The organism is Brevundimonas sp. Root608 (assembly GCF_001427825.1).
Classification (GTDB): Bacteria; Pseudomonadota; Alphaproteobacteria; order Caulobacterales; family Caulobacteraceae; genus Brevundimonas.
Genome location: NZ_LMGT01000004.1, coordinates 216,406 through 271,742 on the forward strand (window position 1 = coordinate 216,406; position 55,337 = coordinate 271,742).

Sequence of the window (55,337 nt, forward strand, 5' to 3'; positions counted from 1 at the left end):
TGCCGTCGGTCGTCGACGACATCGACATGGCTATCACCCACGTGATCCGCGGCGAGGACCACGTCACCAACACCGGCGCCCAGATCGAGATCTTCGAGGCGCTGGGCGGACCGGTCCCGGCCTTCGCCCACATGCCCCTGCTGGTCGGCGAGGACGGGCAGGCGCTGTCGAAGCGGCTGGGCTCGCTCTCGATCGCCGAGATGCGCGACCAGGGCTATGAGCCGATCGCCATCACCAGCCATCTGGGCCGCATTGGCACCAGCGATCCGCTGGAGGTGGGGGAGTCCATCGACGCCCTCGGCGCCAGCTTCGCCTTCGCCAAGATGGGCCGGTCGCCGGCGCGTTATGACACGGCCGATCTGGACCGGCTGAACGCCCAGGCCCTGCACGCGATGCCGTATGCGGTCGCGCGGCCCCGGCTGACGGCGCTGGACGCCGATCTCGGCGAAGTCTTCTGGAACGGCGTGCGCGGCAACCTTCAGAAGTTCGCCGATGTCATTGAAATGGCGAAGATGGTTAGAGGTCCGATCACGCCGATGATCGAGGACTCAGCCTTCGCCAAGGCCGCCCTGGCGGCCCTGCCGGAAACCATCGACGAGACGCTGTGGCCGGTCTGGACGGCGGCGGTGAAGGAGGCCACGGGGGCCAAGGGCAAGGCGCTGTTCATGCCCCTGCGCCTGATGATCACGGGCCAGGCGCATGGCCCGGACATGGCGACGCTCGCGCCCATGATCGGCCGCGAGCGGATCGTCAAACGGCTGAACGGCGAGACGGCCTGAGCCGCCTCGCCGGTTTCAACTCAATTCAGGCGTTGCAGGCGGCCAGTTGCTCGGCCGACAGGGCGACGCCCTTGTAGCTGAACGACGACACCGCGCCGAAACGGGCCACGACGCGGCGGCAGGCGCGCGGGGCGGGCTGGTTGGCGCCGCCGCTGGCCGTGCAGGAGCCGCCGGTGCAGCGCCAGGAGGCGCCGTCGATAATGGTGGCCGAGGCGGGGGCCTTCGACGCATCGGTCAGGACGGCGCTCGAGGCCGGAGCCTGGGCGACGGCGGGGGCGGCGACGAACAGGGCCGCGGCGATAAGCAGAGCACGCATGGGGAGGTCTCCGGACAGGCGGAAACGACCATCGTCTCCGCAGCGCCAATGTCCGTTTTTATACGAAACTGTCAAGGCGCGTTGCCAAAAGAGACGCACGGACACTGGCTATCTGACCAGTGATTACTTAACGCTGATCATGTTTCAAGTGCGGCATGGCGTCCGCGGCCTTCATGGCCTCGATCGCGGCCTCGACCGTGTCGCAGACGACCCACGCCTGGCGGAAGCTGGCGGGGGTCATGCCGGACTCGATGCTATGTTCCATCATGGCCAGAAGAGGTTCCCAGAAGCCCTTGAGATTCAGGAAAATGACCGGCTTCGAATGAAGGTCGAGCCGCTTCCACGACAGCACTTCGATGGCCTCTTCCAAGGTGCCGACCCCGCCCGGCGCGACCACGAAGGCGTCCGACTGGTCGTACATGATGGTCTTGCGCTCATGCATCGACGGCACGACGATGGTCTCCACCTCGTCGAACAGCCGCTCGCGGCTGCGCAGGAAGCCGGGCATGACGCCCAGCACGCGCCCTCCGGCCGCGTGCGCTCCGCGCGCCGAGGCGCCCATCAGGCCGACGCCGCCCCCGCCATAGACCAGCCGCCACCCGGCCCGGGCCGTCTGTTCGCCGAACGCCCGCGCCGCCTCGGTATAGGCTGGATCGGACGCGTCCGAGGAACCGCAGAACAGGCAGACGGAATTTCCGTCGAAAGGCTGGATGGAGACAGGGGAAGACATGGGGCCTCGGGAACGGATGGAAGACAGCGGCCCCCGGGGCGCGCTATCTGGGGAGATACTCCTAGCGGTCGGATGGACGCGATGAAACGGGCCATGTTCGGCAAGGCGGGAACGGCGGCGCTTCTGGGCGCCCTGGCGGCGGCGTGCGCCCCGCCCGCGGCGGCGCCCCGAACCGAGGCCGGGAACGCCGCGGTCGCGGGATGGACCCGCCCGCCGGCGATCCTGTCCGTGCAGAGGACCGCGGCCAGCCTGATCTTCACGGGCGAGGCCGAGCCGGGCGCGCGTGTCGTGCTGCGCAGCGCTCCGGGGGCCGCCTATGCGGCGGCGGCGGACGCGCGCGGCCGGTTCGAGATTCGCATGACGGCGCCGGCGGGCGATCTGTGGTTGCGGCCGGAGACCCAGATCGGCCAGGACGCGGCCCCCTCGCCGGACCGACTGCTGATCGTGGCCGGCGGGCGCGGGCCGATCGCGATCCTGCGGATCGGCGGACCGACCCGGCGCCTGGACCAGGCTCCGGCCCTGGGCGCGGTCGACAGCGACGGCCGCATGCGGCTGGCGTCCGGCCGGACTTCGGGAACCGCGCCCGTCGTGGTGCAGGCCGCCGGCGAATCCGTGCGCGTCACGCCTGACGGAGAGGGCCGCTGGAGCCTGATGCTGCGGCCCTCGGACGGCCCTGACGAAATCCAGGCCGGGGGCGGCCGTTTCGCCTGGCCGGGGGAGGCCGCGGCGGGGCCGTCGCCGCGGGTCGAGCGGTCCGGGCGGGGCTGGCGGATCGCCTGGACCGGGGCGGCCGGCGCGCGGCAGTCGACCTGGCTGCCCGACGCCGTCTGAAGCGGGTTTACGCCTGATTAACCAATTCGCTTCAACGGAAGGGTGTCTTCCTTCTTCGAGGACACCCACCATCACCGAACTTCTTCAGCCCGGCGCTCGCGTCGGGCTTTTTTTCGGTCTGACGCTGTGGTGGGAAAGAGTGGCTCCGCGGGTAGGATTCGAACCTACGACCAGCCGATTAACAGTCGGCTGCTCTACCACTGAGCTACCGCGGAACACTTCCTCTCGGGAAGGCGGGCGCTATAGCAGCGCGAGTCAGACTGACGCAACGGGAAATATCCGATCTTGGCCGTGATCCGCATCGACCACCCCGACGATCCGCGCATCGCGGGCTTCCGCGATATCCGGGAACGCGACCTGACAGGCAGGCAGGGCCTGTTCGTGGCCGAGGGCGAAGTGGTGCTGAACGTGCTGACCTCGCCGCAATCCCGGTGCCGCCCGGTCGCGCTGTTGCTGGATCAAAAACGGGCCGAAGGGCTGGCCGGCGTGATCGCCCGCGTGGACGCGGCCGCGCCCGTCTATGTCGCCGACCAGCCGATTCTCGACGCCATCGCCGGTTTTCACCTGCATCGCGGCATCCTGGCGCTGGGACGCAAGCCCGGGCCGGCGACGCTGGAAGACTGCCTCGCGCCGCTGGGCCCGGACGCCGTGGTGGTCGCGGCGTGCGGGATCGGCAATCACGACAACATGGGCGGCCTGTTCCGCAACGCCGCGGCCTTCGGGGCCGGCGCGGTCCTGCTGGACCGGACCTGCTGCGATCCCTTCTACCGCAAGGCCATTCGCGTGTCGGTCGGGGCCGTGCTGCGGACGCCGATGGTCATGGGGCTGGATCCGTCCGCCATGCTCGACGGCCTGGGGCGGGCCGGCTTCACCGCCGTGGCCCTGACGCCCGGCGCCGAGACGCCGCTGCATCGCATGCCGCGCGAGGGGCGGGTGGCGCTGATTCTCGGCCCCGAAGGTCCCGGCCTGCCGCAGGAGATCATCGCGCGCTGCCGAGCTGTCGGAATTCCGATGTCAGGCGGCTTCGATTCCCTGAACGTTTCGGTCGCCAGTGGAATTGCCCTTCACCATTTCACCCGACAGGCGTGAAACGATCACGGAATTGCGATTAACGCATTGTACACCTTGATGAACAGCCACGCTTGTGTCGCTGTGGCGGCGTCCGGGGAGGGTTTCATCATGTTTGGCGGCGTTTTCGTCTTCATCCACCGCAATGCGCGCCTCGCGCTGGCGGTGGCCATCGTCACGGCCGGCGTCAGCGCGGCCAGCGTCATCGGCTGGATCACCGCACCGGTCTAGGCTCTGGGGGAGCCGTCCAGGTTCTGTCGAAAATCGCGATGGAGGCCTGACCGAGAATCGAACTCGGGTGCAAGGATTTGCAGTCCTCTGCGTAACCACTCCGCCATCAGGCCCTGGGCCGTCCCGCAAACGATCGGGGGACGACCTCGCCATCGCGAGGGGCGTTCGCTATCAGATCGGATTGTCGCCCGCAACGCACAGACCTATAAGCGCGCCAGATTTCCCGGCCTGTCGCCGGGCGCCTCCAGCCGCAGGATTGTCGTCCCATGGATTTCGCCGCCGCCCGCAAGGTCATGGTCGACAGCCAGGTCCGCGTGAACGACGTCACCGACCGGGCGCTGCAGGCCGCGCTGCTCGCCGTGCCGCGGGAACGTTTCCTGCCGCAGGAGCGGGCCTGGTCTGCCTATGCCGAGATCGAGCCCGAGATCGCGGGCGGGCGCCGGCTGATGATGGCCCGCGACCTGTCCAAGCTGCTGATGGCGCTGGATGCGAAGGCCGGCGAGGTCGCCCTGGCCATCGCGGCGCCCTATGCCGCGGCGGTGCTGGCGCGTCTGGGTCTGACCGTGACCGCCCAGGAAGCCGACGCCGCAGTGTTCGGGGTCACGGGTCCCGTCCTGGCGGAAGAGGGCGTCGCGACCGTGGTCGCGCCGCTGTCGGCCCCTTCGGGCGAGGGCTATGAACTGATCATTTCCGAGGCGGCGGTTCCCGGACGGCCCGAAGCCTGGCTGGCGGCGCTGAAAGTCGGCGGCCGGATGGCGGTCGTGGAGCGCAACGGGCCGGTCGGCAAGGCGGTGCTGTATGTCCGCGGCGAGCAGGGCGTTTCGCGCCGTGAGTTGTTCAACTCGGCCCCGCCGGTGCTGTCGGATCTGGCTCCGGAGGTCGCCTTCGCCCTGTAGCCGGCGGAGCGACGGGAAAAGGCGAACCTTCGCGTGAAAAAAACTTAACTGGCGCGGGCGTAAACCGTCCCGCATCAGACCTATGCAGACAAAGGGCGTGCTTCCCCCGCGCCCAGGGGCCAGGACCACAATGCTGAAACGTTCGCGCGCGCTTGCCTCGGTGGCCGCCATCGCCATCCTCTCCGGCGTCTCCGCCCCGGCGTGGGCAGAGACGTTGAAGGAAGCCCTGGCCCTGGCCTATCAGACCAATCCCTCGCTTCTGGCCCAGCGCGCCAGCCAGCGGGCGCTGGACGAATCGATCGTCCAGGCCCGCGCCGGCCTGCGGCCCCAGCTCGATGTCAGCGCCAACGCCGGCTATTCCTTCACCGACAGCGCCGGCGGCGCCCGCGAGATCGACACCAACGGCGACGGCATCCCCGACACCACCGTCAACATTCCCGCCTCCAACAGCGACAGCACCAGCGCCGGGGCCAGCCTCGGCCTGTCGCAGACGATCTGGTCCGGCGGCCGCATCGGCCACGGCATCAGCGCGGCCGAGGCCAACATCCTGGCCGGGCGCGAAAACCTTCGCGACATTGAACAGACCGTCCTGACCTCGGTCATCCAGGCCTATGCGGACGTGATCCGCGACAGCGAGATCCTGCGCATCCGCCAATCGAACCTCGGCGTGCTGCAGCGCCAGCTGGACGAGGCCTCGGCCCGGTTCGAGGTCGGCGAGATCACGCGCACCGACGTGGCCCAGTCCGAGGCGCGTCTGGCCCAGTCCGAGGCCGACCTGGCCAACGCCCAGGCCCAGCTGTCCGTCTCGCGCGCCGCCTATGCCGCCGTGGTCGGCCAGTCGCCCGGCGATCTGGCCCCGATGCCGGTTCTGCCCAACCTGCCGGCCGATTTCGACGCCGCCCTGGACGTCGCCCTGCAGGACAATCCGGGCATCCGGGCCGCCGGCTACAATCTGCGGGCGGCCGAGGCCAATGTCGCCGCCGCCAGGGCGGAATACATGCCTTCGGCCCGGCTGACGGCGTCCTATGGCGGATCGACCAATGATGTCGGACGGCCCGGAGATATCGTCGACAACACCAGCTTCCAGGCCGGGGCGACCATCTCGGTGCCCCTGTTCACGGGCGGGCTGAACAGCTCGCGCGTGGCCCAGGCGCTGGAACGCGCCAACGTCGCCCAGATCAACGTCGAGGGCGAGCGCCGCAACACCCTGCAGTCGGTCAGCTCGGCCTATGCCCAGTCGTTGTCGGCGCGCTCGACCCTGACGGCGGGGCAGGAGGCGGTCCGCGCCGCCACCGTGGCCGCCGAGGGCGTGCGCCAGGAGGCCCAGGTCGGCCTGCGCACCACCCTGGACGTGCTGAACCAGGAGCTGGAGCTGCGCAACGCCGAGGTCACCCTGGCCAGCGCGCGCCGCAACGAATATGTGGCCCAGGCCAATCTGCTGGCCGCCATGGGCCGGCTGGAAGGTCAGGATCTGGACGCGTCGATCGCGGTCTATGACCCGGCGGCCAACTACAATCGCGTGCGCAACCGCGGCGCCCTGCCATGGGACGGCGTGATCGAGGCCATCGACCGAATCGCCGCGCCGCCGGTCACGCCGGCGAACGACGCCGTGGACGCGCCGATCGACGCCCAGCTGAAGTCCGAGATCGTCCAGACCGCCCCGCGCGACTGATCGCCTGTGGCGCGACTTGCGGTCGGGCGGGTTAACCGGTCAGGCGAAAAACGCCCGTTGATTCCGCCGGGCTGAGATGCGACGACAGCCGTGTGGGGCGGCTCGCCGACCTCGCGCCGCCATTCGCCCCCGGGGTTTCGACATGACCGACCAGACCGCCGCCCAGGAACCGACGATGGAGGAAATCCTGGCCTCGATCCGCCGGATCATCTCCGAGGACGATGCGCCCGCCGAGACGGCGACGGCCGCCGCCGCGCCCGGCGCCGAGGTCGAACCCGCCGCGGACGCCGAACCCGAGTCGTCCCCCGCCCTGATGGACGAGACGCCGTCGAGGCAGGAGGCTGACTCCCCGGAAGAGGACGTGCTGGAGCTGACCGAGGCCTATGAGGCGCCCGCCGTCGAAAGCATCGGCGATCTGGACGTGTCCACGGCCGACGAGCCCGAGCCCTTCCCCAGCGCCCCGGTCAGCGAATCCGTGTTCGAGACTCCGGCCGAGGTTCATACCCCGGAGCATCCGTCCGTGCCCACGACATCCTATGACAGCCTGGTCGGCGACAGCGCAGCGGCCAGCGCCGCTTCCGCCTTCGCCGGTTTCGCCTCGACCCTGAAGAAGCCCGAGCCGGCCGACGTGTCGTTCCCCTCGGGACCGACCATCGACGAGATGGTGCGCGGCCTGCTGCGGCCGATGCTGAAGGAATGGCTGGACGCCAATCTGCCGGCCATCGTCGAGGCCCAGGTACGCAAGGAAGTCGAACGCATCGCCCGCACGGCCGGCTGACTTCACCTGCGACCTGATCAAGGCTAGATCATTCCGGGGCGGCTCCAGTCGGGGCCGCCCTTTCGCTTTTTGCCTGTAAGACCCTCCCATGCTCGACAAGACCTTCGATCCGACCGCCGCCGAACCGCGCCTCTATGCGATGTGGGAGGACAGCGGCCTGTTCGCCCCGAAGACCGACGGCGCGGCCGAGGCCTATTCGATCGTCATCCCGCCGCCGAACGTGACCGGTTCGCTGCACATCGGCCACGCCCTGAACAACACCCTGCAGGACATCCTGGCCCGCTATCACCGGATGAAGGGCAAGGCGGTGCTGTGGCTGCCCGGCACCGACCACGCCGGCATCGCCACCCAGATGGTGGTCGAGCGCCAGCTGGCCGCGGCGGGCAATGTCGGCCGCCGCGACATGGGCCGGGACGCCTTCGTGGCCAAGGTGTGGGAGTGGAAGGCCGATAGCGGCGGAACCATCGTCCAGCAGCTGCGCCGGCTGGGCGCCAGCTGCGACTGGAGCCGGGAGCGGTTCACGCTCGATCCGGCCATGAACGCGGCGGTGCGCAAGGTCTTCGTCCAGCTGCACCGGGACGGTCTGATCTATCGCGACAAGCGGCTGGTCAACTGGGACCCGCATTTCCAGACGGCGATCTCGGACCTCGAGGTCGAGCAGCGCGAGATGGACGGCTCCTACTGGCATTTCGCCTATCCGCTGGCCGACGGCGTGACCTATGAGCACCCGGTCGCCTGGGACGGCGACGGCCAGCCTGCGGAATGGGAGACCCGCGACTATATCGTGGTCGCCACCACCCGGCCCGAGACGATGCTGGGCGACACCGGCGTGGCCGTGCATCCGGACGACGCGCGCTATGCGGGGCTGGTCGGCAAGTTCGTGACCCTGCCGATCGTCGGCCGCCGCATTCCCATCGTCGCCGACGACTACGCCGATCCGACCAAGGGCTCGGGCGCGGTTAAGATCACCCCGGCGCACGACTTCAATGACTTCCAGGTCGGCAAGCGGGCCGGGCTGGCGGCGCTGAACGTCATGGACGCCTTCGGCCGCATCACCGCCGCCGACACGCCGGATGTGCCCGCCGACTACGAGGGGATGGACCGCTTCGCCGCGCGCAAGGCCATCGTCGCCCGCGCCGAGGAAGACGGCTGGCTGAAGGAGATCGAGAAGACCCGCCACGTGATCCCGCACGGCGACCGCTCGGGCGTCGTCATCGAGCCGTGGCTGACGGACCAGTGGTACGTCGACGCCCATACCCTGGCCCAGCCGGCCATCAAGGCGGTGGAGCAGGGCGACACTGTCTTCGAGCCGAAGAGCTACGAGAAGATCTATTTCGAGTGGCTGCGCAACATCGAGCCGTGGTGCATCTCGCGCCAGCTGTGGTGGGGCCATCGCATCCCGGCCTGGTACGGGCCGGACGGGACCATCTTCGTCGAGGAGAACGAGGACGACGCCCGCGCCGCCGCGCGCAACCACTACGGGGCCGAAACCGCCCTGTCCCAGGACGAGGACGTGCTCGACACCTGGTTCAGCTCGGCCCTGTGGCCGTTCTCGACCATGGGCTGGCCGGAGAAGACCGAGGACCTGCGGCGCTTCTACCCGACCAGCGATCTGGTGACGGCGGCGGACATCATCTTCTTCTGGGTCGCCCGGATGATGATGATGGGTCTTCACTTCATGGATGAGGTTCCGTTCCGGCGGGTCATCATCAACGGCCTGGTCCGCGACGAGAAGGGCCAGAAGATGAGCAAGTCGAAGGGGAACGTGATCGACCCCCTCGGCATCATCGACGAGCTGGGCGCCGATCCGCTGCGCTTCACCATGGCCATTCTGTCGGGCACGCGAGACATCAAGTTGTCGCGGCAACGCATTGAAGGCTACCGTAACTTCGGCACCAAGCTGTGGAACGCTGCGCGCTTCTCGCAGATGAATGAGGCGAGACGCGTCGAGGGCTTCGACCCGGCGGCGGTCGACCAGACCATCAACCGCTGGATTCGCGGCGAGCTGACGAAGGCCGAGCGCGCCGTCAGCGCCGCCATCGAGGGCGGCCGTTTCGACGACGCCGCCTCGGCCCTGTACCGCTTCGTCTGGAACGTCTTCTGCGACTGGTATCTGGAGCTGGCCAAGCCGGTGTTCATGGGCGCCGATGAAGCGGCCAGGGCCGAGACCCGGGCCATGACGGCCTGGACCCTGGACCAGACCCTGAAGCTGATGCACCCGATCATGCCCTTCATCACCGAGGAGCTGTGGGACAAGCTGGCCGGGGAGGGCGCGGCGCGCGGCGAGGCGACCCTGATCGGGGCCGCCTGGCCGGACCTGCCCGACGCCTTCATCGATGCGGCCGCCGAGGTCGAGATCGGCTTCCTGGTCGAGACCGTCACCACGATCCGGCAACTGCGGGCGGAGGTGAACCTCGCGCCGGGCGCGCGTCCACCGCTGATGCTCCACGCCGGAGACGCCGGCGAGTTCGCTGTGATCAGCGGAAACCGCGACCTGATCGCCTCGCTGGCGAGGGTCGATCTGTCGATCGCGCTGGACGCCGGACAGTTGCCGGGCAAGGCCGTCCGCTTCGTGGTCGGCGCGACGACCGGGGCGCTGGACCTCGCCGGATTGATCGACGTGGCCGCGGAGCGGGCGCGCCTGCTCAAGGAAATCGCCGCCTTCGACAGCGACATCGGCCATGTGAACAAGAAGCTGGGCAATCCCAATTTCGTGTCGCGCGCCTCCCCGGAGGTGGTCGACGAACAGCGCGAGAAACTGGCCGAGGCCGAAGCCGGCAAGGCCAAGCTGCAGGCGGCGCTGGCGCGGCTGGACGCGGTGGGGTGACCAGGGTCCGGCTCGACCAGTTTCTGGTCGCGCGCGGCCTGGCCGAGAGCCGGGCGAAGGCGAAGGCGGCCATTGAGGCCGGCGGGGTCACCGTGGACGGCGCGGCGGCCAGGGCCGCGTCCCAGGCCGTGGCGGACGACGCCGTCGTCACCTACGCCGACGCCCACCGCTGGGTCGGGCGCGGGGCGCTGAAGCTGGATCACGCCCTGACCCTGTGGCCGGTCCCGGTCGAGGGCCGGACGGTGCTGGACGTCGGGGCCTCGACCGGCGGCTTCACCGAGGTCTGCCTCGAGCGCGGGGCAGGGCGGGTCTATGCGGTGGATGTCGGTTCGGGCCAGCTGCACCCGCGCGTCGCGGCCGACCCCCGGGTGATCAACCTCGAACATACCGACGCCCGCCACCTGACGCCCGGTCTGATTCCCGATGCGCCGCAGCTGATCGTCTGCGACGCCAGCTTCATCGGCCTGGCCAAGGTGCTGCCGGCGGCGCTCGCGCTCGCCGGGCCCGGGGCCGATCTGATCACCCTGGTCAAGCCGCAGTTCGAGGCGGCCGTCCCGGGCGGGGCGAAGAAGGGCGTGGTCAAGGACCCGGCCACGCGTCAGGCGGCGCTGACCGCGGTCTCCGCATGGATGGAGGAACAGGGCTGGTCCGTGCAGGCCGCGACGGAAAGCCCGATCACCGGCGCCGACGGCAACGTCGAATTCCTGCTCTGGGCTTCGCGGCGATAGCTGTCGCGCGGCGAGCGCCAGAGCGCCCACAAGGAAAAACCCCCGGTGGATTGCTCCACCGGGGGTCTCCGTCACGTCGCCGATCGACAGGGGGGCTGAAAAATAACCGGCGACGCAATTCCGTGATCAGTAGCGGTCGGGGCAGGACTGCTCGTATCGGGTGACATAGCGACCGTCGTAGGTCCGGCTGCGGACCTCGACCGTGCGGCAACCGGTCTGCGAATAACCCGACTGGCCGTAACCGGACTGGCCATAGCCGGACTGGTACGAGCGGTCGTAGTCGCGGTCATAGCCGCGGTCGTACGACTGATAGCCATAGCTTTCGCTGTACGGCGCCTGGCTGCCGTAGCGTGACCGGTCATCGTAACGCGGCTGGCCATAGCCCGACTGGTCGTACCGGTAGTCGTAGCGGGCCTGATCGCCGCAGTCGCGGGCCGAGCTGCCGCCGACGGCTGCGCCGACCACGGCGCCGAGGACGCCGCCCAGAATGCTGCCTTCGGTGCGGCGACCGCGGGCGGCCAGCTGCGAACCGGCCACAGCGCCGAGCGTCGCGCCGACGGCGACGCCGCCGCCCTGGCGGCCGCTGCGGTCGGAGCGGCAGCTGTCATAACCGTAGCGCTGGTCGCCGTACCGGTCGTCCTGATAGCCGTAACGCGACTGATCGTAGTCATAGCGCGGGCTGTAGGCGCCCGAGCCGTAGTTCTGCGCGCCCTGATAGCTGTAGGCCTGGGCCGAAGCCGCGGTCGGGACCAGCAGGGCGCCGGCGGCCGCGAGGGCGGTGGCGGCGGCGGCGGTCTTCAGGGTCAGGCGGGCGAACATGGTGGTCGATCCTCGGTGGCGGGGACGAGCCGAACGATTGGCGTCCCGGTCTGTTGCATCGGTTTATGGGCGCGTGAAGCTGAACGGCTTTTGAGTGGTCCGTTCATCTTCGTTCAGGTTTCACAAGCCGTCCGGAGCCTCTAGGAACGGGCCATGACGGAAACGCTGACAATCGCGCGCGTGGGCGGGCAGGGCGACGGGATCGCCATGACCCCCGACGGTCCGGTGTTCGCGCCCCTGACCCTGCCGGGCGAGGTCGTGCGCGGCGAGGTCCGCGACGGCCGTCTGGAGGCCGTAGAGATCCTGACGCCCAGTCCCGAGCGGATCGCGCCGGTTTCACCCCACTATGGCGACTGCGGCGGCTGTTCGCTGCAGCACTGGGCGGCCGGTCCCTATCTGGACTGGAAACGCGAACAGGTCCTGCTGGCTCTGGCGCGCGAGCGGATCGAAACCGACGTCGAGCCGACGGTGGCCGTTCCCGCCGGGACTCGCCGACGGCTGGCCCTGCACGCCCGACGCGGCGAGGACGGGCGGGTCGTGCTGGGATTCAAGGCGCGCAAGAGCTGGCGGCTGGTCGAGGTCACGGCCTGCCCGGTGGCCGATCCGCGACTGGTGGCGGCCTTTCCGGCCTTGAGGCGAATCGCGGACGCCTTTCTCGAGCATCCGAAATCCGCTCCCACCTTGCATGTGACCTGGACCCTGACGGGGCTGGACGTCGATGTGACGGGGGTCGAGCGGCGTTCCGGGGGGCTGTCGGGCGACGCCCGGATGCGCGCCATCCAGGAGGCGGCGGCCGCTGATCTGGCGCGGCTGAGTCTGGCGGGCGAGACCCTGATGATGGAACGCCAGCCCCGGGTGGCGTTCGGCGACGCGACCGTGCCCCTGCCGGCGGGCGGCTTCCTGCAGGCCGTGCCCGAGGCGGAGGCGGCCATGGTCGAACGCGCGGTCGAGGCGGTGCGGGGCGCCAAGAAGATCGCGGACCTGTTCTGCGGCGCGGGGACCTTCACCTTTCCACTGGCGAGGGTGGCTCCCGTTCTGGCGGCCGACGCCTCGGCGGCGGGGATTGCGGCGCTGAAGGCCGGGGTGGGCACGGCCAAGGGTCTGAAGCCGATCACGGCCGAGGCCCGCGACCTGTTCCGCCGGCCGCTGGCGCCGTACGACCTGCGCGGCTGCGACGCCGTGGTGATGGACCCGCCGCGCGCCGGGGCGATCGAGCAAACGAGGCAGTTGCCGGGGACAAAGGCGGCGGTCGTGGTCGGCGTGTCCTGCAACCCGGTGACCTTCGCCCGCGATGCGCGCATCCTGATCGACGCCGGCTTCCGGCTCGAACGGGTCACGCCGGTGGATCAGTTCCTGTGGTCAGCCCATGTCGAGCTGGTCGGCGTTTTCAGGCGGTAGGTCATGTCCATGAACGATGATGAGCCCGATGAGGACGGCGGCGGTTTCGACGCCGAGGACTGGACCCGTCTCACGCCCTTCACGGGCGCGGTGGCGACGCTGGACGACGTCCAGGCGCGCCGGGCCGTCTTCGCCCTGGGCGATACCGACGATCCGCGCCCCATCGTCATGGATCTGCCGCAGCCGGTGATCTGGTGGGACGACGACGGCGAGCAGGCGGCGGTGGCCGTGCAGGCCGAGACGCATCTGGGACCGGACGGCGAGGAGATGGAGGTGCTCGGCCTGATCCTGCCGGACGGCGGCGGGGCGGTAGCCCTGATGGAGGACGTCGACCTGGTCGACGCCTCCGATCCGACCTGGCGGGACCTGGTCACCCGCGCGATCGATCCGTCGGCGGCGTACGAGGACTAGAAGCTGATCCCTTCCCCATTTCGGGGGTGCTTGGCCGATCGTATACGATCGGCCTGCGTGGGCGGCGAAGCCGCTCGGATGGGGGCCTGCCTGCCGCCTCGCGGATGGCTGCAATGACAACATTCGGCTTCCCGAGAATGTCGCCGTTGGAGAAGCGAAGAACCCTGACTCCTTGGGATGTCAGCCAATCGTCCCGTTTCGCATCGTCAAACGTCCGCAATGCATGAACGCCCCCGTCAGCCTCGATGATCAAGCGAGCCGACAAACAGGCGAAGTCGACCACATAGAACCCGATCGGAACCTGCCGCCGGAAGCGAAGACCGTCGACATTCCTGTCACGAACCAGAGACCGGAAGAAATCCTCGGCCCGCGTCGGCGTCTTGCGCAAGCGACGCGCCCGTCTGATCGTCCGTTCAGGCTGCATCCGGCAAGCCCCCATCCGTCTCGCTCCGCGAGCCACCTTCCCCCGAAATGGGGGAAGGAAGGTCAAAGAGATCGCCCTGGAGTTTGGCGTCCGCCGGAACCCGGAACTTCGTCTCGTCCACCGGTCGCCGCGGCGCACCCAGCCCATATCGTTTGACGGCGGCGCGGAACCGGGCGCCGATCAGTTCGGCCACCGGCCCCGTGCCCTTCATCCGCTGCGACCAGTCGGGATCGTAGTCGCGGCCGCCCCGCGTCTGGCGGATCAGGGACATGACCCGGGCGGCCCGGTCGGGCCGGGCGTCGGCCAGCCACTCGCGGAACAGATCCTTGATCTCGAGCGGCAGGCGCAGGGTGACGTACATGGCGGACACGGCGCCCGCCTTCGCGGCGGCTTCCAGCACGGCTTCCAGTTCATGGTCATTGAGGCCGGGGATGACGGGGGCGAAGCCGACGGTGACCGGAACGCCGGCCTCGGACAGCCGGCGGATCGCCTCCAGCCGTTTCGCCGGGGTCGAGGCGCGCGGCTCCATGGCCCGGGCCAGGCCGCGGTCCAGGGTGGTGATCGAGACGCAGGCCGAGGCCAAGCCTTCCGCCGCCATGGCCCCGAGAATATCGGCGTCGCGGGTGATGAGCACCGACTTGGTGATGATGCTGAACGGATGCCGGAACCGCTGCAGCACCTCGAGGATCGACCGGGTCGACTTCAGCTCGCGCTCGACCGGCTGATAGGGGTCGGTGTTGCCGCCTATGTGTATCCGCTTGCAGACGTAGCGGGGCTTTGAGAGTTCCTGCTCCAGCAGACCCGCGGCCTCGGGCTTGAAGAAGATTCGGCTCTCGAAATCCAGGCCCGGGGATAGGCCCATGAAGGCATGGGACGGACGGGCGTAACAGTAGATGCAGCCATGTTCACAGCCCTTGTAGGGGTTGATGGACCGGTCGAAACCGATGTCCGGACTGGTGTTCCTCGCGATAATCGTCCGGGCGTGTTCGGGCGTCAGGGTCGTGCGCAGGGGCGCGGCCTCGGCGTCGTCGGTCGTCCAGCCGTCATCGAAGGCCTGCACGGTTTCCGGCTCGAACCGGCCCGTCGCATTCGATCGCGCGCCCCGTCCTTTCGCCGCTTCAGCCATGAGGGAGAGGATAGCAGCGCAAGGGAACAAAGCAAGAACATTATGATCCCATTGGACCGTCATCCTCGGGCTTCACCCGAGGATCGGATGATCCGTCGCTGCTCTTGAAGTGTTGGCCCGGGATCACGGGCCTGTCCCTGCCGCCGTCCCGCCCGGCCTCTGATCCTCGGTTCAAGCCCGAGGATGACGACAGTCGATGGGGAGTATGGTGCGGATGAGAGGACTCGAACCTCCACGCCTTGCGGCGCCAGAACCTAAATCTGGTGCGTCTACCAGTTCCGCCACATCCGCTCAGGTAGGGGAACAGCCTCTAGGCGAGACGGCAGAAAAGCGAAAGGCCCGGGATCGCTCCCGGGCCTTTGCCTTGTTCGGACGGATCGGAAGATCAGTCGTCGCGCTTCGGGTCGACGCCGCGGACGAAGGCGTCCGTCGCGCTTTCCAGCTTCACGTCCTCGGTGATGTCGATCCCCTTGGCCAGCTTGGAGTGCCAGAAGCCGTAGAGGATGTAGACCACCGCGCCGACCGCGGCGTAGCCGCCCAGGATGGTCAGCGGCAGCGGATTGCCGTCCATCGCGTGCTGGATCATCGGCCAGAAGTTGAAGCCCGCCAGCGCCAGGCAGGACAGGATGCCCAGCACGGCGGTGACGATGCCGCCCGGCACCTTGAACGGACGCTCCATCTCCGGATGCTTGATGCGCAGGAAGATCACGCTCAGGCAGACGATCGAGAAGGCCACGGCCGTGCCCAGCGACACCAGATCGCCGAGGATCGAGATCGGCAGGAAGGACGCCGCGACCGCGATCACGATGCCCAGCAGGATGGTGCCGATCCACGGGGTGCGGAACTTCGGATGGATGATGGCGAAGGCCCGCGGCAGCAGGCCGTCGCGCGCCATGGTGTAGAAGATGCGCGTCTGGCCGTAGCACAGCACCAGCATGACCGAGGACAGGCCGGTGATGGCGCCGACCTTGATCAGGAAGCTGATCAGGTTCAGCGGGCTGCCGTCCGGCGTCAGGAAGGGCGTGTCGGCCCATTCCAGACCCATGCGGTCGATGGCGACGGCCACCGGCGCCGGGCTGGCCAGCTCGAGATAGGGCACCACGCCCGTCATGACCGCCGCGACGGCCATATAGATCAGGGTGCAGACGATCAGGGCGCCGAGGATGCCCACGGGCACGTCCTTGGACGGGTTCTTGGCCTCGGCCGCCGCGGTCGAGACCGCTTCGAAGCCGACGTAGGCGAAGAAGATGATCGAGGCGCCGCGCAGGATGCCGGTGGCCCCGTACTCGCCGAATTTGCCGGTCGTGTTCTCGGGGATGAAGGGCACCCAGTTGGCCGGGTTGATGTACTGAACCCCGACCGCGATGAAGGTCAGCAGGACGACGATCTTGATCATCACGATGATGTTGTTGATCGAGGCCGACTCGCTGACGCCGAGAACCAGCAGGCTGCACACCGCGGCGATGCCGATGGCGGCGACCAGGTTGAAGGTGCCGGTCAGCGGGAAGCTGGCGACGCCCGTGTCCGAGGTCACGGCCTGGATCAGCGGCGTGGCCCAGGAGGGGCCTTCGCCGCCGGCGTACTGGATCATCGGGAACAGGCCGTCGGCCACCCCGAAGTCCCGCAGGATCGAGACGACATAGCCGGACCAGCCGACCGCGACGGTCGAGGCGGCGACGCCGTACTCAAGCACCAGCAGCCAGCCCATGATCCAGGCGAAGACCTCGCCCAGGGTGCCGTAGGCATAGGTGTAGGCCGAGCCGGACACCGGCATGGTCGAGGCCAGTTCGGCGTAGCACAGGCCCGCCAGGCCGCAGGCGATGCCCGCGACGACGAAGCTGAGCATGATCGCCGGACCCGCGTGCGCGGCGGCGACCTGGCCGGTGAGGACGAAGATGCCGGCGCCGATGATGGCGCCGATGCCGAGGCTCATCAGATTGATGGGGCCCAGCGAGCGCTTCAGCTCGCTCCTGGCCGCTTCCTTCTGGATCTGGGCTACGGATTTCTTGAGGAACAGGCGGTTCCCCTTGGGCCTAAGGCCTTCTGCGGACATCGAGTCTCGCCCCCTGATACACGGCAAGCCCTCCCCGGGCCGCCTTCAATGGCGCGGACGCTAGCGGCGGACGACCTCGCTGGCAACGCGGTTTCCGATTGATGAAGGGCCGAAGACGCTTTCGTGAAAGGGAATTCTGGTTGGCGGTCCTGCTTCGCGCTAGTTGAGCCCGGATTGTCGCGTCTGTCCCGCTGACCGAGTCTGCCCCTCCATGCTGCCCATCCACGCCGTCCTCGAGCCGCTGAAGGCCGCCCTGTCGACGGGCAATGTCGCCGTGCTGGCCGCCCCGCCGGGCGCGGGCAAGACCACGGTCGTGCCCTTGGCCCTGCTGGGCGAGTCCTGGCTGGACGAGGGCCGGGTGCTGGTTCTGGAGCCTCGCCGGCTGGCGGCGCGGGCGGCGGCGGAGCGGATGGCGTCGTCCCTGGGCGAACAGGCCGGCGACACGGTCGGATACCGCACCCGCCTGCAGAGCCGGATCGGCCCGCGCACCCGGATCGAGGTGATCACCGAGGGTGTGTTCACGCGGATGATTCTGGACGATCCGGGGCTGGAGGGCGTCGGGGCGGTGCTGTTCGACGAATTCCACGAGCGCTCGCTGGACGCCGACCTCGGACTGGCGCTGGCGCGCGAAAGTCAGGCGCTGCTGCGCGACGACCTGCGGCTGCTGGTCATGTCGGCGACCCTGGATATCGCCGGCGTGTCGGGGTTGCTGGGCGGCGCGCCGGTGATCGAGGCCGAGGGCCGGATGTTTCCCGTCGAGACCCTCTACCTCGGCCGCAACGCCGCCGAACGGATCGAGGACGCCGCGGCGCGGGCCGTCCGGCTGGCCTTGGGCGAGCAGACGGGGTCGGTGCTGGTCTTCCTGCCGGGGCAGGGCGAAATCCATCGCACGGCGCAGCGGCTGAAAGAGGCGGTGCGCGACCCGTCCGTGGACATCACGCCCCTGTACGGCGCGCTGGATGCGAGGGACCAGGACCGGGCCATCCGGCCGGCCGAGCCGGGCCGGCGCAAGGTGGTGCTGGCGACCTCGGTGGCCGAGACCAGCCTGACCATCGAGGGCGTGCGCGTGGTCATCGACGGCGGCCTGTCGCGCGTGCCCCGGTTCGAGGCGTCCAGCGGCCTGACGCGGCTGGCGACGGTGCGCGTCAGCCGGTCGTCGGCGGAACAGCGGCGCGGTCGGGCCGGTCGCGTCGAGCCCGGCGTGTGCTACCGCCTGTGGGACGAGGCGGCGACGCGCGGTCTGGTCCCGCATCAGCGGCCCGAGATTCTGGAAGCCGACCTGACGGCCTTCGCCCTCGATCTGGCGCGCTGGGGCTCGCGGACCACCGAGGCCCTGGCCTTGCTGGACCAGCCGCCGGTCGGCGCCTTCGCCGAGGCGCGCAAGGTGCTGCAGCGGCTGGACGCGCTGGACGCCGACGGCGGGCTGACCCCGCACGGACGGCGGCTGACCCGCATGCCGCTGCCGCCCCGGCTGGCGCATATGGTCGCCGTCGCCAGCGACCTGGGCGACGCTTCGCTGGGCGCGCGGATGGCGGCGGTGCTGAGCGAGCCGGGGCTGGGCGGGAACGATGTCGACCTGCGCGAACGGCTGCGTGAGATGGCGCGCGACCGGTCGCAGAGGGCCCGCGACGCGCTGAAGCTGGCCGACCGCTGGGCGCGCGCCGCCGGGGGCGGGCAGGGCGGCGAGGCGGACCCCGGGACCCTGCTGGCCGAAGCCTTTCCCGAGCGGGTGGCCAAGGCGCGGGGCAAGCCGGGCGAGGTCCTGCTGGCCTCGGGCCGCGGCGCCTTCGTGGAGCCGACGGACCTGCTGGCGCGGGAACCCTGGCTGGCCGTGGCCGAGCTGGGCGGCGGAGACGCCCGGGACCGCATCCGGCTGGCCGTCCCCGTCGACCCGGCGGCTCTGGAGCGGCGACTGGAGGCAGAGGACCGGCTCACCCGCGAGCCCTCGGGACGGATGACCCTGCGCCGCGTGCGCCGCATCGGCGCGATCGTCGTTGACGAGAAGATCGTCGGCGCGCCGGACCGGGCCGCGATCACGGCGGCGCTCAAGGGCGAGGTCGAGCGCGCCGGGCTGGCGGACCTCAAATGGGGCGAGCGGGCCGCGGGCCTGCGGGCGCGGCTGGCCTTCCTTGGTGGCCTGGACGCCGGTTGGCCGGATGTCTCGGACGCCGGCCTGCTGGCTTCGCGGGAAATCTGGCTGTGGCCGTTGCTGGAGACGGTTCAGTCCGTGGACGCCATCGCCGACGGCGCGCTTGAGGCGGGTTTGAAGACGCTGGTCGCCTGGGACCGGCAGCGCGCCCTGGACGAACTGGCGCCGGCGCGGCTGCAGACGCCGTTGGGCTCGGCGGCGATCGACTACGCCGCCCATGGCGGGCCGCGCGTGGACATCCGGGTGCAGGAGCTGTTCGGCGTGACGGCGCACCCGACGGTCGGAGGCGGACGGATACCCCTGACCCTCGCCCTGCTGTCGCCCGCGCGCCGGCCGGTGCAGGTGACGAAGGACCTGCCCGGTTTCTGGGCCGGCAGCTGGGCGACGGTGCGGGCCGAGATGCGCGGCCGCTATCCGCGCCACCCCTGGCCCGAGGACCCGACGAAGGCGGAGGCGACCAGCCGGGCCAGGCCGCGCGGGGCCTGAAGCCTCAGGCTGCGCCGTTCAGCATCCGGCCATAGCTGTCGACCAGGCTGGTGTAGGTCGGCACGAAGTTGACGCTGGCGGGACTGCCGGCGATCGACACCGGGGCCTTGATCTCGAAATGCAGGTGGATGGTCGTCGCATTGCCGCCGAAGTCGGCCGAGGCCTTGCCGATGTGCTGGCCGCGTTCGACGTTGCGCGAGGCCATGGTCGGGAACAGGGCGTTCACCCCCGGCATGTCCATGTGCAGATAGCGGTAGATGCGGCCGGAATCGCCCAGCAGGGTGACGGTGTAGCTGCCGATGGAGGTGATGCGTCCGCTCTCGGCGGCGACGATCCAGTGCACCTTCTTCACGCAGGTGGCGGGACGGATGTCCTGGCCCTGATGCCCCCGGCCAGCGGGGCACATGCCGTTGGTCCACGACCTGGTCTCGCAGAAATTGTCGCGCCACGGATAGGCGTAGTTGCGCGGATCGCATTGACCCCCCGGTCCCGGCGCCGCGAACCCGCCATAGCCGTAGACCTGGGAGTTGGCGTAGGCCGGCCCGGCCTCCATCGGGAAGCGCATGCCCGCGGCCCACAGGGTCGCGTCGGTCGCCCCGCTGCCGGAACCCGGGGGCAGGGCGCCGCCCGGGTCATGAGGCCAGGTGACGGGTTCGGGGACGGGCGGCGTCTCGGGCACGGGGTCCGCGACCGGTTCCGGCTCGGGCATCGGCGCGGGCGGGACCTCGCCGGGCGGAGGGGCGGGCTCCGTCGGGGTCGCCACAGGCGCCGGCGGGTCGGTCTTCAAGGGCGGCGCGGCCGGGTCCTGGGCGCAGCCGTTCGGCGAGCAGGCCGTCAGCAGCAGCAGGGCGGCGAGGGTCAGACGCTTCACGACGCGCCTCCGCCGATCAGTTGCAGGGTCGAGGCGAAGGCGATCGCCTCCGGCTCGGTGCACCCCGCCGCGCCGGGGCCCTCGCAGATGAAGCTGACATTATAGGCGGCGCCGAAACGGCTGAAGGTGACGTCGACGCCGTACTCCGTACGTTCGGTCCGGACGTTGGTCAGGCCCTCGGTCCGCGCCTGGGCGGCCGCGCGCGAGGCGACGGGCGGAAGGCGGGCGGCGGCGATGCGGGGGCCGGTCCGCGCGATCGTCGCCGCCGGCGCCGTCGGCCGGACGGCCGTGAGGGCGCCCGCGGTCGGGGCGGCCGTCGGCGGTTGCTGCGGCGAGGCGGGCGCCAGGGGCGACTGGAAGGCCTTGGTCGCGCCGTAGATCTCGATGATCTGCTCGCCGCGCTGAACCACCAGCATATAGTGACGGTCGCCGGTGAAGATGCGGGCGGTGCGCAGCAAGGCGGGGTCGGCAGGCGCCAGCACCGGCACGGGCGAGGCGTCGGCGACGGTCAGGACACGCTGCGACACCGGGTCCTGGTTCAGCACGCCGCGCAGCCGGGCGGTCAGCGGTTCCTTCTGGGCCGCGGCGAGGGCCGCGTTGTCCGCGCGCGAGCGGGGCAGGTCGACCTGGGTCGCGGCGACGGGCGATGGCGCTGGCTGCTGCGAGGTGGCGACCCCCGCCAGCGCGGCGGCCAGAATAACGCCTCCGGCGAAGGCTCCGGCGCGGAAATTCATGTGACTGACCCTCCCGACGTTAACTATATCGTCGTTCTGCGAAGGTTGCGAGAGGGGCAGACGAGGCGGGGCGAAACTGGCAAACTTCGAACATGGCCGAGGATGTCGAGTTCCGTCCGCCGGACATGTCGTACCCGGCGTTGTTCCTGCGCTTCCTCAGGTTCGGCGTTCTGGCTTTCGGCGGACCGGTCGCCCAGATCGCCATGGTCCGGCGCGAACTCGTCGAGCAGGAGCGATGGATTTCCGGCGCCCGCTTCAACCGGCTGCTGGCCGTCATGCAGGCCTTGCCCGGTCCGGAGGCGCACGAGCTCTGCGTGCATCTCGGCATCCACGCCAGGGGACGGCTCGGGGGATTGCTGGCCGGGCTGGGGTTCATGCTGCCAGGTTTCGCCCTGATGTTGCTCGCCGCCTGGGCGTATTTCCGCTTCGACGTGGATCGGGGTCTGGCCGGGGCCGCCCTCATCGGCGCGCAGGCGGCCGTCGTCGCGCTGATCGTGCGGGCCGCGCACCGGATCGGGGCGCATGTTCTGATAGACCGCGGCCTCTGGACGATCGGCGTCGCGGCCGGCGCGGCGACCCTGCTGGGCGCGCCCTTCTGGATCATCCTGCCGGCCGGAGCGGCGATCCACGCCCTCGTCAGGACCGGTCGGCGCGGCGCGGCGGCGCTGCTGCTGGTTGTCAGCGCCGTCATGGTGGTGATCTGGTTTTTCGCGCAGCAACCGGCGACGACAGCAGCGACGGCGGGGGCGCCGCCCCCGGGCGAGGGTTCCTGGCCGCTGCTGTTCGTCTCGGGACTCAAGGCGGGCCTGCTGACGTTCGGCGGGGCCTACACGGCCATCCCCTTCCTGCGTCAGGATCTCGTGGGCCGCGGCTGGCTGGGCGACGGGACCTTTCTGGACGGGGTCGCCGTGTCGAACATCCTGCCCGCGCCCCTGATCATGTTCGCGACCTTCTCCGGTTATGCGGTGGGCGGCCTCCCGGGAGCCGTGGCCATCACGGCGGGAGTCTTCCTGCCGGCCTTCGCCTTTTCCATGATCTTCTACGACCGACTTGAAGCCGTGGTGTCCGAACCCCGCATCCGGGCCGCCCTCGATGGCGTGGCCGCGGCCGTTGTCGGTCTGATCGCGGCGACGGCGATCAGCCTCGCGGCCGGCCTGACGGGCTCGCCGCATCCCCCGGCCTCTGTCATGATCGCCGGTGCGGCGCTGGCGGCTCTGTACCTCACCAAGAACCGGTACGCCCCGCCCGTTCTGCTGCTGCTGGCCGGGCTCGCGGGGCTCGGGGTCGCCCTGGTCTGACCACGCCGCTTGCCTTTCCAGCCCATCCGGCCTACATGCCCGCCCACTTCACACGCAGGCGTGGCGCGGTCAGGGAGAAATCCTGTTCGCTCCGTTCCGAGGACTTCGGTCTTTACAGCGCCTGCGGCGGATCAATCGGATAAAGGACTACCCCTCATGGCTCTGCCTGAATTCTCCATGCGTTCGCTGCTCGAAGCCGGCGCCCACTTCGGCCACCAGACGCACCGGTGGAACCCAAAGATGGAACGCTACATCTTCGGCTCGCGCTCGAACATCCACATCATCGACCTGTCGCAGTCGATCCCGCTGCTGCACCAGGCGCTGGTCGCCGTGCGCGACGTCGCCGCCAAGGGCGGCCGCGTCCTGTTCGTCGGCACCAAGCGCCAGGCCGCCGATCCGGTCGCCGAAGCCGCCAAGCGTTGCGCCCAGTACTACATGAACAACCGCTGGCTCGGCGGCACCCTGACCAACTGGCGCACCGTGTCGGGCTCGATCGCCCGCCTGCGCGAGCTGGAAGGCCTTCTGGAAGCCGGCGGCGAGGGCCGCGTCAAGAAGGAGCTGCTGAACCTGCAGCGCGAGAAGGACAAGCTCGAGCTGTCGCTGGGCGGCATCAAGGACATGGGCTCCATCCCGGACATCATGTTCGTGATCGACACCAACAAGGAGGCCATCGCCATCCTTGAAGCCCGCAAGCTGAACATCCCGATCATCGCCATCCTCGACACCAACTCGGACCCGGACGGCATCACCTATCCGATCCCCGGCAACGACGACGCCGCCCGCGCCATCCAGACCTACTGCGACCTGATCGCCGACGCCGTCCTGGACGGTCTGGCCGCTGGTCAGGCTTCGGCGGGCGTGGACCTGGGCGCCGCCGTCAACCCGGACGAGCCGATGCTGCGCGAAGCCAAGGCTCCGAAGGCCGCCAAGGCCGTTGAAGCCGAAGTGGCCCCGGCCGAGGCTGAAGCCGTCGCCGAGGAAATGATCGCCGCCGCCGAACCGGCCGTCGCCGACGAAGCCGCCCAGGTTGCGACCTCGGAAGCCAACGACGCCGTCGAAACCGAGGAAGCCGCGGTCTAAACGACCCCGCTTCCCGACGGCGAAATCAATACGCGGCCGGGCCCCTCAACGGGTCCGGCCGTTCCCGCATACGCATACCAAGGAGATACCCCATGGCCGAGATCACAGCCGCCCTCGTGATGGAACTGCGCGCCAAGTCCGGCGTCGGCATGATGGACTGCAAGAAGGCGCTTCAGGAGACCGACGGCGACATCAACGCGGCGATCGACTGGCTGCGCGCCAAGGGCCTGTCCAAGGCCGCCAAGAAGGCCGACCGCGTCGCCGCCGAGGGCCTGGTCGCCGTCGCCTCGAAGGAAGTCGGAGCCGGTGAAGTCGGCGCCGCCATCGAGTTCAACGCCGAGACCGACTTCGTCTCGCGCAACGAGCTGTTCCAGAACGCCGCCAAGAGATTCGCCCAGCTCGGCCTCGAGCACGCTTCGGTCGAGGCGCTGCACGGCGCCGAGCTGGAAGCCGGCAAGACGGTCCAGGACGAGGTCACCAGCATGATCGCCACCATCGGCGAGAACATGCAGCTGCGCCGCGCCGCCCGCCTGTCGGTCGACGAGGGCGTCGTCGCCTCCTACGTCCACAACGCCGTGTCGCCGGGCGTCGGCCGCATCGGCGTGCTGGTCGCCCTGCACGGCGGCGGCGACAAGACCGCCCTGCGCGAACTGGGGCGCAAGATCGCCATGCACGTGGCCGCGACCGCTCCGCTGTCGCTGAACACCGACGATCTGGACCCCGCCGCGATCGAGAAGGAACGTCAGGTCCTGACCGAAAAGGCCAAGGAAGAAGGCAAGCCGGAAGCCATGATCGCCAAGATCGTGGAAGGCCAGATCAACAAGTTCCAGAAGGACGTGGTGCTGATCAAGCAGCCGTTCGTCATGAACCCCGACGTGACCATCGAACAGCTGGTCGCCGACGCGGGCAAGGAACTGGGCGCGCCCGGTCTGCACCTGGCCGGCTTCGTCCGCCTCGCCCTCGGCGAAGGCGTCGAGAAGGTCGAGGGCCCGGACTTCGCCACCGAAGTCGCGCAGATGACCGGCGGCCAGTAAGGCCGGCGCACAACCGATCGACGAAGGGGCCGGCGAGCGATCGCCGGCCCTTTTTGTTGGCCCGGCGCCGATCTGGCTATTGGCCCGCTTTGCGGTAGGCTTCCTGCTTTGCCGGAGGGTCCCTTGTCGCCAGTTCTGCTTCTCTTGCTGCTCGGAAGCCCCCAGGATCCGGCTGTGAGCGCGGCCGCCGAGCCCTGGGCCATGGTCCGCTGGACCCTGCCCATGCCCGGGGCGCAGCGCGGGTCCGACATGTGGTACCGAAGGCCCGTCCATGTGGTCTCCGAAGACGGCCCGATCGTGCAGATCGAGGCTCTGACGCCCATGGAGTACGGGCCCGATGGCGCCGTCGTCGGGCACGTCCGCTATGTCAGCCAGCTACATTGCGGAACGACCAATCTGCGCGGGGTCCCGGGACCCGGAGAGGCGGTCGAGCCATGGGGTCCGCCCCCGCCCGAATTCAGTCCGCCCTACGAATTCATTCGCGCCGTGTGCGAGGAAAAGCGCCCCTACGACACCGCCGCCAGTCCCGAGCAGGCCCTCGAGAAAAGCGCCGAAAACGAGCGCCGGTGGCGGCTCCGCGTCGAAATGGGACGCACCCGCCCCTGACGGAGGTGCGGGCGCTCAAACGCCCGGTTTGCGGCGCAGGCGGCGGATCGCGCCGGCACGCGACAATCACGACGCCTTCTCCGCTCGGCCCACACCGGCTAAACCAGCCGGATGATCGGTAGACTCAACCACGTCGGCGTCGCCACGCCCTCCATCGAGGCCAGCGTCGCCCTGTACCGCGACATGCTCGGGGCCACGAAGGCGCATGCGCCGTTCGACCTGCCGGCCCAGGGCGTGCGCGTCTGTTTCATCGACCTGCCCAACAGCCAGATCGAGCTGATCGAGCCGCTGGGCGACGACAGCCCGATCCACGGCTTCCTGGCCAGGAACCCGAAGGGCGGCCAGCACCACGTCTGTTTCGAGGTCGCGGACATCCTCGCCGCGCGCGACGCCCTGCGGGCCAGGGGCGCGACCATCCTCGGCACGGGCGAGCCGCGCATCGGCGCCCACGGCACGCCGATCATCTTCGTCCATCCGAAGGACATGGGCGGGGTTCTGGTCGAACTGATGGAAACGCCCTCGAGCTCTAACCAGCACGGAGCCCACTGATGCCGATCGGCCCGATCACCATGCTCGCCATCTACCTCGTCTGCTGGTGGACGGTGCTGTTCGCCGTCCTGCCGCTGGGCACGTCGAGGGAAACGCATGAGCCGCCGACCGACGGCGCCCAGTGGGGCGCGCCCGTGAAGCCGGACCTGAAGCGCAAATTCCTCACCACCACCTGGGTCGCGGCCCTCGTCTGGGCGCTGGTGATGGTCCTGGTCTACATCGGCTGGATGCCGCTGCCGGACCTGGCTCCGCCGGCTTCGTGACGCCGCCATGACCGACCGCCTTTTCCTTCTCAATCCCGGCTGGACCGACGAACAGGGCGGGCCGTGGTATTGCCCCGCCGGCGCGGTCCTCGAAGGCGTGCTGGCCTTCTATCCCGACCTGAAGACGCAACTCGACATCACGCGCCTCGACCACCCGCGACCGCGCCTGCCGGTCGTCGAACTGGTCGGCGAGGCGCACCAGAGTTGCCCGATCCTGGTCCTCGACGAAACCTTCGACTGGCCCGAGGCCCGGACCAGTGAAACGACCGGAAAACGCTTCCTGCAGGACCAGGCCATCATCCCCTATCTGGCCGCGCGATACGGCATCGGCCTGCCGCATCCCTGAGCGATCCCGCGCGTTTGTGACGACCGCCTAGCTTTCGCCCCGTCCGAACGGCTAAAGCGGTGCTTCACCTCTGTCCCCGGATTCTGCCCATGCGCCTGTCGCGCTATTTCCTGCCCACGCTCAAGGAGGCGCCTTCGGACGCCCAGATCGTCTCGCACCAGCTGATGCTGCGGGCCGGGATGATCAAACAGGAGGCCGCCGGCATCTACGCCTGGCTGCCGCTGGGCCTGCGGGTGCTGAACCGGATCGAGCAGATCGTGCGCGAGGAGCAGGAGCGGGCAGGGGCCGTCGAACTGCTGATGCCCACCCTCCAGCTGGCCGACCTGTGGCGCGAGAGCGGCCGCTACGACGCCTACGGCCCAGAGATGCTGCGCATCACCGACCGGCACGAACGCGAACTGCTGTACGGGCCCACCAACGAGGAGATGATCACCGACATCTTCCGCGGCTTCGTGAAGAGCTACAAGGCGCTGCCCCTGAACCTCTTCCACATCCAGTGGAAATTCCGCGACGAGCGCCGTCCGCGCTTCGGCGTCATGCGCGGCCGCGAATTCCTGATGAAGGACGCCTATTCCTTCGACATCGACGAGGCCTCGGCCCGCAAGGCCTATAACCGCATGTTCGTGGCCTATCTGAACACATTCGCCCGCATGGGGCTGAAGGCCGTGCCGATGCGCGCCGACACCGGCCCGATCGGCGGCGACCTCAGCCACGAGTTCATCGTCCTTGCCGACACGGGCGAAAGCCAGGTCTTCTGCGACCGCAAGCTGGTCGAGATGCCGGCGCCGGGCACGGGCGTTGACTGGGACGACCTGCAGGCCATCGTCGACGAGCGGATCTCGATGTACGCCGCCACCGAGGAAATGCACGACGCCGCCCGCTTCGAAAGCGAGACCGCCGAGGGCGACCGCCTGACCGCGCGCGGCATCGAGGTCGGTCACATCTTCTATTTCGGCACGAAGTACTCCGCCCCGATGAAGGCGAAGGTCGCCGGGCCCGACGGCAAGGACACGGACGTCCACATGGGCAGCTACGGCGTCGGCGTGTCGCGCCTGCTGGGCGCCATCATCGAGGCCAGCCACGACGAAAGCGGCATCATCTGGCCCGACTCCGTGGCGCCGTTCGACGTCGTGGTCATCAACCTGCGCGCCAGTGACGAGGCCGTCTCCGCCGCCTGCGAGGAGGCCGTGGCCAAGCTGGAGGCCCTCGGCAAGGACGTCCTCTACGACGACACCGACGAACGCCCGGGCGGCAAGTTCGCCACCGCCGACCTGATCGGCATCCCCTGGCAGCTGACCATCGGGCCCAAGGGCCTCGCCGACGGCGTGGTCGAGCTGAAGCGCCGCGCCACCGGCGAGAAGGTCTCCGTTCCGCTGGACGAGGCCCTGATGCGGGTGCGCGGATGAGTCTGGCCAGCGCATTCCTTCCCCCATTTCGGGGGAAGGTGGGCCGCGGAGCGGCTCGGATGGGGGCTCTTTCCGTACCCTGTCCCGTCGAATCCAGGCCGCCCTCAGGGTCCCCCATCCGTCAGGCTCCGCCTGCCACCTTCCCCCGAAATGGGGGAAGGAGAACCGCATCATGACCGACGTTGTTGTTCCCAAAACCAGGCCGGCCGGGCCGTTCTCGGCCTGGGAGATCGAACTGGCGCTGCGCTATCTGCGCGCCCGGCGGAAAGAGGGCGGCATCGCCCTGATCGCCATCATCTCCTATGTCGCCATCTCGCTCGCGGTCATGGCCCTGATCGTGGTGATGAGCATCATGGCCGGCTTCCGGCACGAACTGCTCAGCCGCATGCTGTCCTTCAACGGCCACATGTACGTCCAGGGCCAGGTGCTGAGCGATCCGAACCGCGACGCCGTGGTCCGGCGCATCGGCCAGGTTCCGGGAGTCGTCAGCGTCACGCCCGTGATCGAGAACCAGAGCCTTGTCCGCGCCGCCGGCCAGACGACCGGCGCCGTCGTGCGCGGCATCCGCCCGCAGGATCTGGGCTCCATGTCCTACGTCTATGACAGCCTCTCGGCCGAGGCGAAGCGCACCTTCGGCCAGGGGGCCTACGGCGGCGACAACATCATCATCGGCAAGGCCCTGGCCGAAGGCATGGGCCTGCGGGTCGGCGATCCCATCACCCTGTATTCCCCGACCGGAGCCGACAGCGCCTTCGGCAATCTGGGCGGGCTCGAGAAGACCTATCGCGTCGGCGGAGTCTTCACCTCCGGCACGGCGGACTTCGACCGCGCCTTCCTGTTCATGCCGCTGGAACAGGCCCAGCTCTTCTTCGGCAAGGAGGGCGTCTGGGACGTCATCGAGATGAAGATCGACCAGCCCGACCGCGTGGCCGACCTCTATCCCGCCGTCCGCGCGGCCGCGGGGCCCGGCGGCGTGGTCAGCGACTGGCGCGACCGGCTGGCGGCCTTCTGGGGCGCGCTGAAGGTCGAGCGGGTGGCCATGAGCATAATCCTCGGCCTCGTCGTCGCCATCGCCGCCCTGAACATCATCTCCGGCATCGTCATGCTGGTGAAGAACAAGACCCGCGACGTGGCCATCCTGCGCACCGTCGGCGCCAGCCAGATGTCGATGCTGCGCGTCTTCTTCGTCGCCGGCGCGGCGATCGGGGTGGCCGGCACGGCCACCGGCCTGTTCCTCGGCCTCGTCTTCTGTCTGAACATCGGCCCCATCCAGCATTTCCTCGAGGCGCTGCTGGGCGTCCAGCTGTTCAACGCCGACGTCTACATGCTCGACTCCATCCCCGCCCTGGTCGACCCCGGCGACGTCTTCTGGGTCGCCGTCTGGTCCCTGTTCATGAGCTGTATCGCCAGCCTGCTGCCGTCGTGGCGGGCCGCGAAAATGGATCCGGTCGAGGCGCTTCGGTATGAGTAACCCCGTCCTCTCCGTCCGCGGCCTGACGCGCACCTATGACACCGCCACCGGCGGCCTGACGGTGCTTCGGGGCGTCAATCTCGATGTGATGCCGGGCGAGGTCGTCGGCCTGATCGGCCCGTCCGGCTCGGGCAAGTCCTCCCTGCTGCACGCCGCCGGCCTGCTGGAGCGCCCCACCTCGGGCGAGATCCGCATCGACGGCGAGGACGTCGGCATGCTGGACGAGCGCGCCCGCACCCACCTCCGCCTGGCCCGCATCGGCTTCGTCTACCAGTTCCACCATCTGCTGGCCGAGTTCGACGCCCGCGACAACGTCGCCCTGCCGCTGCGCATCGCCGGCGTCAGACAGGCCGAGGCCCGCGCCCGCGCCTCCGAAGTCCTGACCGCCCTCGGCCTCGGCGAACGGCTGACCCACCAGCCGGCCCAGATGTCGGGCGGGGAGCAGCAGCGCGTCGCCGTCGCCCGCGCCCTGGCCAACCGTCCGCGGCTGCTGCTGGCCGACGAGCCGACCGGCAACCTCGACCCCGCCACCAGCCAGACGGTGTTCGAGGCCCTGCACGACCTCGTCAAGAAGACCGGCGTCGCCGCCCTGATCGCCACCCACAACATGGAGCTGGCCGGTCACATGGACCGCGTCTTCGCCCTCAAGGACGGCCATCTGGAAGAACGCCCGGCCGAGAGCCACGCCTACTGAGGCTGTGCTAAGGGTTCTGCTTACGCGGAGCCTTTCATGACCGACGCCATCCAGGCCCATCTGACCACGGCGCGCGAGGCCATGGCCGAAGGCCGCACTCTGGACGCCCGCAACTCATACGCCCGCGCCGCCGCCCTCAGCCGCGAGAGCGGCGCCCCCCTGCTGCAGGCCCACGCCCTGCGCCACCTGTCCGACATCGACCGCGAGGCCGACCATCTGGAACAGGCCCTGGCCCACGCCGAACAGGCCGCGGCCCTGTACCGGTCGAACGGGCAGGGGACCTCGATCGACATGGCCAACGCCCTGCGGCTGACGGCCCTGGCGCTGGACGCCCTGCGCCGCCCGGGCCCGGCCGAAGCCGCCTGGACCGCCGCCCGCGACCTCTACGCCGACGCCGGCGTCGCCGCGGGCGTGGCCGAGTGCGAGCGCAGGCTGGAGGCCGAATAAATCCCTTCTCCCCTCGGGGGAGAAGGTGTCAGGCGCAGCCTGACGGATGAGGGGGCGGTCAGATCAAGCGAGCGGTCAGACGGGGTGGGGGAGCCATCCCCCTCATCCGCCTCGCTCCGCGAGCCACCTTCTCCCCCGGAGGGGAGAAGGACGCTTGCCGCTATTTCTTCCCCGGAGGCGTCGTGAACGGCGAGCTGCTGCTGACCGCCACGGACGGCTTGGGCTTCTCGGCCTTGGGTTTGCGGACTTCCTTGTTGCTCTTCACTTGACCCTTGGCCATGGCCGCTCTCCCGCGACGCCTGCCGCCGGAGGGCGGACGGTGAGTGGCGCGCAGGCCATCCTACAGGCCGCGACGAGTCGGTTCACCTCAAATGCCCTTGACGGGAACGCAACAAGAACATAGAACAGAACCGGAACACGCAATCCGGGGACAAAGATCATGGCGCGTTGGGTGAGGGATACATTGTCGCTGGCGTCGTGCGGCGGCTTCGTCTGGGTGATGTGGCAGGCGGCGTTGCTGACCTCGGCGGCCTGAGGGGAGTCCGGGGCGTCCGGACGGACGGGTGCCGCGATTTCAAGGTGTTGAGCGCCGCGAATGGACGAGCTGGACGAGCTGGACGATATTTTTCCGCTCCACCGGTCGCGGGGCGCCGGCGCCGCCGGCTATCCACAGGCGGTCGTCGGGCGGGACGGGCAGGGCGCCGCTTTCCGGTGTCCGGGTCGCTCGCGATGTGAGACTCGGTCCAGAACAGGGACGCCGATCGGCGAGGGAACGGGACCGGTTTGACCGACACGCTGAACAGCCAGGGCTTCATCCATCTCCGCGTCCGCTCGGCCTATTCGCTGCTGGAAGGCGCGATCAAGGCGGGCAAGGTCCCGACCCTGGCCGCCGACGCGGGCATGCCGGCGGTGGGCGTGGCCGACCGGGCCAATCTGTTCGGCGCGCTGGAGTTCAGCGAGGCGGCGAAGGGGGCCGGCGTCCAGCCGCTGGTGGCCTGCGCCATCCCCGTCACCGGCATCGGCGGCAAGATCAACGAGCGCTGGGCCAGGGTCCCGACCGTGGTCCTGCTGGTCCAGAACGAGGCGGGCTGGCTGAACCTGTGCGCCCTGTCGTCCTCGGCCTTCCTCGACGCCGGTTCGATGGACGAGCCCAGCGTGCCCTGGACCATGGTGGCGGAGCGGTCCGAGGGGCTGATCCTGCTGTCGGGCGGCCCCGACGGCCCCGTCGACCCCCTGTTCGTCCAGTCCCGCCCGGCCGAGGCCGCCGCCGCCCTGACCGAAATGGCGCGGGTCTTCGGCGACCGCTTCTATGTCGAGCTGCAACGCCACGGCCTCGCCAGCGAGGGCCAGGCCGAGCGCGGCCTCGTCGAATGGGCTTACGCCCATGACGCGCCGCTGGTCGCCACCAACGACGTCCACTATGCGAAGGCGGCCCAGGCGCGGTCCCACGACGCCCTGCTGTGCATCGCCGACGGGGCCTTCACCGGCCAGGAAGACCGCCGCCGCATCACCGGCGAGCACTGGTTCAAGCCCGCGGCGGCGATGCGGACGCTGTTCGCCGACCTGCCGGAGGCCTGCGACAACACCATCGAGATCGCCCGTCGCTGCGCCTTCCTCGCCCCCACGCGCGCGCCCATCCTGCCCCGTTTCGACGCCGGCGCGGGCCGGTCCGAGCCCGACGAGCTGATGCATCAGGCCCGCGAGGGACTGAAGGCGCGGCTGCTGGCGGTGACGCCCGCGGCCCCCGAGGAAGAGTACTGGACTCGCCTCGAATGGGAGGTCGGCATCATCCAGCAGATGGGCTTCCCCGGCTATTTCCTGATCGTGTCGGACTTCATCAAATGGGCCAAGAACCACGGCATCCCCGTGGGTCCGGGCCGGGGTTCGGGCGCCGGTTCGCTGGTCGCCTGGGCCCTGACCATCACCGACCTGGATCCCCTGCGCTTCGGCCTGCTGTTCGAGCGGTTCCTGAACCCCGAACGCGTCTCCATGCCCGACTTCGACATCGACTTCTGCCAAGAGCGGCGCGAAGAGGTGATCGACTACGTCCAGGCCCGCTACGGCAAGGACCGGGTGGCCCAGATCATCACCTTCGGCACGCTGCAGGCCCGGGCCGTGCTGCGCGACGTCGGCCGGGTGCTGCAGATGCCGCTGGGCCAGGTCGACCGTCTGGCCAAGATGGTGCCGGCCAACCCCGCCAACCCCGTGACCCTCGCCCAGGCCATCGAGATCGAGCCGCGCCTGCGCGAGGCGCGCGACAACGACAGGGCCGTGGCGACCCTGCTGGAGACGGCGCTGGAGCTTGAGGGGCTGTACCGCAACGCCTCGACCCATGCCGCCGGCATCGTCATCGGCGACCGCCCCCTGATCGAACTGGCGCCGCTGTACCAGGATCCGCGCTCGACCATCCCGGCCAGCCAGTTCAACATGAAATGGGTCGAGGCCGCCGGTCTGGTGAAGTTCGACTTCCTCGGCCTCAAGACCCTGACCGTGCTGGACCGCGCGCGCCAGTATCTGGAACGGCGCGGCGCCGCGCCCGACTGGAACGGCCTGCCGCTGGACGATCCCAAGACCTATGAGCTGATGGCCTCGGGCCAGACCGTCGGGGTGTTCCAGCTGGAATCCCAGGGCATGCGCGACACCCTGCGCAAGATGCGCTGCGGTTCGATCGAGGAGATCACCGCCCTGATCTCCCTCTACCGGCCCGGGCCGATGGAGATGATCGACACCTATATCGACCGGAAATTCGGCCGGCAGCAGGTGGACTATCTGCACCCCTCCCTGACCGAGGTTCTGACCGAGACCTACGGCGTCATCATCTACCAGGAGCAGGTGATGAAGATCGCCCAGGTCCTGGCCGGCTACAGCCTTGGCGAAGCCGACCTTCTTCGCCGCGCCATGGGCAAGAAGAAGAAGGAGGAGATGGACTTCCAGCGCGCCCGCTTCATCGCCGGCGCATCGGAGAAGGGCGTTTCCGAGGAACAGTCCGGCGGCATCTTCGACTTGGTGGCCAAGTTCGCCGGCTATGGCTTCAACAAGTCGCACGCCGCGGCCTACGCCCTGATCAGCTTCCAGACCGGCTGGCTGAAGGCGACGCACCCGGTCGAATTCATGGCCGCGTCCATGTCGCTCGATCTCAGCAATACCGACAAACTCGCTGTCTTCTATCAGGATTGCCGCCGCTTCGACGTGCCGGTCAATTCCCCCGACGTGAACCGCTCCTCGGCCGATTTCGACGTCGCGTACGACAATGGCGTGGGGGCCGTGCTGTACGCCTTGGGCGCGATCCGCAACGTCGGCCTCGAGGCCATGAAGCATCTGGTCGAGGTGCGCGAGACCGGCGGGCGGTTCACCGACATCTTCGACTTCCTCGAACGCGTCGACCCGCGCAGCGTCAACAAACGGGCGCTGGAGAACCTGGCCCGCGCCGGCGCCTTCGACAGCTTCCACTCCAACCGCCGCCAGCTGTTCGAACAGGCCGACACCCTGATGGCCTATTGCCAGAGCGTGGCCGCCGAGCGCGCCTCGTCCCAGGTCTCCCTGTTCGGCGGCGACCAGGCCGGCGCCGCCCGCCCGCGCCTGAAGCCGGTCGAGCCCTGGGTCGGGCCCGAGAAGCTGGATCAAGAGCTGGCCGCCGTCGGCTTCTACCTGTCCGGCCACCCGCTGGAGGACATGGCGCCGGCGCTGAAGCGCAAGCGCGTCACCTTCGTCGCCGAGGCCACGGCCCTGGCCGAAAGCGGCCACGAAGCCTTCCTGATGGCCGGCGTCGTGCGCCGCCGTCAGGAGCGGGCCAGCGCCAAGTCGGGCGAGAAATTCGCCTTCGTCACCTTCTCCGATCCGACGGGCGAGTTCGAATGCCTGTTCCCGCCCGAACAGCTGCGCAAATGCCGCGAGGTGCTGGAAGTCGGGGCCTCGATCATGGTCAAGGTCCGCGCCAAGTCGGCCGACGGCGAGGTGCGCTTCTTCGGCGACGACGCCTCGCGGCTCGACACGCTGCTGGACGACGGCGCCATGGGGCTGCGCATCCACGTCTCGGCGAAAACGGCCGACGCCGAAGCCTTGCGGACACGGCTCGAGAAGGCGAAATCCCCGGGCAAGGGCGGCGAGGTGTCCCTGGTCGCCTCGCTGGACGGCCGCCGCGAGGTCGAACTGAAACTGCCCGGCCGCTACCGGCTGGACGGGGCCCTGCGCGGGGCGTTGAAATCGGCGCCGGGGGTGGTGCTGCTGGAGGATGCGTGATGACTGAGGTCAAGACCCATGAGGGGTCCTGCCACTGCGGCGCGGTGGCCTATGAGGTCGATATGAGCGTCGACGGGCTGATCGAGTGCAACTGCTCGCACTGCTACCGCAAGGGCTTCGTCCTCGCCTTCGTCTCGCCGGACGCCTTCCGCGAAACCAGGGCCGGCCCGCAGACGGAATACCGCTTCAACAGCCACAAGATCGGCCACCGGTTCTGCGAAACCTGCGGCGTCCAGACCTTCGCGCGCGGCGAAGGCCCCGGCGGCCTCCCCATGGTGGCGATCAACGTCCGCACCCTGACTGACATCGAACCCTTCAGCTGGACGGCGCAGCGGGTCGACGGGCGCAGCTTCTAGGGACGCGGAACGAAGGCCTCCCGCGGCGTTCCGTCGATGGCGTAGAGCCGCTCGGTCGGCAGCTTGATCACCAGCCCCGAATTCGCCAGCCGATGGTCGTACACGGCGCCCAGGAGGCCCGCCATCGGACCGCCCGAAACCTCGGCGCCCAGGGCGTCCATGCCGATCGCCAGCCCCTCGCCCATGCTTCCGGTCCAGCGGCCGACACGGACCGAAACCGGCCCCCGGTGGCGTTTGCCCGGGCGCGGCAGGACCTGTTCGATCCATTGGCGGGGAATGCCCGTCTCCCGCTCTTCGGCCGGCAGGTTGTGGATCTGATAGGCGGTCGGCCCATCGACGAACCAGCCCATGATCGCGCGGGCGACCACGGTGTTTCCCCCGCTGGCCGTGTCGGTCAGGTCCAGCACGACCCGCTGTCCCGCGCGGGCGTTGGCCATGGCGGCGTCAAAGGCGGCGATCGTCCCGCTGTCGCCGAGCGAGTCGTTAAAGCGGATGACCCGGTCGTCGCCGCTTTCGCGCACGGTGACGGGGGGCTGATCGGCCCGACGGACCGCGTAGAGGTTGGGCAGGCTCAGCCGGCGTTCGACGCCGTCGCGGCCGCGGATGGTCAGATCGCGCGGCCGGTCGCGCCGGCCCGCGGCGAGCACCCGCGCGGCGTAGCCGGCCCGCTCGCCCTCCGCCGGAAGTCCCGGTTCCGACCAGAAGGCGGCGACCGCCTGACCGGTCGGAAGGTCTCCAACCGCCGTCAGCGCATCGCCCTGACGCACGCCGGCGAGCGCCGCGGACGAGCCCTCGCGGACGGCGGTGATGCGCCACGCCTCGCCCTCGGGCTCGATCCACAGATCGGCATAGCTGGGTACGAGGCCCCAGCTGTCGGCGAAGGATCCGCCGGTGATGGCATGGTGGTCGGCGAGGGCGGCCACCGCGTGTTCGGCGTAGCGGAGCAGGGCGCTCCGGTCCGCCACCGCCTCGGCCTCGGCGCGGAGAACCGGGCTCGTCGGCATGACCCCGCCCGGAAAGCGGTCGAGATAGGCGTACCGGCTGTTGATCAGCGGCTCGACGGACAGGGCGTCCTGTCGCCAGGCCGCGGCGTCGGGTTCCGCCTGCGCCGAAGCATGACCGGGGAGGGCGCAGACGAAGGCGAGCAGCAGGGACAGGACGGTTCGCATCAACGGGTCTCGGCGACAGGGTGGTCGAGGCTCGCGCGGCCTGGGGCCGGCTGCAAGTGAATCCCGCGTCATGCCGCGAAGGTCATTGCCTCAGGCCGCGTCGGTTACGGCATAGACCATGATCCCCGTCGCCACGGCCAGGTTCAGACTGTCGGCGCGGCCGCGCATGGGGATCTTGACGTTGACGTCGCAGGCGACGGCGAGGGCGTCGGTCAGCCCGGCCTGCTCGTTGCCCATCAGGATCAGGGCGGGGTGCTGGATCGAGGCGTCGCGATAGCCATGGGTCGCATCCAGCCGGGTGCCGATGACGCTGCCGGGCCAGGACTGGCGCCAGGCGAGAAACTCGGCCGGGCTGGCGCGGACGATGGCCACGGCGAAGACCGAGCCCATGGTCGCCCGCACGGCCTCGACGGACCAGGGGTCGACGCAGTCGCCGATCAGGATCACCCCGCCGCAACCGGCGGAATCCGCGGTGCGGATGATGGTGCCCAGATTTCCGGGGTCGCGCACCTGCTCCAACGCCACCCACGCCGGAGCCGATTTCGGCTGGATGGCGGACAAGGGCGTGTAGAATTGATCGAACACCCCCAGCACGGTCTGGGGATTGTCGCGGCGGCTGATCTTTTCGAGGATGGCGTGGGTGACGATCACGACCTCGCCGCCCGCCCCGCGCGTGGCCTCGCGGGCGCGGTCGAGGATCGGATGCGGCCGGGCGTCCTCGCCGACCAGCAGCAGGCGCGGCGCGCGGTTCTGGTCCAGCGCCTCGCCGATGAATTTCAGCCCCTCGGCCAGAAAGCGGCCGGTCGCCTCGCGCTCCTTGCGCATGTGCAGGGCGCGCACGGCCTTGACCGTGTCATTGGTCAGGGAGGTGATCAGGCGATCGGTCACGCCGACCACCGCGCGAAGAAGCTGAGGCCGATGGCCCGGCCGTCCGCTCCGTCCTCGGCCAGGGCCAGTTCGCCCCAGTCGATGACCCCGCCCCGGTCCGCCGTCGCCTCGGCCATCAGGTGCGAAAGCGACAGGCCCGAGATGCGCGCCGCATAGGCGTTCAGCAGCAGGAAGGAGGCCTCGTCCGACAGCAGGGCGGCGCAGTCCTTCAGCAGTCCCGGCAGGTCTTCGAACAGCCGCCAGACCTCGCCCGTCGGCCCCCGTCCGTACTTCGGCGGATCGAGGATGATGCCGTCGTATTTCACCCCGCGCCGAACCTCGCGGGCCGCGTATTTGCGCGCGTCCTCGACGATCCAGCGGATCGGCCGGTCGGTCATGCCCGACAGTTCGGCGTTCTCGCGCGCCCAGGCCACCGACTTTTTCGAGGCGTCGACATGGGTGACCTCGGCTCCCGCGGCGGCGCAGGCCAGGCTGGCCACCCCGGTGTATCCGAACAGATTGAGGATGCGGGGCTTGCGCAGTCGCCGGATGCGACCGTCCAGCCACTCCCAGTTCGCGGCCTGCTCGGGAAAGAAAGCCAGATGGCGGAACGGCGTGAACCGGCTGGTGAAGCGCACATCGCGCCAGGCCAGGGGGAAGGTGTCCAGGGAGGCGCCGGCGAAACGCCAGCGCCCGCTCTCGTCCTCGTCGGTCGGATCGAAGACGGCGTCGGCGGCGTCGAAGGCGGAAGGATCGCGGGGCGACCAGAAGCACTGGGGTTCGGGGCGCACGACGGTGAACCGGCCATAGCGTTCCAGCTTTCGGCCGCCGCCGCTGTCCAGCAGGGCGTAGTCGGCCCAGGCGCGGGTGACCAGGGTCTCAGGCGACGGGTTCAGGCGCGGGGGCATGGAGGGCTGATAGGCGGAGAGACGCCGTCCCGTCCAGCGCATCCTGCGTTTCGCCGGCCGCTTCCTCGGCAGAGGCCGGCGCGTCGCGACGGTGACGTGTCTTGTCCCAGGCGAAGGGATCGCGCACCAGACGCCACGCCGCATGCGCGAAGGCGAGGCTGAGCAGGGCCCAGTAGGCCGGGGCCGCGATCATGTCGCGGGGGCCATAGGGCACGCCCGCGCGACGGGCTCCGATGGCGCAGGACAGCCAGGCCGAAGCTGCTCCCAGCACCAGCACGCTCACCGCCAGGGCGGGCGTCTCGGGAGGCAGGCCCGCCATCAGGGAAACGAGTACCGTCGCGGCCACCCACGCAAGCGAAAGTCCGTGCAGGGCCGCCGAGACCAGGCCCGCGCCCACGGTCAGGACGAGGGCGGCCCCGCCCCGCCAGCCCAGCCGCCAGGGCTGGCGCGTATGCACGCCCCAGGTCTGCATATAGCCCTTCAGCCATCGGGTTCTCTGCGGCAGCCAGTTGTCGAGGCCGCCGGGCGGCGTCTCCCAGGTCGGGCGCGAGATGACGCCCAGCCCCCAGCCCCGGCTCCACAGCCGGAAGCCGAGATCGGCGTCCTCGGTCACATTCCATGCGTCCCAGCCCTCGACCGCGCTGAGCACATCGGTGCGGAAATGATTGCTGGTCCCGCCGAGAGGAAACGGCAGGCCGAGGCGCGCGATGCCGGGCAGGGTGGTCTCGAACAGGCTGGCGTATTCGGCGGCGAACTGGCGATCGAGGAAGGGCGAGCCGTCCGCCGGTCCCCGGCGGCGGATGCGCAGCGGAGCCTGCAGGCAGGCCAGCCGGCCGGTCGTGTCCGCCGCGAACCGGCTGGCGGCCTCGCGAAGCTGAAGCGGGTCCGGCTCGTCTTCGGCGTCATAGACCGTCAGCAGATCGCCCGTGGCCCGGGCGAGGGCGCAGTTCAGCGCGCGGGGCTTGGTCTGCGGCTTGCCAGGCGGGATCACCAACACGTCCAGCCAGTCGGGCCGTGGTGTCGCCAGGGCGGCGGCGATGGTTTCGTGATCGTGGGCTTCAAGCACCAGCAGGCCCTGTAGCCGGTCGGCGGGGTAGTCGATGCGCGAGAGGCGGCCGATCAGCTGCGGAACGACCTCGGCCTCGTCATGCAGCGCCGCCAGCACGGTGTAACGGGGCCAGACCGGCGGCTCGGGCGCGGGAGAGGCGCGGACCGCGCTGAACAGGATCAGGCCGGTGCGCCAGACCGCCACGGCCAGGAACCCCCATGCTCCGGCGACAACAATCCCATGCCCGAACACGTCCGGGCGGAGCCAGGCCAACGATCCCGCCGGGAGGATCAGCACCGCCATGACGGCGAGCTGCCCGGGCGTCAGGCCGCGCATGGCCGCGCTCTGCCCGAGGGGCGGCCCATATCGCCCGGCGCCGCGCCGGCGATCCTCAAGATTGCTTATCCCAGCCCTCTCCACAACGCATGGTTATCCCAGTGATTCGCGCACGGCAAGCGGTTGGCGGATGCCCGGGAATGCCGCTATTCAAGGGACCGCCGCTCGGAGTGCGCGTTTTGACCGCCGTGACCCTCAATCCCCGCTCGCAGAGAAAGCCGAAAGGCGAGGGCCATGCGCGCCGCGCGGAAATACTCGCGGCCGCCGAACGGATCTTCGTAGAGCACGGTTACGAGGGCGCGACGATCCGCAAGATCGCGGACGAGGTCGGCCTGTCGTCGACGGCGCTCTACATGCATTTTTCCGAGAAGAGCGAGATCCTCCACGAGATCTGCAGCCAGGCGTTCGCGGCCCTGCTTGAAACCAACGAGGCGTTGATCAATCAGCCGGTCGGGCCCGAGGCGCGTCTGCGGTTGATGCTGCGGGCCTATGTGGATTTCGGGTTCGGGAATCCCAACGCCTATCGCCTGGCCTATATGACCCGCCCCATTGAGCTGCGCGAGGGCGCCCAGTCCGCCGCGCGGGAACTGGGGCACGAGCTGTTCCGGTCGTTCGAGAAGACGGTCGAGGATGTCGAGGCGGCGGGCCTGCTGCGCGGCGACGCGCGCACGGCGGCCCAGGCCCTGTGGGCCGGCGGTCATGGGGTGGTCTCCCTGATGATCACCAAGCCGTATTTTGACTGGGTCGACCGCGAAACCCTGGTCACCACCCTGATCGACGGGTTGCTGGCGGGACTGCTGAAGCCATGACGCGCCGCGCCGTGGTTCTGGCCGCCGCGATCCTGATCGCGCCGGTCGTGGCGGAGGCGCGTCCATTGCGGGTCATGTCGCTGGATCAGTGCGCGGATCAGTATGTTCTCGCTCTCGCGCCCGGGGCCGAGATGGCCCTGTCGCCCCGCGCGGACGATCCGGATGCATGGATGCGCGCCGCCGCGGCAGAACATCCGCGCGTCCGGCCCACCCTGGAGGCGGCCATCGCCTTCCAGCCCGATGTGGTGGTCCGCTACTGGGGCGGCGAACCGCGTCTCCTGGCGCGGCTCGCGGCGGACGGCGTTCGTGTTCTGACCATCGAGGATGCGACGGATTTCGAGGGCGTACGCGCCGATGTCCGGACGGTGGCGCGGGGTCTGGACGCCGTGGCGCGGGGCGAGGCCGTGATCGCGGGCATGGACCGCACGCTCGCCGCCGCTCCAGTGCGGGGCGCGGTTCGGCCCCGGGCCCTCTATCTGACGGCGGGCGGGTTCACAGCCGGGCCGGGGACGTTGATCGACGCCATCCTGACGGCCGCGGGCTTCGTCAATGCGACGGAGGCCGCCTCGTTCGCGCCCGTCAGCATCGAGCGGATCGTCCTGTTTCCCCCTGCGCGGTTCGTTCTCGGCTTCTTCGACCAGGCCCGCATGGACTGGCGCGGCGCGGGCCGCCATCCCGTTCTGCGCCGGATCGCGCGGGGGCGGGTGGCCGCGCGCCTGCCGGCGGCGACCCTGACCTGTCCCGGCTGGTTCGCGGCCGACGCCGCGGCCATGCTGAAGGCCGGAGCATGAGGCCGTCGCGTCTGATCACCGGACTGGTCCTGTTGATCCTGGCGGGGGTGGTCGCCGGCGTGCTGCTGGGTGAAAGCGTCTTCGACGGTCGACAGTGGGCCCAGGCCTTCGCCGATCCGGCGTCCGCGCCGGGGGAAGTCCTGTGGCAGGTCCGGGCGCCGCGGGTTGTCACGGCTCTGATGGTCGGCGCGGCCCTGGGGCTGGCGGGCGCCGTCATGCAGGGCCTGCTCAGAAACCCGCTGGCCGATCCCGGCGTGCTGGGGGTGTCGGCGATGGCGGCGCTTGGGGCGGCCGGCGCGATCGTGCTGGGGGCGGCGGCGATTCCGGGCGCGGTCGAGGTGTCGGCCCTGACCGGCGCCGGACTGGCGGGTGGGCTGCTGGTCCTGTTTTCGGCGCGGGTCCGGTCTCCTGAAGCCCTGATCCTGTTCGGTGTGGCCCTGTCCAGCTTCGCCGGCGCCGCCACGGCCCTGATCTTCAACCTGTCGCCGTCGCCCATCGCCACCGCGGAGGTGATGAGCTGGCTGCTCGGCTCGGTGCAGAACCGCAGCTGGGTCGACGTGGCCTGGGTCACGCCGGCGGTGCTGGTTTCGGCGGTCCTCGCGGGCCTGGCCGCGCCGGGACTGCGGATGCTGAGCCTGGGCGAGGAGACGGCGCGGACGTCGGGCCTGCCCATGGCGCGTTTGCGGCTGCTCGCGCTTCTGGCCGCGGCGCTCGCGACCGGGGCGGCCGTCGCCGTGGCGGGCGTGATCGGCTTCGTCGGACTGGCGGCGCCGCATCTGGTGCGCAGCGTGGTGCGCGGTGATCCGGGACGGCTGCTGGCGCCCTCGGCCCTCGCGGGCGGGTTGATGCTCGTGGTCGCCGACCTTCTCGCGCGGATGACCCCGACCGATCAGGAGCTGAAGCTGGGCGTGTTCACCGCCCTCGTCGGCGCGCCCCTGTTCGCCATGATCGCATGGCGGGCGGCGCGGGAGTGGCGGCTGTGACGGCGCTGGCTCTGATCGGAGCGACGGCGTCGCTGGGTGGCCGTGTCGTGGTGGACGCCGTTGATATGACCGTCGGAGCCGGGGAACTGGTCGCCGTGGTCGGACCGAACGGCGCCGGCAAGTCGAGCGCCATTCGGGCGCTGGCCGGACTGTTGCCCCTGACGGGCGGCCGCGCCCTGCTTGACGGCGAGGATGTGGCCGCCCTGTCGCCCGGGCTCCGGGCGCAACGGGTCGCCTATCTGCCGCAGGAGCGCCGCATCGCCTGGAACCTGCCGGCAGTCGAGGTCGCCGCCCTGGGCGCTCCCTTCCTGCAGGCGACGGACGCCCGGGCGCGCGCGCGGTCTGCCCTGGAGGAGGTCGAGGCCGGAGATCTGGCCGAGCGCGGCGTGGCCGACATGTCGGGCGGCGAGCGCGCCCGGGTGCTGCTGGCGCGGGCCCTGGCGACCGGCGCGCGGGGCCTGCTCGTCGATGAACCGACCGCCGGACTGGACCCCGACGCCCAGCTGATGGTGCTGGAGCGGCTTCAGGCGCGCGCCCGGGGCGGGCAGGCGGTCCTGGTCAGCCTGCACGACCTGACCTTGGCGGCGCGGTTCGCCGACCGGATCGTGGTGCTGGATCAGGCAGGGGTCGTCGCCGACGCCGGCCCGATGGAGGCCTTGTCAGCCGAGGTCATGGCGCGTGTGTTCGGCCTGTCGGCCCGATGGATGACCGGACCGGACGGCCCGTTGCTGGCGGCCGGCCGGCGTCAGTCGGCCGGATAGGGCGTCGCGGTCGCATCCGTCTCGGGCGCATAGGCGGTGTAAGGAGCGGGCCCCGCGGGCGCGCCGCGTCTCAGGTCTTCCGACAGCCTCAACGGGGCCGAGCCGCCGTTCAGCCTTGCGCGATAAACCTGCATGTTTTCCATGACTCGCATCATGTAGTTGCGGGTCTCGGTGAAGGGCGCGCACTCGATGAAGTCCACGGGGTCGACGCTGCCCGCCCGCGGGTCGCCGCACCGGGCGATCCATTGCGGCGGCCGCGCCGGCCCGGCGTTGTAGCCGACCGTCGTCAGCAGCATCGACCCGCCGAAATCCCGGGTCAGGTCGCCGAGGTGATAGCTGCCCAGCGTCATGTTGAAGTCCGGATCCCACAGCCGGTCCTGCGAGAACGGCAGACCCAGCTGCCGGGCCACGGCCGCGCCCGTCGACGGCAGAAACTGCATCATGCCGCGCGCATCGGCGCTGGAGCGGGCGCGGGGGTCGAAGCTCGATTCCTGACGCGTGATGGCGAGAGTGAACTCCAGCGGCGCCGCCCCGGCGACCGGGGGCGCGAGGCGAACCGGATACTGGCGCTCCGGCATCAGGAAGCCGCGCTGGCTGGCGGCGCGGCCGACCATCATGGCGGTGAAGCCTTCGCCGTAGTTGCGCGACAGATCCATCAGCAGGGCCAGGTCGGATGCGCCCGGCAGGTCGTCGTCCAGTTGATAGGCGAAGACCCGGAACAGGCTGGTTTCGCCCGTCTCGCCGAGGATGCGCACGGCGCGCACGACCTCATTGGCCTCGAAGGCCGCGATCTCGGCCCGGGACGGGACAGGGTCCGAAGGCAGGGTCAGGGTCGTCATCCCGGCCTTCTCGGCGGCCAGCTGGCCGTAGAAGGTCTGGATGTGCCGGGAACCGGCCTGGTAATACTGGACGGCGGCGGGCGTGGCCCCCTGCGCCTCGGCGGCGCGGCCCAGCCAGTAGAGGGCGCGGCCCTGGGTGATCGGGGTCGAGGACGACTGGCGCAGGGTTTCGAAATGGGTCGTGGCGCGGGCCGGATCGTTCAGCTTCACCAGCGCCACCCAGCCGGCGAAGAATTCGGCGTCCACCTTGCGGTCTCCCGAGGGGAAGCCGTGACCGGCCATCGCGTCATAGGCCGCCTGCCAGTTGCGCTGCTGCAGGGCGTCGAGGAAATAGTTGCGGCGCTCGCTCCACAGGGTGTTCTGGCCCTCGGAGTGCGACGGCGCGGCGGGAAGGGCGCGCAGAAGCGCGAAGCCTTCCGACTGGCGGCTCTGCGACCGCAGGATGCGGACCCGCTCAAGCACCACGGCCGGATCCATCGCCTGAGACGGGCTGAGGCCGGCGACCACGGCGTCGGGGCTGTAGGCGGTGCGCAACGCCATGGCGGCTTCGGCGACGGCCTGGCGCTCTGGCGACACGCGCGACACCATGGCGCGCGTCGCCGGGCCGTGCGGACCCAGCAGCAGCATGTTCAGCCGCGCCTCGTGGTCGGCCTGGGTCAGCCAGCCGCCCCAGCGGTTCAGGATGCGGGTCTGGGCGGCGTCATCGAAGGATCGGGTGCGCCACCAGTCGGTGATCAGGGCGCGCGCCTCGTCCCGGCGTCCGCGCTGTTCCAGGGCGTCCGTCAGGGCTATGGCCCCCTGGACGGTCAGGGGCGGGGCGGACGAGAACAGGGCCGTGGCGGCGTCCGGCCCGGCATAGGAAAGGTCAAGCGCGCGTTCGGCGGCGATACGCCGGCTCTCCGCGCGCGGCCAGCCATCGAAGCTGGTCTGGGCCACGGCCAGATCACTGTACGGCAGCTGCTCGGCCGAGGTGTCCAGCAGAGCCCATTCGACCAGTTTGCGCGCCGTCGGGTCGCCGATCTGGGCGGCGGCGTTGCGGGCGCCCATGACGTCGCGGTTCCGGGCGGCGGCCAGGCCCTGGCGGAAGAGCGCCGTATCCTGGTCGTTCAGCAGACGCGGCTGGTTGCTGACGGGACCTGACGCGCCGGCGCTGTAGGGCGTCTCCTGCGGCAGCAGGCTTTCCGGCGCGGGGGCGAGAAGGGCGAGGGCGGCCGCGAGGCTGGCAGCGATCATTGCGTGTCCGAACTCCATGCGTCGCGGTTGCGGTCGGGCGACCGGCAACCTACCCTCCTGCGCTTGTCGCGGCGAACGTCGCCATTTCCACGCAGGACCATCTCTCTCAATGACCGCCCCCTTGTTCAAGGGCGTGATCACCGCCCTGATCACACCACTTCGTGACGGAAAGGTGGACGAAGCCGCCTTCACAGGGCTGCTGGAACGCCAGATATCAGCCGGGGTTCACGGCGTCGTACCCATGGGCACGACCGGCGAGAGCGCCTCGCTGCACCTCGACGAGCACAAGCGCGTGGTCGAACTGTGCGTGCAGGTCGCGGCGGGCCGTATCCGCGTCATCGCCGGGGCCGGGTCCTCGGCGACGGACAAGGCCATCGAACTGGCACGCCACGCCAAGACCGTCGGCGCCGACGGAGCCCTGATCGTCACCCCCTATTACAACCGCCCCTCGCAGGAGGGATTGGCGCGGCATTTCGAGGCCGTCGCCGAGGCGGTCCAGCTGCCGGTACTGCTGTACAACGTGCCCGGACGGACGGGCGTCGACCTGGCCAACGACACCGTCGCCCGGCTGGCGGCGCATCCGAACATCGTCGGCATCAAGGACGCCACCGGCGACCTGGCCCGGGTCAGCTGGATGCGCGCCAATATCGCCCGCCAGTTCGACCTGATCTCCGGCGACGACCCCAGCTACCTCGGCTATCACGCCCAGGGCGGCGTCGGAGTGATCTCGGTGACGTCCAATGTCGCGCCCGAGGCCATGGTCGCCCTCCATGAGGCGGCGGCGGCCGGCGACTACGCCACGGCCCGCGACTGGCAGGACCGGCTGATCGGCCTGCACAAGGCCCTGTTCCTCGACAATTCGCCGTCGCCGACGAAATACGCCCTGTCGCGGCTCCAGCTGTGCGGCGAGGAAGTGCGGCTCCCGCTGGCCCCGACTTCAAACGCGGTGAAGCCGGCCATCGACCGCGCCATGGCGGATGCGGGTCTGGGCTGATGGCCTCCACTGCGCCGAAAATGAAGATCATCGCCGAGAACCGGCGAGCGAAATTCGACTATTTCCTTGAGGACTACATCGAGGCCGGCATCATGCTGCTCGGCACGGAGATCAAGGCCCTGCGCGACGGCCGGGCCAATATCGCCGAGAGCTATGCGGCCGTGGAGGGACGCGAGATCGTGCTCGTGAACGCCGACATCCCGCCCTACAAACAGGCCAACCGCTTCAACCACGAGCCGCGGCGGCACCGGAAGCTGCTGCTGCACCGCAAGCAGATCGACAAGCTGATCGGCGCGGTCCAGCGCGACGGCCAGACCATCATTCCGGTCAAGCTGTACCTGAACGAGGCGGGCAAGGCGAAGATCGAGATCGCCCTGGCCAAGGGCAAGAAGCTGCATGACAAGCGCGAGGCCACGGCCCAGCGCGACTGGCAGCGCGACAAGGCCCGGCTGATGAAGGAACGGGGCTGACGGCTCAGGCCTGCGGCGTCGCCACGTCCATCACCGGCTGGGCGTCCAGCACGCCCGGCGTCGAGGCCGTCATATAGGCGTCGATCCCGCCCGGTCCGACCGAGGGCTGGCTGTACTGCTGGATCATCAGCCCCATCGCCGCCAGCAGGGCCGCCATCAGCAGGGCCCACATCGCCGTCTTCCGTTCCTGGGGCGTGAAGACCCCGTTCGACCTACGCATCACAGCCTCCAAAGCTGTTCGATCAACGCAAGCTGGGCGGTACTGTTCCTGGGAGCCAAGGCTACACCCGGAGGCCGGTGATTCGCGTGGCGCGGGAGCCACACTCGCCGCGTCGGCGAGGGGCGTCCGGTCAGGTTTCGATGATCTCGCGGGCGCGGCGGAACACGGCCTCGAACATGGCGGGGGTCAACCGGCCGGTGTTCGTGTTTAGGCGCGAGCAGTGATAGCTGTTCAGGATCACATAGCCGCCCAGGGCCGCCTCTACGCCATGGCCTGGCGGCGCGGCCGTCCCCCTGAGGCCGAGCGCCTTGAGCACATTGCGCCGCGAGACGTCGCCCAGGGTGACGATGACCTTGAGCCGGGGCAGGGCGGCGAGGCGGGCGGTCAGGAAGGGGCGACAGGTCGATTCCTCGGCGGGCAGGGGCTTGTTGCCGGGCGGGGCGCAGCGCACCGCGTTGGTGATCATGCAGTCGACCAGCCGAACGGTGTCGTCCGGCCGCGCCTCGTAGACGCCGGTGGCGAAGCCGGTCCGGATCAGGGTTTCATAGAGAATCCAGCCGGCGCCGTCGCCGGTGAAGGGCCGGCCCGTGCGGTTGGCGCCGGTCCGGCCGGGAGCGAGTCCGGCGACCAGCAGACGCGCGTCGGGATCGCCGAACGAGGGGGCGGGACCGTTGAACCAGTCGGGGTTCTGGCCCTGGTTCTCGCGCCGGTACTCGACCAGGCGCGGGCACAGCGGACAGTCGCGGGGCGGCTCCGGGTTCAGGCTCATTCGCGGTGATCCGTCTCGAACACCCGGCTGGTCGGCTGCGGCGCCGCGGCGCGCGGCCGGCCGATGTCCGGCAGCAGGTCGTTCAGCTCCACGAAGGCGTCGGCCTGGCGGCGCAGTTCGTCGGCGATCTGGGGCGGCTGGCTCTTCGTCGTCGAGACCACGGTGACCCGCACGCCCTTCGCCTGCACGGCCTGGACCAGCCGGCGGAAATCCCCGTCGCCGGAAAACAGGATCGCGTGGTCGATGTGCGGGGCGAACTCCAGCATGTCGACGGCGATCTCTATGTCCATGTTGCCCTTGGTGCGGGTGTGGCCCTGGGCGTCGGTGAAGCGTTTGACCGGCTTGGTCACCACGGTGAAGCCGTTGTAGTCCAGCCAGTCGACCAGCGGCTTGATCGGCGAGAACTCTTCGCCCTCGATCACCGCCGTGTAATAGTAGGCGCGAACCAGAACGGCCTGGTTGCGATACATCTCGACCAGCTTCTTGAAGTCGAGATCGGCGTTCAGCGCCTTGGCCGCGGAATACAGATTGGCCCCGTCGATGAACAGGGCGATGCGATCGGTCGGATAAGGCGTCATGGAAAAGGACTCCGGCGAAATGGACGTCCCCGCCTCCGTCGAAATAGACGACGCGGTCGATCTGGACCTGGCTGTCATCGTCGCGCTGGGCTGCAATGACAAGGGGGCGTGGGCCGACTGTCGCGAGGCGCTCGAGGCCGCCCTGGCCCGCTTCCGGTCGGAAGGGATCGATGTGCTGGCGCGGTCGTCGTGGTGGCGCTCGGCCGCCTGGCCGGACCCCGCCGATCCGCCGTTCCTCAACGGCGTGGTCATCGTTCGCACCGAACACGAGCCTCACGACCTGATGGCCGCGCTGGGCCGGATCGAGGAGGCGTTCGGACGCCAGCGCGGCGCGGCCAACGCGCCGAGGACGCTGGATCTGGACCTGATCGCCTATGGGCGGCTGGCGGACCAACTGGGCGCGCTGATCGTTCCGCATCCCCGCGCGGCGGAGCGCCGGTTCGTCATGGGACCTCTGGCCGAGATCGCTCCGAACTGGCGGCACCCGGCCGGAGGGACGGCCAGGACCCTCGCCGCAGCGGCGATGGTGGGAAGGGACGCCGCGCCCCAGCGCTGACGCCTCATTCTCGCCCATGCGGCGTTGCACAATTGGGCCTGACCCTATAGTTTGTGCGGTTCTCCCCCCGCGCCCGAGGATATTCATGGCTCGCGTCACTGTCGAAGACTGCATCGAGAAGGTGCCGAACCGGTTCGGCCTGGTTCTGCTCGCGGGCAACCGCGCCCGCGCCATCGCCAACGGCGCGCCGCTGACGATCGATCGCGACAACGACAAGAACCCGGTCGTGGCCCTGCGCGAACTGGCTGACGACATGGTCAAGCCGGACGAACTGCGCGAGACCGTCATCGTTGCGCTGCAACGTGTCGACGAGCGCACCGAAGCCGAGGACGAGGCCGAGATCGTGGGCCTGCTGGCTGAACCCCAGCACATGAACATGGCCGAGGCCGAGCTGATCCGTGCGCTGCAAAGCGACCGCGACGGCGGCCAGGAGGAGCGGTACTGACGGCGGAACCCGCCAACGGTATCACCATACTGCCGGCGCGGCAGCCCGCGCCGACGCCCGAACCCGCCAATCTGAACGACCCGGGTGGTCCGCGTCCTCACGTGGATCCGGACGACCATCCGCGTTCCACGGTCCTGCGTCAGTTCGAACTGGTCGAGGCCGTGCGCGCCTACGATCCGACGGCGGACGAGGCGCTGCTGAACCGCGCCTATGTCTATGCGATGAAGATGCACGGCTCGCAGCTGCGGGCCTCGGGCGATCCCTATTTCGCCCATCCCATCCAGGTCGCCGGCATCCTGACCGACTACCGGCTCGACACCGCCACCATCGTCACGGCCCTGCTGCACGACGTGGTCGAGGACACCTCGGCGACCCGCGACGACATCGCCGGCATGTTCGGCGAGGAGGTCGCTTCTCTGGTCGAGGGGGTGACCAAGCTGTCACGGCTGGAGCTTCAGGCCGAGCACACGCGCCAGGCCGAGAACCTGCGCAAATTCATCCTCGCCATCTCCAAGGATGTCCGCGTCCTGCTGGTCAAGCTGGCGGACCGTCTGCACAACATGCGGACGCTGAAGCACGTCAAGCCCGAGAAGCGCGAGCGCATCAGCCGCGAAACGCTTGAAGTCTACGCCCCGCTTGGCCGCTCGATCGGCATCCACTCGATCGCCTCCGAGCTGGAAGAGCTGGCCTTCGAACATCTGAATCCGACCGCCCGGACCGCCATCGAACGCCGGCTGGAAGCGCTGAAGCTGGAGCACGGCCGCGCCATCGACGGCGTGTCGCGCGAGGTCGAACGCGTGCTGTCCGAAGCGGGGGTGAAGGCCACGGTCTTCGGCCGGCAGAAGACGCCCTATTCGATCTGGCGCAAGCTGCAGCGCAAGTCGGTCGGCTTTTCGTCCCTGTCGGACATCTACGGCTTCCGCGTCCTCGTCGAGGCCGAGGACGACTGCTACCGCGCGCTGGGCGTCATCCACCGCGCCTGGCCCGTGGTGCCGGAACGGTTCAAGGATTTCATCTCGACCCCGAAGTCCAACAATTACCGCTCCTTGCACACGACAGTTGTCGGTCCGTCTGGCCTGCGCATCGAGATGCAGATCCGCACCGAGGCCATGGACCGCGTCGCCGAGGACGGGGTGGCGGCGCACTGGGCCTACAAGAACAAGTCCTATGGCTTCGACAAGGAGGCCATGGAGAAGGACGGCGGGCGCGATCCGCTGCAGAACCTGCGCCACCTCGTCCAGGTCATCGAGCACGGCGAGGGCGGCGAGGACTGGGTCGAGCACGCCAAGCTGGAGATGTACCTCGACCAGGTCTTCGTCTTCACGCCCAAGGGGTCGCTGATCACCCTGCCGCGCGGCGGCATGCCCCTGGACTTCGCCTACGCGGTCCACACCGAGGTCGGCGACACGGCCGTCGGCGCCAAGATCAACGGCGAACTCAAGCCGATGCGCACCCAGCTCCAGAACGGCGACGTGATCGAGATCGTTCGCGGCTCGAAGCGGGAAATCCCGGTCGACTGGCGCTCCCTGACGGTCACGGGCCGGGCGCGCTCCGCCATCCGTCGCCACATCCGCACCTCCGAGCGGGGCGAGTTCCAGAAGCTGGGACGGGCCACGCTGGACCAGACACTGTCCCGCGCCGGCAAGACTCTCGCCGAGGTGTCGCTGAAGGCGATGCTGGAAACCCTGTCGTTCGCCTCGGAAGAAGACCTGTTCGAGGCCATCGGCCGCGGCCGACTGTCGGCGGCCAAGGTCGGCGAAACCCTGTTCCCGGCGCTCAAGGGCCGGCTCAAGGCCGGTCCCGACCGCAAACGCATCGGCGACGAGCAGGCGCGCCTGTTCGTCCGCGGCGGCGGCCTGACCCCCGGCGTCAGCGTCCATTTCGGCCATTGCTGCTCCCCCGTGCCCGGCGACCGCATCGTCGGCATCCTCGAGCCCGAGGCCGGCCTGACCGTCCACACCATCGACTGCCAGCGTCTGGCCGACTTCTCCGACGACGATTCCGTCTGGCAGGATCTGCAATGGACGCCCCAGGCGGAGCAGGGGGCCGTCGCCTCCGCCCGCATCCGCGCCACCATCAAGAACGCGCCGGGCGTCCTCGGCCAGGTCGCCACCATCATCGGCGAGGCCGGCGGCAACATCCTCAACCTGGTCATGAGCCACCGGCAGCAGGACTTCTTCGACGTCGACATCGACATGGAGGTCGAGGACGCGAAGCACGCCACCGCCATCATGGCCGCCCTGCGCACCAATCCGTCGGTCGACACGGTCGAACGGGCGCGGGGCTAGGGCCTTGCGGCGACGGTGGCGCTCGTTATGACAGCCGCCATGACCTCAGATGACGTTCTCGACGAATTCCGCGGCGCCGGCGCCCTGCGCGAAGGCCATTTCGTGCTGTCCTCGGGGCTGCACAGCCCGGTGTTCCTGCAGAAGAACCTGGTGTTCATGGACGCGGCGCGGTGCGCGCGGCTGTGCAAGGCGCTGGCGGAGAAGATCACGGCGGCCGTCGGGCCCGTCGACGTGGCCATCTCGCCCGCCGTCGGCGGCATTATTCCCGGCTATGAGACCGCGCGCTGGCTCGGCGTGCCCTCGATGTACGTTGAGCGCGAGGGCGGCGTTTTCAAACTGCGCCGCGGCTTCCACGTCGAGCCGGGCCAGAAGGTCGTCATGGTCGAGGACATCGTCACCACGGGCCTGAGCTCGCGCGAATGCATCGCGGCCATCCAGGCGGCGGGCGGAGAGGTGGTGGCGGCGGCCTGTATCGTCGACCGGTCGGGCGGACGGGCCGACGTCGGCGTGCCCTTGGTGGCCCTGGCGACGCTGGACGTGCCCGCATACCCCGCCGACGACCTGCCGCCGGAACTGGCGGCCCTGCCGGTCGAGGACCCCGGCAGCCGCCGGCTGGCGAGCCGGGGCTAGGCGGATGACCGGACGCGTTCGCCTCGGCGTCAACATCGACCATGTGGCCACCGTGCGGAACGCCCGCGGCGGAGTCCATCCCGATCCGGTGCGGGCGGCGCGCGAGGCCCTGGCCGCCGGCGCCGACGGCATCACCGCCCACCTGCGAGAGGATCGACGCCACATCACCGACACCGACATCGCGGCCCTCAGCGACCTGTGCGCCGAGGCCGGACGGCCGCTGAACCTCGAGATGGCCGTCACCGATGAGATGCTGGCCATCGCCCTGCGGCACAGGCCCCACGCCGCCTGCCTCGTGCCAGAGCGGCGCGAGGAGGTGACGACCGAGGGCGGCCTGGCCGTCGCCGGCCACGAAGCCCGCATCCAGCCGGTCGTGAAGGCCCTGGCCGACGCCGGCATCCGGGTGTCGCTGTTCATCGAGCCCAGCCTCGAACACGTCGCGGCCTCCCACGCCGTGGGCGCCCGGGTGGTGGAGCTGCATACCGGCCGCTACTGCCATCTGTCCGGCGACGACCGGGCGGTGGAGTTTGAACGGCTTCAGGCCGCGGCGACGCGGGCGTTCGATCTGGGCCTGGAGGTCCACGCCGGCCATGGTCTGGACTACGTCACCGCCGCCCATATGCTGGCCATTTCCGAGGTCCGCGAGCTGAACATCGGCCATTTCCTTATCGGCGAGGCGGTGTTCGTGGGTCTCACGCCCGCCATCCACCGCATGCGCGCGGCCATGGACGCCGTCGCGTGATCATCGGCGTCGGCGCTGACCTGTGCGACATCCGCCGCATCCAGTCATCGCTCGACCGTTTCGGCGACCGGTTCAAACAGCGCTGTTTCACGGAGCTGGAGCAGGCCCGGTCGGATCGCAAGCCCGACGCCGCGTGGAGCTACGCCAAGCGGTTCGCGGCCAAGGAGGCCTGCGCCAAGGCCCTGGGCACGGGCATGCGGGTCGATGTATACTGGCGCGACATGGGGGTGGTGAACCAGCGTTCGGGACAGCCGACCCTGGCCCTTACCGGACACGCCCTGGAGCACCTGCAAAGGTTGACACCGCCCGGTCACGAACCGCGGATACATCTGACGCTCAGCGACGAGCATCCGTACGCGCTCGCCTTCGTGGTGATCGAAGCCTTGCCGATGTCTTGATCACGTTATACCGATTTCGCCGCAAAGACCGCGGAACAGCGGCTGGGGACCGAACCGAGATGAGCGACGAGCACAAGCCGCACGACGACCACGGCCATGCGGGTCACGACGACCATGCCCCGGCCGCGCCCGACGCGCACGGGCATGACGCCGTGGCCGCGCATCCCGTGGCGGACGACCAGGCGGCCGAGGAGCATCCGGCGGCGGATCACGGCCCCGACGACCATGGCCACGACGAGTCGGCCGCCCACCCCGTCCATGACGCCCACGGTCACGATGACCCGGCGCACGGCCACGACGACCCTTCTGCCGCGCACGCTGACGAACACGCGCATGACAGCCATGCCGCGCCCGTCGTCGCCGCTGCCGCCGGCGGCGCGGCTGTCGCCGCCGCGGCGGCTCCCAGGCCGGTATGGAGCGACGCCGGAGACGCGCCGTTCCAGGACGTCGACAGCACGCCGGTCTACGCCCGTGGCAAGGGCGCCGGGAAGAAGAAGTCCGGCGGCGGTTCCGGCAGCGAGAGCTTCGAGTTCATCAAGACGATCTTCTTCGCCCTGCTGATCGCCTTCGTCCTGCGCGTGGTCCTGTTCCAGCCCTTCACCATTCCGTCGGCCTCGATGGAGCCGAACCTTTACGAGGGCGACTACATCGTCGTGTCCAAATGGAGCTATGGCTATTCGAAACACTCGATCCCGTTCAGCCCGCCGATCTTCGACGGCCGCATCCTCGCCCGGTCGCCCGAGCGCGGCGACACCGTCGTGTTCAAACTGCCGCGCGACGACCGGACCGACTACATCAAGCGCCTGATCGGCCTGCCCGGCGACAGGATCCAGATGGTCGCCAACGTCCTGCACATCAACGGCCAGCCGGTCCGCGACGTCGTGGTCAGCGGCGCCGACGTGACCAATATGTACGGCATGCCCATCGTGCGCATGCGCGAGACCCTGCCGGGCGGCAAGACCATCACCATCCAGGACTTCGGCCCCGGCAACGATCTGGACGACACCCCGGTGTTCGAGGTTCCGGCCGGCCACTACTTCATGATGGGCGACAACCGCGACAACTCGATCGACAGCCGCGTCGAGCAGTCCCAGGGCGTCGGCCTGGTGCCGGAAGAGAACCTGATCGGCAAGGCCGAGATCATTCTGTTCTCGTGGTCGCCCGGCGCCTCGCTGTGGAACCCGGTCAGCTGGTTCTCGAAGATCCGCCCGAGCCGGTTCTTCACCGTCCTCGACTGATGGCGGCCAGATCCTCGGACCGACGGGCCGAGGCTGTCCGCGCGCTCACGCGCCGCCTGGGCCATGAGTTCAGGGACCCGGCGCTGCTGGACCTGGCCCTGACCCACGCCAGCGTGGGGGAGGGGGCCGAGCGCGACGCCCGGGGCCGACTGTTCGCCGACAACCAGCGGCTGGAGTTCCTCGGCGACCGGGTCCTCGGCCTGCTGGTCGCCGACCGGCTGATGCGCGACCATCCCGACGCCAACGAGGGCGAGATGTCCTCGCGCCTGCACGCCCTCGTCGACAAGGCGACCTGCGCCCGCGTGGCCGAGGCCGTGGGGGTGGGCGACGCCATGCGCCTGTCGCCCGGAGAGGCCAGACAGGGCGGCCGCCGCCGCGAGGGCATGCTGGGCGACGCCATGGAGGCCATCCTCGCCGCCGTCTGGTTCGACGGCGGCATCGACGCCGCCCGCGCGGTGTTCGACCGGACGTGGGCGGAGGAACTCTCCGCGCCGGCGCGCAAATCCCTGACCAACCCGAAATCGGCCCTGCAGGAGTGGGCCCTGGCCCACGCAAAGCCTTTGCCTGTCTACCGTATCGTCGACCGCAAGGGCTCGGATCACGCCCCGACCTTCACCGTCGAAGTCAGTGTGGCCGGACATCCGCCCTTGACCGCACAAGGCCGTTCGCGTCAGGACGCGGAGAAAGCGGCCGCCATCGGCCTGCTGCAGCGTGAAGGCGTGATTTGACCAACCCTGAAAACCAGAGTGCCGGCTTCGCCGCCATCATCGGCGCCCCGAACGCCGGGAAGTCCACGCTGGTCAATCGTCTGACGGGAACCAAGGTCTCGATCGTCACCCAGAAGGTCCAGACCACGCGCTTTCCCGTGCGCGGGATCGCCATCGAGGGCGACGCCCAGATCGTGCTGGTCGACACCCCCGGCATCTTCACCCCGCGCCGCCGCCTGGACCGCGCCATGGTCGCCTCGGCCTGGGGCGGCGCCTCGGACGCAGACGTGGTCGTGCACCTGATCGACGCGGCCTCGCACATCGCCGCCGAAGGCAAGGAAGGCCAGGCCGCCGACCGCCGCTCGGCCGAGGACACCGAAACCATCATCGCCAATCTCAAGGCGACCGGCACCAAGGTGATCCTGGCCCTGAACAAGATCGA

General features: G+C 69.6%; 55 protein-coding genes, 3 tRNA genes and 1 pseudogene (2 of these 59 only partly in view). 39 read left to right on the top strand and 20 right to left on the bottom strand.

Annotated features, from left to right (window positions below):
- A protein-coding gene (gltX, locus tag ASD59_RS07395) for a glutamate--tRNA ligase (protein WP_055830370.1) crosses the window boundary here: on the top strand, positions 1-779 show its 3' portion. It extends 556 nt beyond the left edge of the window; 779 of the gene's 1,335 nt are visible here — the last part of the coding sequence; the start codon falls outside the window, past its left edge; the stop codon is at positions 777-779.
- A gap of 25 nt (positions 780-804) precedes the next feature.
- Here gltX and ASD59_RS07400 read toward each other — a convergent pair whose 3' ends face one another.
- Both ASD59_RS07400 and ASD59_RS07405 read right to left on the bottom strand, forming a co-directional pair.
- Positions 805-1,095 (bottom strand): CC_3452 family protein, encoded by a 291-nt coding sequence (locus tag ASD59_RS07400; RefSeq protein ID WP_055830372.1) that lies wholly within the window; start codon positions 1,093-1,095, stop codon positions 805-807.
- 127 nt (positions 1,096-1,222) lie between these two features.
- A complete protein-coding gene (locus tag ASD59_RS07405; RefSeq protein WP_055830374.1) occupies positions 1,223-1,825 on the bottom strand; it encodes a TIGR00730 family Rossman fold protein in 603 nt (200 codons plus the stop codon).
- 81 nt (positions 1,826-1,906) lie between these two features.
- On the opposite strand from ASD59_RS07405, the gene ASD59_RS07410 reads away from it, so the two are divergent.
- On the top strand, positions 1,907-2,656 hold the full coding sequence (locus ASD59_RS07410; RefSeq protein ID WP_156376967.1) for a hypothetical protein: 750 nt from the start codon (positions 1,907-1,909) through the stop codon (positions 2,654-2,656).
- Between the two features lie 140 nt (positions 2,657-2,796).
- On the opposite strand, the gene ASD59_RS07415 is transcribed toward ASD59_RS07410, so the two are convergent.
- A tRNA-Asn gene (locus ASD59_RS07415) sits at positions 2,797-2,871 on the bottom strand.
- A gap of 70 nt (positions 2,872-2,941) precedes the next feature.
- Here ASD59_RS07415 and ASD59_RS07420 point away from each other — a divergent pair.
- Positions 2,942-3,745 (top strand): TrmH family RNA methyltransferase, encoded by an 804-nt coding sequence (locus ASD59_RS07420; protein WP_055830378.1) that lies wholly within the window; start codon positions 2,942-2,944, stop codon positions 3,743-3,745.
- Between the two features lie 249 nt (positions 3,746-3,994).
- Here the strand turns inward: ASD59_RS07420 and ASD59_RS07425 are convergent.
- Positions 3,995-4,068 (bottom strand) — tRNA-Cys (locus ASD59_RS07425).
- Positions 4,069-4,221: 153 nt separating this feature from the next.
- Between ASD59_RS07425 and ASD59_RS07430 the strand changes: the two genes are divergently transcribed.
- From ASD59_RS07430 to ASD59_RS07450, 5 genes are all read left to right on the top strand, one after another.
- Positions 4,222-4,851: a protein-L-isoaspartate O-methyltransferase family protein gene (locus ASD59_RS07430; RefSeq protein ID WP_055830380.1), complete on the top strand. Its 630-nt coding sequence runs from the start codon at positions 4,222-4,224 to the stop codon at positions 4,849-4,851.
- 130 nt (positions 4,852-4,981) lie between these two features.
- On the top strand, positions 4,982-6,523 hold the full coding sequence (locus ASD59_RS07435; protein ID WP_055830382.1) for a TolC family outer membrane protein: 1,542 nt from the start codon (positions 4,982-4,984) through the stop codon (positions 6,521-6,523).
- 142 nt (positions 6,524-6,665) lie between these two features.
- Positions 6,666-7,301: a DUF2497 domain-containing protein gene (locus ASD59_RS07440; RefSeq protein ID WP_055830384.1), complete on the top strand. Its 636-nt coding sequence runs from the start codon at positions 6,666-6,668 to the stop codon at positions 7,299-7,301.
- Positions 7,302-7,389: 88 nt separating this feature from the next.
- Positions 7,390-10,128, top strand: a complete 2,739-nt coding sequence (locus ASD59_RS07445; RefSeq protein ID WP_055830387.1) for a valine--tRNA ligase — start codon at positions 7,390-7,392, stop codon at positions 10,126-10,128.
- Positions 10,125-10,856 carry a TlyA family RNA methyltransferase gene (locus tag ASD59_RS07450; RefSeq protein ID WP_055830389.1) on the top strand — a complete coding sequence of 244 codons (732 nt, stop codon included), beginning with the start codon at positions 10,125-10,127 and terminating at the stop codon, positions 10,854-10,856. The genes ASD59_RS07445 and ASD59_RS07450 overlap by 4 nt, the downstream gene beginning before the upstream one ends.
- 126 nt (positions 10,857-10,982) lie before the next feature.
- On the opposite strand, the gene ASD59_RS07455 is transcribed toward ASD59_RS07450, so the two are convergent.
- Positions 10,983-11,675, bottom strand: a complete 693-nt coding sequence (locus ASD59_RS07455) for a hypothetical protein (RefSeq protein ID WP_055830391.1) — start codon at positions 11,673-11,675, stop codon at positions 10,983-10,985.
- A gap of 153 nt (positions 11,676-11,828) precedes the next feature.
- Here ASD59_RS07455 and ASD59_RS07460 point away from each other — a divergent pair, with 153 nt between their 5' ends.
- On the top strand, positions 11,829-13,073 hold the full coding sequence (locus ASD59_RS07460; protein WP_055830393.1) for a class I SAM-dependent RNA methyltransferase: 1,245 nt from the start codon (positions 11,829-11,831) through the stop codon (positions 13,071-13,073).
- Between the two features lie 3 nt (positions 13,074-13,076).
- Positions 13,077-13,484 (top strand): hypothetical protein, encoded by a 408-nt coding sequence (locus ASD59_RS07465; protein WP_055830395.1) that lies wholly within the window; start codon positions 13,077-13,079, stop codon positions 13,482-13,484.
- On the opposite strand, the gene ASD59_RS14565 is transcribed toward ASD59_RS07465, so the two are convergent.
- The 4 genes from ASD59_RS14565 to ASD59_RS07480 form a co-directional block, all read right to left on the bottom strand.
- Positions 13,444-13,923, bottom strand: a complete 480-nt coding sequence (locus ASD59_RS14565) for an endonuclease domain-containing protein (RefSeq protein ID WP_327019542.1) — start codon at positions 13,921-13,923, stop codon at positions 13,444-13,446. The two genes, ASD59_RS07465 and ASD59_RS14565, sit on opposite strands and share 41 nt — an antisense overlap.
- Positions 13,898-15,034, bottom strand: a complete 1,137-nt coding sequence (locus ASD59_RS07470; RefSeq protein WP_082560105.1) for a PA0069 family radical SAM protein — start codon at positions 15,032-15,034, stop codon at positions 13,898-13,900. Before ASD59_RS07470 ends, ASD59_RS14565 begins: the two co-directional genes overlap by 26 nt.
- 206 nt (positions 15,035-15,240) lie before the next feature.
- Positions 15,241-15,325: transfer RNA gene (locus tag ASD59_RS07475), tRNA-Leu, on the bottom strand.
- Between the two features lie 94 nt (positions 15,326-15,419).
- Positions 15,420-17,087 (bottom strand): amino acid permease, encoded by a 1,668-nt coding sequence (locus ASD59_RS07480; RefSeq protein WP_055830397.1) that lies wholly within the window; start codon positions 17,085-17,087, stop codon positions 15,420-15,422.
- Between the two features lie 211 nt (positions 17,088-17,298).
- On the opposite strand from ASD59_RS07480, the gene hrpB reads away from it, so the two are divergent.
- A complete protein-coding gene (hrpB, locus tag ASD59_RS07485) occupies positions 17,299-19,722 on the top strand; it encodes an ATP-dependent helicase HrpB (RefSeq protein ID WP_055830398.1) in 2,424 nt (807 codons plus the stop codon).
- A 4-nt stretch (positions 19,723-19,726) separates the two neighbouring features.
- Here the strand turns inward: hrpB and ASD59_RS07490 are convergent, their stop codons facing one another.
- Both ASD59_RS07490 and ASD59_RS07495 read right to left on the bottom strand, forming a co-directional pair.
- Positions 19,727-20,593, bottom strand: coding sequence for a M23 family metallopeptidase (locus ASD59_RS07490; RefSeq protein WP_055830400.1), 867 nt, complete (start codon positions 20,591-20,593; stop codon positions 19,727-19,729).
- Positions 20,590-21,327, bottom strand: a complete 738-nt coding sequence (locus ASD59_RS07495) for a hypothetical protein (protein ID WP_055830402.1) — start codon at positions 21,325-21,327, stop codon at positions 20,590-20,592. The genes ASD59_RS07490 and ASD59_RS07495 overlap by 4 nt, the downstream gene beginning before the upstream one ends.
- 92 nt (positions 21,328-21,419) lie before the next feature.
- On the opposite strand from ASD59_RS07495, the gene chrA reads away from it, so the two are divergent.
- From chrA to ASD59_RS07550, 11 genes are all read left to right on the top strand, one after another.
- Positions 21,420-22,625: a chromate efflux transporter gene (chrA, locus tag ASD59_RS07500; RefSeq protein ID WP_200943659.1), complete on the top strand. Its 1,206-nt coding sequence runs from the start codon at positions 21,420-21,422 to the stop codon at positions 22,623-22,625.
- A 156-nt stretch (positions 22,626-22,781) separates the two neighbouring features.
- Positions 22,782-23,705: a 30S ribosomal protein S2 gene (gene rpsB / locus ASD59_RS07505; protein ID WP_055830403.1), complete on the top strand. Its 924-nt coding sequence runs from the start codon at positions 22,782-22,784 to the stop codon at positions 23,703-23,705.
- 92 nt (positions 23,706-23,797) lie between these two features.
- Positions 23,798-24,739: a translation elongation factor Ts gene (tsf, locus tag ASD59_RS07510; protein WP_055830407.1), complete on the top strand. Its 942-nt coding sequence runs from the start codon at positions 23,798-23,800 to the stop codon at positions 24,737-24,739.
- Positions 24,740-24,913: 174 nt separating this feature from the next.
- Positions 24,914-25,345, top strand: a complete 432-nt coding sequence (locus tag ASD59_RS07515) for a hypothetical protein (protein ID WP_055830408.1) — start codon at positions 24,914-24,916, stop codon at positions 25,343-25,345.
- A 111-nt stretch (positions 25,346-25,456) separates the two neighbouring features.
- A complete protein-coding gene (gene mce / locus ASD59_RS07520) occupies positions 25,457-25,894 on the top strand; it encodes a methylmalonyl-CoA epimerase (RefSeq protein WP_055830410.1) in 438 nt (145 codons plus the stop codon).
- Positions 25,894-26,157 carry a DUF1467 family protein gene (locus ASD59_RS07525; RefSeq protein ID WP_055830413.1) on the top strand — a complete coding sequence of 88 codons (264 nt, stop codon included), beginning with the start codon at positions 25,894-25,896 and terminating at the stop codon, positions 26,155-26,157. Before mce ends, ASD59_RS07525 begins: the two co-directional genes overlap by 1 nt.
- 7 nt (positions 26,158-26,164) lie before the next feature.
- Positions 26,165-26,503 carry a DUF3088 family protein gene (locus ASD59_RS07530; protein WP_055830415.1) on the top strand — a complete coding sequence of 113 codons (339 nt, stop codon included), beginning with the start codon at positions 26,165-26,167 and terminating at the stop codon, positions 26,501-26,503.
- 89 nt (positions 26,504-26,592) lie between these two features.
- Complete coding sequence (proS, locus tag ASD59_RS07535; protein ID WP_055830417.1) at positions 26,593-27,909, top strand: proline--tRNA ligase; 1,317 nt, start codon at positions 26,593-26,595, stop codon at positions 27,907-27,909.
- 172 nt (positions 27,910-28,081) lie between these two features.
- Complete coding sequence (locus ASD59_RS07540; protein ID WP_055830419.1) at positions 28,082-29,380, top strand: lipoprotein-releasing ABC transporter permease subunit; 1,299 nt, start codon at positions 28,082-28,084, stop codon at positions 29,378-29,380.
- On the top strand, positions 29,373-30,074 hold the full coding sequence (locus ASD59_RS07545; RefSeq protein ID WP_055830421.1) for an ABC transporter ATP-binding protein: 702 nt from the start codon (positions 29,373-29,375) through the stop codon (positions 30,072-30,074). The genes ASD59_RS07540 and ASD59_RS07545 overlap by 8 nt, the downstream gene beginning before the upstream one ends.
- 36 nt (positions 30,075-30,110) lie before the next feature.
- A complete protein-coding gene (locus ASD59_RS07550) occupies positions 30,111-30,521 on the top strand; it encodes a hypothetical protein (protein ID WP_055830424.1) in 411 nt (136 codons plus the stop codon).
- Between the two features lie 160 nt (positions 30,522-30,681).
- Here the strand turns inward: ASD59_RS07550 and ASD59_RS14570 are convergent, their stop codons facing one another.
- Positions 30,682-30,801 (bottom strand): hypothetical protein, encoded by a 120-nt coding sequence (locus ASD59_RS14570; protein ID WP_235561751.1) that lies wholly within the window; start codon positions 30,799-30,801, stop codon positions 30,682-30,684.
- A gap of 503 nt (positions 30,802-31,304) precedes the next feature.
- On the opposite strand from ASD59_RS14570, the gene dnaE reads away from it, so the two are divergent.
- On the top strand, positions 31,305-34,760 hold the full coding sequence (gene dnaE, locus ASD59_RS07555; protein ID WP_055830426.1) for a DNA polymerase III subunit alpha: 3,456 nt from the start codon (positions 31,305-31,307) through the stop codon (positions 34,758-34,760).
- The gene (locus ASD59_RS07560) at positions 34,760-35,116 is read left to right on the top strand and encodes a GFA family protein (protein WP_055830428.1); all 357 of its coding nucleotides are present in this window, start codon (positions 34,760-34,762) and stop codon (positions 35,114-35,116) included. Before dnaE ends, ASD59_RS07560 begins: the two co-directional genes overlap by 1 nt.
- Here ASD59_RS07560 and ASD59_RS07565 read toward each other — a convergent pair.
- The 4 genes from ASD59_RS07565 to ASD59_RS07580 all read right to left on the bottom strand — a co-directional run bounded on the left by ASD59_RS07565 (position 35,113) and on the right by ASD59_RS07580 (position 39,444).
- The gene (locus tag ASD59_RS07565; protein WP_055830430.1) at positions 35,113-36,285 is read right to left on the bottom strand and encodes a S41 family peptidase; all 1,173 of its coding nucleotides are present in this window, start codon (positions 36,283-36,285) and stop codon (positions 35,113-35,115) included. The genes ASD59_RS07560 and ASD59_RS07565 overlap by 4 nt on opposite strands.
- A gap of 90 nt (positions 36,286-36,375) precedes the next feature.
- Positions 36,376-37,173, bottom strand: coding sequence for a TrmH family RNA methyltransferase (locus tag ASD59_RS07570; RefSeq protein WP_055830700.1), 798 nt, complete (start codon positions 37,171-37,173; stop codon positions 36,376-36,378).
- On the bottom strand, positions 37,170-38,060 hold the full coding sequence (locus tag ASD59_RS07575) for a class I SAM-dependent methyltransferase (RefSeq protein ID WP_055830432.1): 891 nt from the start codon (positions 38,058-38,060) through the stop codon (positions 37,170-37,172). The genes ASD59_RS07570 and ASD59_RS07575 overlap by 4 nt, the downstream gene beginning before the upstream one ends.
- Positions 38,032-39,444, bottom strand: coding sequence for a glycosyltransferase family 2 protein (locus ASD59_RS07580; RefSeq protein WP_082560107.1), 1,413 nt, complete (start codon positions 39,442-39,444; stop codon positions 38,032-38,034). The genes ASD59_RS07575 and ASD59_RS07580 overlap by 29 nt, the downstream gene beginning before the upstream one ends.
- Positions 39,445-39,632: 188 nt before the next feature.
- On the opposite strand from ASD59_RS07580, the gene ASD59_RS07585 reads away from it, so the two are divergent.
- The 4 genes from ASD59_RS07585 to ASD59_RS07600 are packed head-to-tail and all read left to right on the top strand — an operon-like array spanning position 39,633 to position 42,788.
- Positions 39,633-40,253, top strand: a complete 621-nt coding sequence (locus ASD59_RS07585; RefSeq protein ID WP_327019543.1) for a TetR/AcrR family transcriptional regulator — start codon at positions 39,633-39,635, stop codon at positions 40,251-40,253.
- Entirely contained in the window at positions 40,250-41,044 is a 795-nt protein-coding gene (locus ASD59_RS07590) for an ABC transporter substrate-binding protein (RefSeq protein WP_055830436.1), read from the top strand. Before ASD59_RS07585 ends, ASD59_RS07590 begins: the two co-directional genes overlap by 4 nt.
- A complete protein-coding gene (locus ASD59_RS07595) occupies positions 41,041-42,027 on the top strand; it encodes a FecCD family ABC transporter permease (protein ID WP_055830438.1) in 987 nt (328 codons plus the stop codon). Before ASD59_RS07590 ends, ASD59_RS07595 begins: the two co-directional genes overlap by 4 nt.
- Positions 42,024-42,788 (top strand): ABC transporter ATP-binding protein, encoded by a 765-nt coding sequence (locus ASD59_RS07600; RefSeq protein WP_055830702.1) that lies wholly within the window; start codon positions 42,024-42,026, stop codon positions 42,786-42,788. The genes ASD59_RS07595 and ASD59_RS07600 overlap by 4 nt, the downstream gene beginning before the upstream one ends.
- Here ASD59_RS07600 and ASD59_RS07605 read toward each other — a convergent pair.
- Positions 42,773-44,860 carry a lytic transglycosylase domain-containing protein gene (locus tag ASD59_RS07605; RefSeq protein WP_235561752.1) on the bottom strand — a complete coding sequence of 696 codons (2,088 nt, stop codon included), beginning with the start codon at positions 44,858-44,860 and terminating at the stop codon, positions 42,773-42,775. The genes ASD59_RS07600 and ASD59_RS07605 overlap by 16 nt on opposite strands.
- Before the next feature lie 109 nt (positions 44,861-44,969).
- Here ASD59_RS07605 and dapA point away from each other — a divergent pair, with 109 nt between their 5' ends.
- Together dapA and smpB are read left to right on the top strand one after the other, a co-directional pair.
- The gene (dapA, locus tag ASD59_RS07610) at positions 44,970-45,854 is read left to right on the top strand and encodes a 4-hydroxy-tetrahydrodipicolinate synthase (RefSeq protein ID WP_055830443.1); all 885 of its coding nucleotides are present in this window, start codon (positions 44,970-44,972) and stop codon (positions 45,852-45,854) included.
- A gap of 20 nt (positions 45,855-45,874) precedes the next feature.
- Entirely contained in the window at positions 45,875-46,324 is a 450-nt protein-coding gene (gene smpB / locus ASD59_RS07615) for an SsrA-binding protein SmpB (RefSeq protein WP_200947906.1), read from the top strand.
- Positions 46,325-46,328: 4 nt separating this feature from the next.
- Here smpB and ASD59_RS14215 read toward each other — a convergent pair whose 3' ends face one another.
- From ASD59_RS14215 to ASD59_RS07625, 3 genes are all read right to left on the bottom strand, one after another.
- On the bottom strand, positions 46,329-46,544 hold the full coding sequence (locus ASD59_RS14215; protein ID WP_156376970.1) for a hypothetical protein: 216 nt from the start codon (positions 46,542-46,544) through the stop codon (positions 46,329-46,331).
- Between the two features lie 130 nt (positions 46,545-46,674).
- On the bottom strand, positions 46,675-47,313 hold the full coding sequence (locus tag ASD59_RS07620) for a uracil-DNA glycosylase (protein WP_055830447.1): 639 nt from the start codon (positions 47,311-47,313) through the stop codon (positions 46,675-46,677).
- Positions 47,310-47,891, bottom strand: a complete 582-nt coding sequence (locus ASD59_RS07625) for a LabA-like NYN domain-containing protein (protein WP_055830449.1) — start codon at positions 47,889-47,891, stop codon at positions 47,310-47,312. The genes ASD59_RS07620 and ASD59_RS07625 overlap by 4 nt, the downstream gene beginning before the upstream one ends.
- Here ASD59_RS07625 and folK point away from each other — a divergent pair.
- From folK to era, 9 genes and pseudogenes are all read left to right on the top strand, one after another.
- Positions 47,890-48,447, top strand: coding sequence for a 2-amino-4-hydroxy-6-hydroxymethyldihydropteridine diphosphokinase (gene folK / locus ASD59_RS07630; protein ID WP_082560109.1), 558 nt, complete (start codon positions 47,890-47,892; stop codon positions 48,445-48,447). The two genes, ASD59_RS07625 and folK, sit on opposite strands and share 2 nt — an antisense overlap.
- A gap of 85 nt (positions 48,448-48,532) precedes the next feature.
- A complete protein-coding gene (gene rpoZ / locus ASD59_RS07635; RefSeq protein WP_055830450.1) occupies positions 48,533-48,892 on the top strand; it encodes a DNA-directed RNA polymerase subunit omega in 360 nt (119 codons plus the stop codon).
- Between the two features lie 101 nt (positions 48,893-48,993).
- Positions 48,994-51,180 (top strand): RelA/SpoT family protein, encoded by a 2,187-nt coding sequence (locus ASD59_RS07640; RefSeq protein ID WP_055830453.1) that lies wholly within the window; start codon positions 48,994-48,996, stop codon positions 51,178-51,180.
- A 39-nt stretch (positions 51,181-51,219) separates the two neighbouring features.
- Positions 51,220-51,810 carry an orotate phosphoribosyltransferase gene (pyrE, locus tag ASD59_RS07645; protein ID WP_055830455.1) on the top strand — a complete coding sequence of 197 codons (591 nt, stop codon included), beginning with the start codon at positions 51,220-51,222 and terminating at the stop codon, positions 51,808-51,810.
- 4 nt (positions 51,811-51,814) lie between these two features.
- Complete coding sequence (locus ASD59_RS07650; protein WP_055830456.1) at positions 51,815-52,552, top strand: pyridoxine 5'-phosphate synthase; 738 nt, start codon at positions 51,815-51,817, stop codon at positions 52,550-52,552.
- Positions 52,549-52,950 carry a holo-ACP synthase gene (gene acpS, locus ASD59_RS07655; RefSeq protein ID WP_055830459.1) on the top strand — a complete coding sequence of 134 codons (402 nt, stop codon included), beginning with the start codon at positions 52,549-52,551 and terminating at the stop codon, positions 52,948-52,950. Before ASD59_RS07650 ends, acpS begins: the two co-directional genes overlap by 4 nt.
- A 506-nt stretch (positions 52,951-53,456) precedes the next feature.
- Positions 53,457-54,188 (top strand): annotated as a pseudogene (lepB, locus tag ASD59_RS14765) (signal peptidase I); the annotation flags it as partial.
- Complete coding sequence (rnc, locus tag ASD59_RS07665) at positions 54,188-54,916, top strand: ribonuclease III (protein WP_055830461.1); 729 nt, start codon at positions 54,188-54,190, stop codon at positions 54,914-54,916. The pseudogene lepB and the gene rnc, both read left to right, overlap by 1 nt.
- Positions 54,913-55,337, top strand: partial view of a GTPase Era gene (era, locus tag ASD59_RS07670; protein WP_055830463.1) — the start only. The gene runs 523 nt beyond the window's last position; only the first 425 of its 948 coding nucleotides appear in the window; it begins with the start codon at positions 54,913-54,915; its stop codon lies beyond the right edge, outside the window. The genes rnc and era overlap by 4 nt, the downstream gene beginning before the upstream one ends.

Bases quoted from the DNA above. Each gene is read 5' to 3' on its own strand.
- ASD59_RS07430 (WP_055830380.1), top strand. From the start codon at position 4,222: ATGGATTTCGCCGCCGCCCGCAAGGTCATGGTCGACAGCCAGGTCCGC.
- ASD59_RS07465 (WP_055830395.1), top strand. From the start codon at position 13,077: ATGTCCATGAACGATGATGAGCCCGATGAGGACGGCGGCGGTTTCGAC.
- ASD59_RS07445 (WP_055830387.1), top strand. From the start codon at position 7,390: ATGCTCGACAAGACCTTCGATCCGACCGCCGCCGAACCGCGCCTCTAT.
- ASD59_RS07650 (WP_055830456.1), top strand. From the start codon at position 51,815: ATGACCGGACGCGTTCGCCTCGGCGTCAACATCGACCATGTGGCCACC.
- ASD59_RS07435 (WP_055830382.1), top strand. From the start codon at position 4,982: ATGCTGAAACGTTCGCGCGCGCTTGCCTCGGTGGCCGCCATCGCCATC.
- ASD59_RS07545 (WP_055830421.1), top strand. From the start codon at position 29,373: ATGAGTAACCCCGTCCTCTCCGTCCGCGGCCTGACGCGCACCTATGAC.
- ASD59_RS07550 (WP_055830424.1), top strand. From the start codon at position 30,111: ATGACCGACGCCATCCAGGCCCATCTGACCACGGCGCGCGAGGCCATG.
- ASD59_RS07440 (WP_055830384.1), top strand. From the start codon at position 6,666: ATGACCGACCAGACCGCCGCCCAGGAACCGACGATGGAGGAAATCCTG.
- ASD59_RS07565 (WP_055830430.1), bottom strand. From the start codon at position 36,285: ATGCGAACCGTCCTGTCCCTGCTGCTCGCCTTCGTCTGCGCCCTCCCC.
- ASD59_RS07460 (WP_055830393.1), top strand. From the start codon at position 11,829: ATGACGGAAACGCTGACAATCGCGCGCGTGGGCGGGCAGGGCGACGGG.
- ASD59_RS07625 (WP_055830449.1), bottom strand. From the start codon at position 47,891: ATGACGCCTTATCCGACCGATCGCATCGCCCTGTTCATCGACGGGGCC.
- ASD59_RS07575 (WP_055830432.1), bottom strand. From the start codon at position 38,060: ATGCCCCCGCGCCTGAACCCGTCGCCTGAGACCCTGGTCACCCGCGCC.
- rpsB (WP_055830403.1), top strand. From the start codon at position 22,782: ATGGCTCTGCCTGAATTCTCCATGCGTTCGCTGCTCGAAGCCGGCGCC.
- ASD59_RS07590 (WP_055830436.1), top strand. From the start codon at position 40,250: ATGACGCGCCGCGCCGTGGTTCTGGCCGCCGCGATCCTGATCGCGCCG.
- ASD59_RS07495 (WP_055830402.1), bottom strand. From the start codon at position 21,327: ATGAATTTCCGCGCCGGAGCCTTCGCCGGAGGCGTTATTCTGGCCGCC.
- ASD59_RS07410 (WP_156376967.1), top strand. From the start codon at position 1,907: ATGAAACGGGCCATGTTCGGCAAGGCGGGAACGGCGGCGCTTCTGGGC.
- ASD59_RS07580 (WP_082560107.1), bottom strand. From the start codon at position 39,444: ATGCGCGGCCTGACGCCCGGGCAGCTCGCCGTCATGGCGGTGCTGATC.
- ASD59_RS07525 (WP_055830413.1), top strand. From the start codon at position 25,894: ATGCCGATCGGCCCGATCACCATGCTCGCCATCTACCTCGTCTGCTGG.
- ASD59_RS07400 (WP_055830372.1), bottom strand. From the start codon at position 1,095: ATGCGTGCTCTGCTTATCGCCGCGGCCCTGTTCGTCGCCGCCCCCGCC.
- rpoZ (WP_055830450.1), top strand. From the start codon at position 48,533: ATGGCTCGCGTCACTGTCGAAGACTGCATCGAGAAGGTGCCGAACCGG.
- proS (WP_055830417.1), top strand. From the start codon at position 26,593: ATGCGCCTGTCGCGCTATTTCCTGCCCACGCTCAAGGAGGCGCCTTCG.
- ASD59_RS07455 (WP_055830391.1), bottom strand. From the start codon at position 11,675: ATGTTCGCCCGCCTGACCCTGAAGACCGCCGCCGCCGCCACCGCCCTC.
- ASD59_RS07540 (WP_055830419.1), top strand. From the start codon at position 28,082: ATGACCGACGTTGTTGTTCCCAAAACCAGGCCGGCCGGGCCGTTCTCG.
- pyrE (WP_055830455.1), top strand. From the start codon at position 51,220: ATGACCTCAGATGACGTTCTCGACGAATTCCGCGGCGCCGGCGCCCTG.
- ASD59_RS07560 (WP_055830428.1), top strand. From the start codon at position 34,760: ATGACTGAGGTCAAGACCCATGAGGGGTCCTGCCACTGCGGCGCGGTG.
- rnc (WP_055830461.1), top strand. From the start codon at position 54,188: ATGGCGGCCAGATCCTCGGACCGACGGGCCGAGGCTGTCCGCGCGCTC.
- ASD59_RS14570 (WP_235561751.1), bottom strand. From the start codon at position 30,801: ATGGCCAAGGGTCAAGTGAAGAGCAACAAGGAAGTCCGCAAACCCAAG.
- ASD59_RS07605 (WP_235561752.1), bottom strand. From the start codon at position 44,860: ATGATCGCTGCCAGCCTCGCGGCCGCCCTCGCCCTTCTCGCCCCCGCG.
- tsf (WP_055830407.1), top strand. From the start codon at position 23,798: ATGGCCGAGATCACAGCCGCCCTCGTGATGGAACTGCGCGCCAAGTCC.
- ASD59_RS07470 (WP_082560105.1), bottom strand. From the start codon at position 15,034: ATGGCTGAAGCGGCGAAAGGACGGGGCGCGCGATCGAATGCGACGGGC.
- hrpB (WP_055830398.1), top strand. From the start codon at position 17,299: ATGCTGCCCATCCACGCCGTCCTCGAGCCGCTGAAGGCCGCCCTGTCG.
- ASD59_RS07595 (WP_055830438.1), top strand. From the start codon at position 41,041: ATGAGGCCGTCGCGTCTGATCACCGGACTGGTCCTGTTGATCCTGGCG.
- chrA (WP_200943659.1), top strand. From the start codon at position 21,420: ATGGCCGAGGATGTCGAGTTCCGTCCGCCGGACATGTCGTACCCGGCG.
- ASD59_RS07480 (WP_055830397.1), bottom strand. From the start codon at position 17,087: ATGTCCGCAGAAGGCCTTAGGCCCAAGGGGAACCGCCTGTTCCTCAAG.
- ASD59_RS07530 (WP_055830415.1), top strand. From the start codon at position 26,165: ATGACCGACCGCCTTTTCCTTCTCAATCCCGGCTGGACCGACGAACAG.
- ASD59_RS14215 (WP_156376970.1), bottom strand. From the start codon at position 46,544: ATGCGTAGGTCGAACGGGGTCTTCACGCCCCAGGAACGGAAGACGGCG.
- mce (WP_055830410.1), top strand. From the start codon at position 25,457: ATGATCGGTAGACTCAACCACGTCGGCGTCGCCACGCCCTCCATCGAG.
- smpB (WP_200947906.1), top strand. From the start codon at position 45,875: ATGAAGATCATCGCCGAGAACCGGCGAGCGAAATTCGACTATTTCCTT.
- ASD59_RS07405 (WP_055830374.1), bottom strand. From the start codon at position 1,825: ATGTCTTCCCCTGTCTCCATCCAGCCTTTCGACGGAAATTCCGTCTGC.
- folK (WP_082560109.1), top strand. From the start codon at position 47,890: ATGGAAAAGGACTCCGGCGAAATGGACGTCCCCGCCTCCGTCGAAATA.
- dapA (WP_055830443.1), top strand. From the start codon at position 44,970: ATGACCGCCCCCTTGTTCAAGGGCGTGATCACCGCCCTGATCACACCA.
- ASD59_RS07620 (WP_055830447.1), bottom strand. From the start codon at position 47,313: ATGAGCCTGAACCCGGAGCCGCCCCGCGACTGTCCGCTGTGCCCGCGC.
- ASD59_RS14565 (WP_327019542.1), bottom strand. From the start codon at position 13,923: ATGGGGGCTTGCCGGATGCAGCCTGAACGGACGATCAGACGGGCGCGT.